Source organism: Zooshikella ganghwensis DSM 15267 (assembly GCF_000428585.1).
Taxonomy (GTDB): domain Bacteria; phylum Pseudomonadota; class Gammaproteobacteria; order Pseudomonadales; family Zooshikellaceae; genus Zooshikella; species Zooshikella ganghwensis.
On record NZ_AUAF01000029.1, the window covers coordinates 1 to 46,934 of the forward strand.

The window sequence follows — 46,934 nt, forward strand, 5'->3', positions numbered from 1 at the left end:
AAGGCTTCGAGTTCTTTTTGAGTCACCATAATGGCCTATCCTTATACATTGTTAACATTAAGAGTAGGCGGTTACACAGAATCTTTTACAGTCTCAGTAATTAATTCTAACCACTTCGTAGTTTTATACTTTATCTTATGTATTTTGTTTTAGTATCAATTCGTTTGATTATTTTCACATATTTTATCTCACCACCATGTAATTATTAATATCGTACCAACTTATTATATGTTGGAAATATTTTTCTTTGAGCAAAAAATATTTACTTATTAACTCTCCTTGGTAAAAGGACTATCAATCAATAGGTGCCCATTACACATTATTCGCCACACTTTACGAAGCTATACCCTAGCAAGCTTTTAAGTAACTAAACACACACTGTATACATATAGCTTAGGGTAAAAATAATTTGTGTAAGGGAATTAAGTACAGGTGATGTACAATGAAGATTTATCGCTTAAATAACGTCATTAGACCATATGCGTCTTGCGAACAGAATCAAATAGCAAAATCGAAGCAGCTCCCCCTCAAAAAACTACTCATACCTCAAACATTACTTACATTAAGTATTATCGGTGCGACAACAGTAATAGGCAGTGGTATTGCTCAGGCTGAAAACGGTCAAACCAGTAAGCTTGAAGATTTCCCTATACAGTACTTGCTCTACTCTCCAACGGAAATGTCTCAGTTCGATTTGGCGCAGTATCTAGCTCAGCATGCTCCTCACCTAAGCCAATATGCCGAGGTTATTTCGCACTGGAGTGGATTTACCAGTATTAGCCCAAAAGTCTTACTCGCATTAATGGAGCAACAATCGGGTATTATCACTAACTCATCAGCAACAGAGGCTGATTTGCAATCACCTTTTGGCAACCTATCTGTGAAAGTAGGATTTGAAGTACAGATTGAAATCATTGCGAAACGGTTAGCTAAATTACATTACCATCCAAGTAAATCTTCAGCATCATTAAATGCCCAAACAGCTGATACGTTACAGCTAAACCAAGCTCAAACAATTAATCAGTTATTCACACAAAATGAAGCCAGTGGCGAATTTACAACGACGAGCGACGCCTCTAATTTGCAACGCTTCATTGAAACTTACAATAGACTATTTCCCAATGAGCTCAGTAGCAATACAACATCATTAACTGAAGATAATTATGTTCAACTTCCGCCAGACTCGATGTTTCAACTTCCTTTTCCAGTCGGTGAATATTGGCATATAGGTGGCGCTCACACTAATACCGGAAGTGGTAATCGTCCTTTATCCTCTCTTGACTTTAACAATGGAGGAAACTGGGGAAGTGATACTTCAAATCAGTGGGTATCTGCTGCAGCTTCAGGTGTAGCCAAAGTACATTCTTCGTGTTCCCTTGAAATAACCCATCAAAATGGTTGGTCAACGCACTATTATCACTTGTCTAATATTCAAGTTCGTACAGGTGATCAGGTATCAATAAATCAGCCTATTGCTAATTATGCTAGTAATAAATCTCAAGCACTTTGTAATGGAGGTCACTCTACAGGCCCTCAACAGCACTTCAGTTTGAAACTACAAGGTCGGTACATACATCTCAACGATGTATCCCTCTCGGGTTATAAAATCCATACAGGGCGTGGCAGCTACGGTAATAACTGTAGTTTCTTCTGGCTTACAAAAGATGGCGATAAACACTGCTCTGGCCGTATCTATAATCCAGGCATTGATAGTAATGATGATCCAAGTGTGCCACCGAGTTCTCCACAACCTCCTAGCACACCTCAACCACCGAGTAGCCCAGAGTGGCCACAGTTACCATTACCACCAAATAATACAGGACCAGACCTACGTGGACTTCCTGGTATGATTTGTAATATTGTTGCGACCTCAATCTGTGCAGGTACAGGTCAAACTCTAACGGCACCACAAAACAATCTATTTCCAGCAACAGAGCAGGAACAGCAGCTAAATAATCCTAATGTTGATTTTTGCCAGCTCGCAAAAGCCATTTGCGGTATTATTGATAGTCAGTTTCCTTGATACTCTTAAGAGTACTTACGCTCCTATAAGGGTACTTACGCTCCTATTTTCATATGGGCAAACTGCCACATAAACGGCAGTTTGTTCATATGATATACCCATAGCGAAGGATATAAACCCAATACGAATGGTTTTTAGGTACGGCCATCGAGTGACAAAGCCCCATGAGCCTATATTAATAGGTGATTGGGGTGAGGAGTGAAGATAACAAAACCTAGAAATCATTCGTGAATGGGTATAGATCAAGCACTAGCGATATGCAGCATCTGTCACTTTAAACCAACATAAAATGCCCTACTGACCCCAGTATAGGGTTTTACATCACCCGTAATGGGCTGCCGATAAGCCCCAACATGCCGAATACGATACAGTCCCTGCGAAGTATTCTCAGGTATTTGCCAACGAATAATTACATTTGATGACCCCCAAATAGGGTCAATTCGTTTCCACTGCAAGCTTGTGCTCCAGTCATTATCTGTAGCAACCGTTTTCCACTCACCTTGCGTAAAAGTTTCAACATATAAGTAGCTTTTACCCACTCTTAGGTCATTTCGTAAATGCCCCGACCAAAATGTGACAACGACTTCATCACTTGTTTTATATTGGCTAAGTGCATCACGTTCAATCATACCTATTTTCTTATTGAGAGGTGCTTGATCATAGACGACAGGTAAGTCAAAACTAATTTGATGTTTACTCAAATCACGCGGTTTAGGTTCTTTATAGCTATTCTGAACTTTATTTATATCATGTAAACTTTGTGCTAATTCACTCACAGCTTGACGATACGCAGCTAAAGTCCATGGTCCAAAATGAGTAGAGCCTCCTTCATAGTGCTGTGCATTATATTCTTCAAATGTTGTGACATACCCCGAGTACGCATTGCTATAGCCTGCCATTACCGAAACCCTGGTATCAGGGTAATATTTTGTTAACGTCTGCAAAATACGCCGACCTGCCATTACCGTAAATTCACCAGGTAATGCCACCACAACAAATGATCCTAATTGAATCAAGCTGACAGGAAGCACTTCAGGACTCCAGGGAAAGGGCTTAGCATTACCCTGTGCCAATATAATAGGTTTTGGCGCATGACATGTTTTTTGTTTTGCTGTAGGTTGGCTTAATAGTGCTGCAATTGCCTGCCAAAAAGGATTTTCCTGTAACTGGCCTTCATGAAAAAAATCAAGTCCTCGACCATCCTCGGTACCTGCCGCAAACGCATAGCCTAATGCGGCAGTACAAGTCTGCTCCATTTTTCCTGCAGTAAACTCCCGACGCACCCACTGTTTGCTCATATCAAAATAACGATGTCGATATTGTACACTTCCAGTTAGTTTTTGGTTCGATTGTAATACTAAATCTAGTGCTTTTTTAAACTGAAGTTCACCAATGAGTTTCGTACTTTCTTCCGGATTTTTCCCTGGTCCAGTACCATCCAAATTAATGTTAGGTGTCATGTCACCGGCATTAGATTGCGCAAAAGCCGAGACAATATTTACGCCCCAGACATCCTTGGCATACTTTTCAAATAAGTAGGCTGCATAGCCTTTATTATCAGAATTTATAAACTTATTTTCTTTTGGCATAGAAACGGCATGTGATGGAAACCAACTTAACACACCAACCAGCTGTCCTTTTTGCTTAAAACTAAGGACTACCATCCGCGTATCTTCTGCTGAATAACGCTCAGCATCTTTGTTCTGCAAATAAGCCTGCAAAGAACGATTACGATTAGCACCTTGCAAATGACCTTCATTTATGAATAATTCACCCGGCTGAAGGTTTTGATGTGCTTGAGTAATAGCGTTGGTAATCCCTTTAACAATTACGTCAAAATTCTGTTTAATAAATCCTTTTGTCGTAATGTTATACAATGCGTAATGTGAAAATCCTCCTGGACCTGAGTGAGTATGCGTAGCACTAATCACCACATTACGATCATGATAATAACCTGGCAATACTTTATTTAGGCGAGTAACAACAGCTTGTTTGATAGCTTGAAAAGCCATTCCTGTATCAGTAACAACATAAACCACGCTATCATTTGTAACTTGATCTTTGACAATAAATGCTCGTGCCCACAACCTGGTTTTAATTCCTTCGGCCACTTGATCCAAGTCAGCATAACCCATAAATAATACTTCAGCTGCTGGTCCTGTAATATCAGCTTTTCCTACACCTACAGCATATTTTGCAGAAAGTGACGATGAAGACACATAAAGCAGAATGAGCAATGCAATATTTATAATTCTTATTTTCATTGTATTTTGTCTGTCCTTAGCATACTTGTTATTATTTTATTTATGGTTATATACTCTCAGCGAAGGGTAAAATGAAAACAAACCACACCTTTTACTGAGGAAATAATGTTCTTCATTAGTCAATATGCTTCTGTTCAGTCATTACCAAACTATTTACCAACAAGTAACAACATGTATCAATGCATATTGATTTCGCAATATTCTCATTACACCGGATACTCAAATAGAAATAATGAAGAAGACATAAAAAATATAAACTATTTGTAACAGAATTCCATTTCACAAATGGACACTATGATTTTATCTCTACGATCTTAATCAAACTCTTAAGTCTCTCCCACTAAAACTTTCCGGTTTTATAAACCACAACTCCAAGTATTAAAGGTCACTTTCCAACATAAAAGTCAGAAAACAAACTTATATTTTTAGCCAATTACATTTTTTTACTTTGTTACAATTAACTAAAACTGGCCACCAAATTAACCTACAAGCGTACTTCTTTATTTTTAATGGCATCTAGACTCAATTAACAACAGGACTAAATGCTGCAAATTAGCGCACAATGCACCAACAAATTGCTATTTTTTTAATAGGCGTTTTCTTACAAAAAAATATCCTATTGTTTTTAAAGACTTTTTTAGCACATACTTATGGCAAGAGTTATGCATTTAACAATTTTGTATTGCCATACAAAGCAAAAATATAATATATTTTTAGTGTGAAATAAAAAAACGGACAAACAGCTAGCTTCAATCCTAGCAGATGGAAACGTCTTATATCATTAAACACATAACAAGCTGTAATAAGAATAAAAGTTAAAAGAGACTGGTGTAGCCAGTGCATATAAAACACTAAGAGTCTTTTTTAGTTTCGTTTAACTCAGTAACTAGCAGTATTAAACAAGTATATTTCTGGTGATGTATACTCAAAAAGAAGGGTTTAGAGCATCCAATGCTTTTATTTGCTCTGCGCTAATCACCTAAGCTATCCACAAAACAAACTTAAATAAGAACTATTATTTAGCTAAAAATCCTTAAACAGGGAGTGTGACCATGCCATCGACGAGACTGTTAAGTCTTTTTTCTGCAGCAACAATTGCTTTCAGCCTAACTAACACTTATGCAGTAGCTAACAACTCAATTACCCAAAAAACTGACCGTCTCATCATTAAATTTAAAAAAAGCCAGTCAGCCTCAGTAAGCAGTGATAACGCTAACAGTGCACATGCTCAAATGCTAAGAATGGGCTTCAAACCACTGCATAAAACTGCATCGGGTGCACAAGTATATAATTTGGGCGAGCTTGTCGATGTATCCAAAGTGAGTGAAATTGCAGAACAAATTTCTCATACAACAAGTGATGTTGAGTATGCAGAACCCGACTATATAATGACGGCATTAAATACTCCAGATGATCCAATGTACAACCAGCAATGGGCTTATTTTGACACCAAAGGTGGCATAAATGCGGAAGCAGCATGGGACCTTACTACAGGTAAAATGCCTTCTGGAGAGTCTGTTGTTGTAGCCGTTGTTGATACTGGGGTTCGTCCACATCAGGATTTAAAAAACAATCTCCTACCTGGCTATGACTTTATCTCTGATGCCTGGGCTGCAAACGATGACGATGGTCGTGACGACAATGCCTACGATACTGGAGATGCAATTAAAGCCGGTGAGTGTGGTACTGATGGTTACGGCAACCCTTACCCTTCTCAAGACCAAAGCAGTTCATGGCATGGAACGCATGTAGCCGGAACAATTGCTGCGGTGGGTAATAACTCCGTAGGCGTTTCTGGTGTTGCCTGGAATGCTAAAGTACTGCCTATTAGAGTCTTGGGTAAGTGTGGTGGATATACCTCTGATATTACAGATGGCATGATGTGGGCAGCAGGAATTGATGTTGATGATGCTCCTCGTAATACTCACCCAGCGCAAGTTATTAACTTAAGTCTTGGTGGTTATTCAAGCTGTAGCCGGACCTATCAAAATGCTATCCAAGCAATACGCGACAGAGGAGCTTCTATTGTAGTTGCTGCAGGTAACAGTGATGACAATGCCAAAGACTACACGCCTGCCAGTTGTAGTGGTGTTATTACTGTGGCAGCCACTAACAAAAAAGGCTTCCGTGCAAATTATTCCAACTACGGAACTGTCGTTGATGTTGCGGCACCTGGCGGTGAAACATCTTGGTTCTATAAAACAGGTGGCATATTATCCACACTCAATGCCGGCTCCTCAGCACCCGGAGAAGACAATTACGATTACTATCAAGGTACCAGCATGGCTGCACCACATGTAGCAGGTACTGCAGCTCTACTTTATGCAGTTAATCCTGATCTATCACCTAGCGCTGTTGAGCAAATTTTAAAATCAACAACGCGTAGTTTTCCAGGATGTTATACACGTGGCTGCAATAACCTTTGTACTGAAGACACTTGTGGTACAGGGATTATTGACGCAGGTGAAGCAGTAAAGAAAGCAAAATACTACTAATATTACTCAAAAGGTAAGGATGAGAACCCATGGAGGCTTTTTCACAAGCCTCCATTCTTGTTGAAGCATCCATGCATTAAAAAGCGCATTCTAGATAAAAAGAATACTTTTTATATGTACAGCTCATAGCAAAAGAAAGCACTAGATGTATACCTTTGCTATACGCCATAACTTAGTCTTTCTTATATGTCATTAAAGTTTGACATATAACCTTTTTTGACAAACATTTAATACATATTGCAAAGCGTTGTACTGTGAAGTAATAACCAGCCAAGATCAACATATATACTCATATATGAAGGGTATATTAATAATAAAAATGAACTCTCTTGACTAGTCCACATTCATTTTTTTTTTGGATGAAAGAAGTTACGCTCGACTTGTTTTACCAGTAAAACTCAGCCAAGCAGTTAAGTGAAAGTTAGTTCATATAACAATGCATACCAAGGAAATTCAGCCACAAAACCAGCATGGAGTGCCAATAACATGATAAAAAAAAACTGTTTCCCGCAACTTGGACTTCTTTCTATTGTAGTACTCGCAAGTATTACTAGCCCAGCTTCGGCTAACAACTTCTCTCTAAATTCTGAAAAAGCAGAGCAAAGCAAGGTTGTAACTAATATCGCAGCATCTACTAACCGCCTAATTATTAAATTTAAAACACCCAAAAAAATAAAAAATACGCCAGCTGCTGCCATCAGCAAAGCTCAATCAGAATCAGCGCTTTCAATGTTAAGTGCATTTCAGGCAAAGCCTTTACGGTATACTTCAAATGGTGCACAAGTTTATAGCTTAGGTGAAACCCTTGATATCAATACCGTTGAATCCCTAGCCAAACAGATAAGTAACGATAGCGCTGTAGAATATGCGGAACCTGACTATATACTTACCAAGCAAGAAATGCCTAATGACGCTCGTTACAGTGAGCAGTGGAATTACTATGAGAAGCCAGGGGGTATTAACCTTCCTGATGCTTGGAACATAACAGCAGGTTCAACAAAAACAACTGTCGCCATCATAGACACCGGGCTTGTTAAACACCCTGATATTGATACCAAGCGAATCTTGCCTGGTTACGACTTTATTTCTGATGCCTGGACTGCCAATGATGGTAATGGCCGGGATAACGACCCACTCGATACAGGTGATGCCATCAACGCTGGTGAGTGTGGCCAAGATAGCTTTGGCAATCCAGTACCAGCCAAAGACCAACCAAGTTCGTGGCATGGAACTCATGTTGCGGGGATCATCGCAGCCTCTGGCAACAACCAACAAGGCATTGTCGGTATAGCGTGGAAATCCAATATTTTGCCTATAAGAGTATTAGGCAAATGTGGTGGTTATACCTCAGATATTGCTGATGGTATTCGCTGGGCTGCAGGTTTAAACGTACTCGATGCACCTAAAAACCAGTATCCAGCCCAAGTTATTAATATGAGTTTAGGTGGAAAACACGCCTGTGGCAGAACTTATCAGAACGCTATCAGTGATGCTATAGCTCAAGGCACATCGATCATTGTAGCTGCTGGAAACAGTGCTGATGATGCAAGCCAATACACACCAGCGAACTGTAAAGGCGTTATTTCTATTGCAGCAACAAACCGAAATGGTGATAAGTCATATTATTCGAATTATGGGCAGTCTGTTGATGTAGCCGCGCCTGGAGGAGAAACACGTATTATCCAAAATGGCCATGTACAACAACAAACGTACAATGGCATTTTATCCACCATAGAAGGGGGCTACGCATTCTATCAAGGTACCAGTATGGCTGCTCCCCATGTTGCTGGACTGGCTGCTTTAATGTATTCAGTTAACCCTAAGTTGACGCCGACAACCACAAAGCAGATTTTAAAAGACACGGCAAAAGTATTTTCAGCCAATGCAACTCTTTGTAAAAAATACGGGTGTGGTACTGGAATAATTGATGCAGGCGCCGCAGTCAAAAAAGCTAAATCATTGCTTGATGAAGATACAACAACGCCACCTACACCAGAGACAGATAATAGTTGCTCATGGTTAGATTGGAATTGTTGGCCTTATTAATTCTTTAACTTGATGATAGCGATGGTATACCCTTCGCTATCATCAGTTAAGCTGAGTGTTATAGTTTAAAACTGCTCATCATCAAGTGAAAATAAATCTTCACTGCCAGCCATAATACACTGCTCGAGTCCATAAATACGTGGTAATAACTTATTAAAGTAATAGCGAGCTGTTTTCAATTTAGCATCATAAAAAGCATTGTCCTTATCAGATTTATGCGTTACTACCGCAACAACTTTTGCCCACATATATGCATAGGCTACATAGCCAAACAAGTGTAAATACTCAACAGAAGCAGCACCCACTTCATTTGGATTATTTTTTGATTTATCAATCACCCAAGCAGTCACTTTTTCCAATGTAGCAATGGCATTTTGTAGTGGTTTCAAATACGCACGCATAGCTTCACTCTGTTGCTGCTCTATGAACTCACGCATTTCTACTACAAATTCAGCAACATACTGACCACCATTAGCAACGACTTTACGCCCTACGAGATCAAGTGCTTGAATACCATTTGTGCCTTCGTAAATTTGTGCAATGCGTACATCGCGAACGAGCTGCTCCTGCCCCCACTCAGAGATATAACCATGCCCGCCAAGGACTTGCTGCCCCAAAACACAAGCATCTAAGCCCATATCACTAAAAAAGGCTTTAGCAACAGGCGTCATCAACGCTACAAAGTCTTTTGCCTTTTTCTGCTCAGTTTTATCTTGGCTGTATTTAGCTGTGTCTAACTGCAGTGCTACATATGTGGAAAATATCCGAGCACCCTCAGTTAAAGCTTTCATATTAAGTAGCATTCGTCGTACATCAGGATGAACCAATAAGGGATCAGCATACTTGTCAGCGCATTTTACTCCAGTAGGTGATCTTGCTTGTAACCGGTCTTTGGCATAATTTGCAGCAATTTGATAGGAAGCTTCAGCACAGCCAATACCTTGAATACCAATGGAAAGTCGCTCATAGTTCATCATGGTGAACATGTACATTAAACCTTTGTTTGCTTCACCTACTAGAAACCCTCGTGAACCATCAAAGTTTAGTACACACGTTGCTGAGCCCTTTATTCCCATTTTATGCTCAACAGAACCACAATTGACCTGATTAAACTCACCTAAAGAGGCATCTTCGTTCACCCATATTTTTGGAACAATAAACAGCGATATCCCTCTAGAACCTGCAGGAGCATCAGGTAATTTTGCTAAAACTAAGTGGATAATGTTGTCAGTAAGATCGTGTTCTCCACCAGTAATAAATATTTTTGTCCCCGTAATCGAATATGTACCATCACTATTAGGCTCAGCTTTAGTTCGAATAATACCTAAGTCAGAACCTGCATGTGCTTCAGTTAAACACATGGAGCCTGCCCACTCACCAGAATACATCTTAGGTAAAAACTGTTGTTTTAGTTTATTATCAGCATGTGAGTCTACGGCTAAACAGGCCCCTACTGTTAACACTAAATATAAAGCCAGTGAGTTATTTGCCCCATAAAGCATTTCTTCAAAGTGAACAGACAGCATTTTTGGCATTCCCATCCCGCCAAATTCGGGATTACCTGTAATACCTAGCCATCCACCCTCAGCAATCGTTTGGTAAGCCTCTTTGAAACCTTGTGGCGTTTTAACCTTACCTTCTTGCCAAACGACACCTTGGCTATCACCTGATTGGTTTAGAGGTGCCAGTAACCCTCCTGCAATCTTATTGCCTTCTTCCAAAATAGCTTCAGCAATATCACTATCAACTTGCTCTTTCAATGCCGGCCAAGATTGCCACTTAGTCTGACAATTAAAGACATCATTAAGTAAAAAACGAATATCGGTTAAGGGTGCATTATATTCAGCCATGATGGCACCTCAGCAAAAATTAAATTAAGTTTTTCTAGTATATCCATATCCACTGCGACGACTTAAATAGTTCGCAAATGGAGTTAACCACTATACATTTTATGTAGTGTTTCATTGATGCTTAGCATCAAATAATAATAAGTGTGACCTCTACTCCCACGCTTCCAACCATCCTTTGAAATAGCTATATCTAATATTACTATAATACCTTATAAACTTTTTTATTGTATTCGTCGCAATATGACTCATTAGTATTATTATATACCCATCACGAAGGGTATAACTTGCTCAAATTACTCTCTGATTTAACGCGTAGTGTTACATACAATTATCAGCAAAATATTGCATGATATTTATCAATATTATTTTAACAATTTTCTAATACAGTACGATTTACTAGGTCCTGTTAACACGCAACTTAATAGATGGTTATGTTATTTCATGGAGGAATAAAACATGAGTATGGTTCCGTGGAATCCCTTTAGCGAGCTCGAAACACTGCTTGATCGTTATCAGCGCATGTCTGGCAAATCTGCACAAACACCAGCAGGGGGGCGGGAAGCAATGAAAGTGAATGACTGGTCTCCCGCTGTTGATATTATTGAAACCGCTGAAGAGTACCTTATCAAAGCTGAACTACCAGAAATCAAAAAAGAAGATGTCAAAGTGACAGTCGAAGAAGGCGTATTAACGATCCAAGGGGAAAGAAAGTACGAGTCAGAAGAGAAAAATCGTAAGCATCACCGCGTAGAGCGTTTTTATGGCAGTTTTGCCCGTAGCTTTCACCTTCCTGAAGATACTGACACCAGTGCTATTCGTGCTGAGTTTACCGAAGGTATGCTCAACTTACATCTACCTAAAATGGAAAAACCAGCCACTCGTTCAGTAGAGATCAATATTAATTAACCCATTATTACATCGGGAGCATATGGTCCATGTCTAACAAAAATGGTGCCGTGTGCTCCCGAAAATATATTCTCAATAACCGCCATAACGACTCAACTTTAGTTTTTAACCTACCAAATATATAAGCTGAGCGATTAAGCCTGCTTACTATTATTTCTTGTCATTCTTTGTAAAACGTAGACTTATCAATTATTTTTGTTCTTTAAAGCATCAAACCCAAGCAGTCATATCATGAAGTTATGGTTCTTAGTTATTATTCACAGTATAAATACTCTTCTTAAATGCCAATCATTACAGCATGACTTAGTTTGTCATCAGCTCACTAAAAATCAAGAAACAAAAAAACAGCTTGTTTATATTATTTGGGTCATTACCACATTTTTTATGCTTATTTGCACACAATTATTACCTGTAGTCATCATTATTATGTTGAGTACGACATTTTTAGGCTTCATGATTTTAGATGAAACAGAATAAAAAAAGCCCGCTAAACGCGGGCAAGATAAAGGAGCTGTATGAAAATTACCAAACCAAAATCTTTATACACTTCACTTTGAACATAGCGGTGTGCTTTTAGTAAAAAGCACACAAATCACTAAATTATTCAACTCCAAACTCGTCTTCAGCAATTTCCATCAAATTATCAGCACCTGATAGTATCGCTGCTTTATGCATTTGGGTACGAGGTAAAATCCGTTTAAAGTAAAAACGTGCGGTTTTTACTTTAGCGCTATAAAAGCTTTCTTCTGTCGTTCCCGCTTTTAACTTTTCCTGGGCTACTCTTGCCATATCAGCCCAGAAATAAGCCAAGCAGGCATAACCGGAGTACATCAGGTAATCAACCGCTGCAGCACCTACTTCATCCCGGTTTTGCATAGCAGCCATACCCACCTTCAGGGTGATATCTCCCCACTCTTTGTTAATTTCAGTCAATGGTCCAATAAACTCCTGCAAAGCTTCTTCATCAGCATTAGCCTGACAGAATTTATGAACCACTTTGGTAAAGCGCTTCAGTGTTTCACCCTGAGTCATAAGCACTTTACGTCCGAGCAGATCGAGTGCTTGAATACCCGTTGTTCCTTCATACAACAGCGCAATTCGGCAGTCCCGAACATTTTGCTCCATTCCCCACTCACGGATATAACCATGACCGCCATAAACCTGCAGGCCTAAGTTAGCTGCCTCAAAGCCCACCTCAGTCATAAAGGCTTTTGCTATAGGGGTAATAAAAGACAACAGTTGCTCAGCTTCATTTCTCATTTCGGCATCAGGTGAAAGCTTAGCAACATCGACTAATTTCGCAGCGTAATAGGCTAACGCTCGATTACCCTCGCCAAATGATTTGATCGTCATAATCATACGACGAATATCAGGGTGAACAATAATGGGGTCAGCAGGTTTATCCGGTGCTTTGGGACCAGACAAAGAACGCATCTGTAAACGGTCTTTGGCATAGGTTAAAGCGCCCTGAAAGGCCACTTCGGTATGTGCCAAACCTTGCAGCCCCGTACCCAAGCGCGCTGTATTCATAAAGGTAAACATACAGTTTAAGCCTTTATTCGCTGGACCAATTAGATAACCTGTAGCCTCATCAAAGTTCATAACACATGTTGAGTTACCATGAATGCCCATTTTATGTTCAAGGGAACCACAGTGAACTGCATTACGCTCCCCTGGCTCACCCTGCTCATTAGGCAGCCTCTTAGGCACAATAAATAAAGAAATACCTTTGGTGCCAGCAGGGGCATCCGGCAAACGTGCAAGTACGATGTGGACAATATTATCAGCCAAGTCATGCTCACCCGCTGAAATAAAGATTTTGGTACCTGAAATACGATATGAACCATCAGCATTAGGGTCAGCTTTACAACGCAGCAGGCCCAAGTCTGAACCACAGTGAGGCTCAGTCAGGCACATCGTGCCAGTCCACTCACCTGAAATCAGCTTGGTCAAATAAACTTGCTTTTGGTCTTCTGTGCCATGAGCAGACAGCGTATTCATTGCACCATGGCTTAGGCCAGGATACATACCCCATGACCAGTTTGCTTCACCAACCATCTCACTAAGCACCAAGCCCAAAGACTCAGGTAAACCCTGGCCACCATACTCAGGCTCATGGGCCAGTGATGGCCAGCCACCTTCTACATATTGTTTATAGGCTTCTTTGAAGCCTGAAGGCGTTGTTACACCCTCAGCACTCCACTTGCAACCTTCTTCATCCCCTGAGAGATTTAATGGCGCTAGCACTTGCTCACAAAACTTTGCTCCCTCCTCCAAAATCGCATTAACCATATCAGGTGTTGCGTCTTCACACCCAGGCATCGTTGCGTAGTGCTCTGGATAACCCAACACTTCATCTCTAACAAAACGAATATCACGTAAAGGTGCTTTAAATTCTGGCATAGTGCTAACCCCTCACTCTGGTTTACTTCTTGTTTTTATTTGTTTTTACAAATTTGTGTGTTGCTTTTGTCTATCCTGGTTTGTTGCAACATTATGTATGTATAGCTCTTCAGGAGGATTCTAACTGGTTGTTATTTGAGCATAAAAATAATAAAACAGTTGTTTGAAACATACGTTGGTAAGTTTAACTTGTCAAGTTAAAGCCATGTGTATTTCCAGATACGCTAACCATCATTTTAGTCATTTTTTCAAACTGTCGTTCGAATGAAATGTCATAGCACCAAGTTAGTTTAGAAAAAACTTATCTAAATCTAAAATCGTAAACTTGATTGCTCGTGGAGGAGAAAAATGGTGGGAAATTAAAATATTTATCAGGTAGACAAGTCAATTCCCCTGTCCACTTGATCCTTGATTAAACCAAGCTCAATAAACTGCTCATACACTGATAAGTTACGCCGATTCCTTTCTGCAAGTTGTACCCTGCTCTCTTCATCATTATTGTTTTCTTCACCTGTGTCCTCTTCCCTACTTGCAATTGCAGACTGCGTATTTACCTGCGCTTGGTTAGCAGTAAGCTGTTCATCTTGCTGAGTAACCAGCTCTCTTCTGGCTTGCAACTCAAGTTGTGAAGCTTTGGCGGCTACAATTCTATCCTGGGCTGAAGGCTCAGCAGGCGCTAAAGCAGCACGACGGATTTGTTGAGCCTTAGCAATAGTTGCTTCAGGACTCCCAGGTACAGGGGATAAGTCAATCGATACTTCGCCAGAAACAGCATATGGAACACCATTTGGTCCTCGAATAAACTGAAACTGCGCTGCACCGGCAAACTGCCCTCCTACCGCTTGATGAGTCTGCTCATGGGCTTTAACCTCTCGGTCACGCTGAGCTAACTGCTGTATCTCTTGCTCTTCTTGCTGCTGTTGAGCATTATCCTGTGCGTTTGACTGGTCTTGCTGTTGATCTTGATTGACTTGCAGATTTCTAGCTTGAAGTGCTTGGTCTCTGTCTAGAGACTGCTGCTCAGCGACATTAGGCTGATTTTGAGTCGCAGCTCGGGGGGCTGTAGAACTGAGCTCTTCTACAGGCATGAAAGTGGAAGTTTGTACTCTTTCCTTTTCGATACTTTCCGCAGTCTTTACAGGTGCAACAACAGGCGGAATAACATTGTTTATCGAAAAGCTATTATTAACCTGCATGCTTAAACTCCCTGACTAATCAGCAATGAGTAAAAGCTCAGGCCGTTATATCAAGCAGTGTTCCTAGCATTTCATCCGCGACATTAACGACTTTCGCTGAGGCTTCAAATAAATGCTGGCCTTCTTTAAGCTCAACTATGGATGTTGCTAGATCACCACTACCTTCACTAACAGCCGTACCTGAAGCAATATCCTGTGCAGCTTCAGCTACCGTTGCCCGTCCTCGGTTCATTCCCGAGAGGCCTGTATAAAGTAGTGAGTTATTAACCTCCATTGTACTGCCCTTTTACCTTATATAAGTTTTCGAAATGCCCACTCATAAAGCGCAATACCACTTGGATACAGCTACAACCCTATTGAAACATGATACACTTCACATTCAAAAAACTGATTCTGCATAAAAACTAATCAGACATGACTAATAGGATTGATAGCACCAGTCAGCTTGTTCATCATTAAAGCCAGCTCAAATAAGCGCTTCCAGTGACAGGTAACGTGCAGCACATCTTGATAAATAACTGGGCACTTCATAAGCAGAGCCAGTGGCTATTAACGTTTCTGAACCACTTAAGTGAGGAACAACACCCAAGCAAGGTGCCTTGAGTAATGTCTTTAAGGTGTCGACATTTTCCTGAAAGCGAGACATTTCGGGGTCAATGGTATTGGCCACCCAGCCTGCTAACCTTAAACCATCTGACTGAATGGCTTCTGCTGTCAATAGTGCATGATTTAAACAACCAAGCTTCATACCCACCACCAGTATGACTTGAACCTCCAGGTGCTTCACTGCATCGGCCAGCGTTTCCTCATTATTAAGCGGCACTCGCCACCCACCAGCTCCTTCAATAAGCGTAAGATCTAAAGAAGAGTTGTTGATTAAGTGCTGACAGTGATTAGCAACTAGCGCAGCTGTTAAGGAAGTCTTTTCCTCTAAAGCAGCAATGTGAGGTGCAATCGCTGACTGAAGAGCAATGGGATTAACCTCAGCATAATGACAAGCCTCTGTCATAAACTGTTTTAATAAAATAGCATCCTCATTTTGCCAGCGGTTTTCTGTCAGTTGGCAACCTGCAGCAATAGGCTTGATCGCCTTAGTAGAGAGACCATCAAGGCGTGCCCGTTCAAGCAAAGCACAGCTTATGAATGTCTTACCTACTTCAGTGTCTGTACCAGTAATAAAAAAAATGGACATAACTACCCAGTATTAAAACTACTTTTTCTTGAGAACCCCATAAATAACCTGGTAAGTGGCTGGCAAATTCCCATCATCATCACGATACCGCTCATACGCTTGTCGCAAGCGTCGTAAACGTCTGAACGTCGTCAAACCACTTGAAGGAGCTTCCAAAACGGTATTGGCTCCCAGGCTTTTTAGCTCTCGGGTTAACTGAGATAACTCTTGGTAATGCATGGTACAAGGCTGACGCTCAAGCATTAACTGCTCTAAACCACTTTGTTGAATGGCTTTTTCATGGGCTAACATACCAGGATAGTGATTCACATGGTTATAGCTATCTACCTGTGACCAAGCATCTCTTAGCTCATTCAGTGTGCCGGCTCCTAACGTTGTAAATACAAAATACCCTCCTGGTCTCAGTACTCTGCTTATCTCACTAAATACTGCTGCGGGGCTACTACACCACTGGATCGCCAAGCTGGAAAAAACCAAATCCACTGACTGACTACGAATAGGAAGCTGTTCAGCATCACCACTTAGCCAGGTTGCACCTAACTTTTGATAACGCTGACGAGCAAACTGCAACATCCCCATCGCGATATCACAAGCCAGTAACTGGCTAGTTTCATAAACACGGGCAAGCTTTGTGGTGAAATAGCCTGTGCCACATCCCAAATCCAGTATTACCCTTGGCTCCACGTGGCTAGGAAGAAACGACATCAACCGATTACCAACCAGTCGCTGCAACTTAGCAACGCTATCATATTGCTGAGCTGCACGACTAAAGGAACGGGCTACTTTCTCTTTATCAACAAGAATCACTCAAATACCACTAAGCTTAGGTTATGGTTGCTGGGGGTCTAAAAAGGCGTGAATCAATGAAGCAACATAATCGGGTTGGTCCCAAAAAATAAGGTGGCAACCATCGAGTGCTTCAACCTGATGATGAGGAAATCTATCTTGGACATGACTACTTACTCGACTGGGAACCAATGCATCACGCTTTGCAAATATATGCAGTGCAGAACAAGCTATTTCTTGCAAAAAACTTCTGGCATCAGAGTCCCCCAGGAGCCGTAAAGAACGTATATAGATTTCATGTTTGTCTGGTTTACCTTTGGCTTGAGCGGTTAAACCACGCAGTAATGCACGTAGCTGATCACTACCCAAACAATTAAGACGCAGGAAGCGCTGAAAAGTTGCTGAAAAATCTTCTTCTATACCCTCTAGAAACATGCCAAAGACTTCTGGGTCCATACCAGGCCAGTCAGCTCTTGCCACAAAGCAAGGATTGCTGGCAAGCGTTATTAGGTGTGAAACTCGATCTGGATATTTTGCGGCTAAACCACTAGCCAATGCTCCCCCAAAGGACCAGCCAATAAGGGTACAAGGCTGCTCTGGCAGAAGATCTACAAGATGACTTTGTAATGTTGACCAGTTCCAAGCACCTGCAAAATCACTCTCTAAGCCAGACAAACTATGGCAGCTAACGGAGTAACCCACATCAGTCAAGACTTCAGCCAGTGGGTTCAATACACGTTGGGGCATCCCCCAACCTCCCAATAACACAACTGGAGAGGCATTCAGTTTAGTCATAAAGGTTCCTGCAAGCCTTTTATGTTTGCTAACGCATCAATAAGCTGTTCCACCTGTTCCATTGTATGCTCCGCAGAAAAGGTTATTCGTAACCTAGCCGTTCCTTGAGGGACTGTGGGTGAACGGATTGCTGTGACCCAAAACCCTCGCTTCTGTAACTGATGACTTATCTGAACACATCGATCAGCATCACCCACCAATACAGGTTGTATGGGAGTACACGATGGCAGCAGCTGCCAACCTTGTAGGCTTACTTCATGGCGGAAGAACGTGATTAACTGCTGTAAATGACTTCTGCGCCAGCTTTCTTCTTGTATTAGTCTCAAACTGGTTAACGATGCTGCCGCTAACGCTGCAGGTAAGGCTGTGGTATAGATGTAGGTCCGTGCAAATTGAATCAGTGCTTCAATCAACATTTTTGAACCCGCAACAAAAGCACCGTAAGTACCAAAAGCTTTACCGAGTGTCCCTACTAATATGGGCACTTGCTCAGGACTCAAGCCAAAGTGCTGAATTATTCCCTTACCCGTCGCCCCTAAAACACCAAAACCGTGAGCATCGTCAACCATTAACCAGGCATCATGCTTTGTAACCGAATCCACTAATTCAGGTAGTGGGGCTATATCGCCATCCATGCTAAATACGCCATCAGTCACAACCAACTTGTGTTGCTCTAGAGAACAGTTTTGCAGTCGCTTTTCCAGCTGTCCGATATCGGCATGAGTGTAGCGTCGAAACTGAGCCTGACTGATTAAGCCACCATCAATTAGCGATGCATGATTCAGCTTATCCTGCAAAATGTAATCACCTTTTGTGGTTAAAGCATTAATCACGCCAAGATTAGCCATATAACCGGATGAAAACAGTAGTACCTTTTCATACCCAGTGAATGCTGCAAGCGCTTCTTCTAACTGGTTATGAAGCTCATGATGCCCACAGACTAAATGGGATGCACCACTGCCGACACCATGGTTGCGAGAGGCTTGCTGAAATGAACGAATGACTGCAGGATGATTGGCTAGTCCAAGATAATCATTACTACAGAAATTAATCATTGCCTGTTGCTGGTTAATCACTTCAGGACTCTGTGGACCGCACATCTGCTGTCGATAGCGTAATAAATGCTGACGCTCACGCTCTAAAAGGCGGTGTCGTAAAACATCATCTAGCTTCATGGGGTTGCTGTCGCATCGTAAAACAGTGCCTGGTCCTGTTGCTGCTCAATTGCCTGCTGGAGTTGCTGTACCTGTGCTGTATCAGACTGACCAATATGCTGCTCTGGAGAAATTCCAAGAGACTTAAAGAGTTGTAAGTCCTTGTTTTTTTCTGGATTAGGGGTTGTCAGTAAGCACTCCCCATAAAAAATTGAGTTCGCACCTGCAAAAAAAGCTAACGCCTGCATTTCTTTAGACATATTTTCCCGCCCAGCAGAGAGGCGTACATAAGACTTCGGCATCATGATCCGGGCCAGCGCAATGATTCTAATAAACTCAATAGGGTCAACATCATCTACATTGTCCAGAGGTGTGCCATCCACTTTGACAAGCATATTAATCGGTACACTTTCTGGTTGTTGAGGCATGTTCGCCAACTGAATTAATAGCCCTAGCCGATCCTTTTCACCTTCTCCCATACCAATAATGCCACCTGAACACACCTTAATCCCTGCATCTCGCACATGGGCTAATGTATTAAGTCGATCCTGATAGGTACGAGTTGTAATAATGCTTCCGTAAAACTCTGGAGAAGTATCCAAGTTATGGTTGTAATAGTCTAAGCCAGCCTCCGCTAACGATGCAGCTTGCTCATTATCCAACATGCCAAGGGTCATACAGGTTTCCAGGCCAAGCGCTTTTACCCCTTTAACCATTTCTAATACATAGGGCATGTCTTTTTTACTGGGATGCTTCCAAGCTGCTCCCATACAAAAACGGGTTGCTCCTGTAGTTTTAGCGTCTTTTGCTTTTGCCAGCACGGCCTCTACTTCCATAAGCTTCTGCTTTTCTAAGCCAGTATTGTAGTGGCCGCTTTGTGGGCAATATTTACAGTCTTCAGGACAAGTACCCGTTTTGATAGAAAGTAACGTGCTCGTTTGAACCTGATTCGGGTTGAAGTAGTTGCGGTGAATGGTTTGCGCGGTAAATAGCAAGTCATTAAAGGGTTGTTCGAAAAGTGCTTTTACTTCATCGTAAGTCCAGTCATGTCGAGTATCTTTGCTATCTGTCAGAGTCATAATCAATCCGGTCAGGTCTTCACGGCTAAAAAGGTTTAAGGGTTCAGGCCATTACAATGAGTGAATTAGTCCTCATTAATGCTCATTGTGGTCCATTGCTTTTGCTGTGAATGGTAAATTGGTACCGCCACCTGTCAACCAAATTGAATTATGAAGGTTTACATTCGATCACTTATTAATCAATTTATACCTATTCCTTGCTTGTTATGTGGTATATCTACCACATTTGACTGTCGTATATGTGTGTCTTGCCAAAAAAACTTGCCAGCCTTTAAGTTAGCCTGTCATAGCTGTGGGCTACCAGTGCCTTCTCTTGATGTGCATCGCTGTGGTCAATGCTTAGCAAAGCCTTCTCCCATCAGCCGGACAGTTTGTGGGTTTAGCTACCAGTTTCCTGTGGATAAACTCATTGTTCAGTTTAAATATCATCAACAACTTGGTATAGGAGAGACACTTAGCCATTTGCTGGCATTTAAAATAAGACAACTCTATCAGGGTGACTCCTTACCTGAACAATTAATTCCTGTACCAATGTTCCCTAAACGGCTTGCCAGCCGGGGATTTAATCAAGCTGAAATCATTAGTAAACAATTAAGTAAATATCTGAATATCCCAGTAAATTACCAAAGCTGTAAACGTGTAATAGACACCAAACCTCAAGAAGGTCTTAATGCCAGACAGCGCCAAAAAAATTTACAGAATGCTTTTAAAAGAATTAACCATGTGCCACCACATGTTGCCATTGTTGATGATGTGATTACGACAGGAGCAACCATCAGTGCACTGGTTGAAACATTAAGCGCCACTGATGTTACGCGGATTGATGTCTGGAGCCTGGCAAGGACTCCCGCCAACTGATAAGCTCGCAGGGCATATGTCTTAGCTCAACTAAAGCACTATGTGGTGCATTTGTCCTTGCATATGCCCACGTCAAATAAGGCCTAATGAAAAGGATGCAATTATGTGCTGCTGGAAAAATGCACATCACTTGGGGTTAAAAGCAACTAGACAACAACATCGATATTTCTCTCACGAGGCGGCTCATTTACGCTTTTTTGTTTTAGCATTGATCATTTTAGCATTAATAAGCCAGTCCACATTTTCACATGCTTCACTCGCTACAAAAAACGTAATTACCATTGCAGTAGCCAGCAATTTTAAGCCAACCCTTCGCAGCCTCAGCAATCATTACCAGCAACTCAATAAAAACCAAAAGATTGTACTTAGTAGCGCGGCGACAGGTGTCTTATTTACCCAAATTCGCCAAGGCGCACCTTTTGATGCATTCTTTGCGGCAGATAGCCTTCGCCCAAAATTATTAGAAAAAGCAGGCCTTATCTACCCAAACTCACGTATAACCTATGCTCATGGCCAATTAGTTTTATGGTCCAGGGAGTACACTGACTCTATCCACTCAAAAAACATAAAACAGCTTTTGCAAGAAAGCACCCAGCTTAGTATTGCCAATCCTAAAACAGCACCTTACGGTTTAGCGGCTCAGCAAGTATTACAACGACTGAATTTGTGGCCACACCCCAGACTTGTCATGGGACACAACATTGCACAAGCTCTTCAATTTATCCAAACAGGTAATGCAGCAACGGGCTTTATTGCCAAAGCACAGCTGCCATTTATTAAACGGGGTCAAACATGGGAAATTCCACAGGCTTGGTACCAGCCTATAGAACAGCAAGCTGTCATCCTTAAACGCAGTCAGGCATCAACAGCCACTCAGCATTTTTTTAACTTCATTCGCAGTAAAAAGGCCAAAGCAATAATCAAACAAGCAGGTTATGATTTGCCAGAATGAAGCTAAGCCTCCTATTGCAACACGCAAAGTCAACTAATAACACCCACAGCCAAGGGTATATCAGTGAACTGATACAAGATAGCTTCTTATTTATAATCGCCTTAAAGCTGACTTATTAACTTATGTTTAGTGCTACCGATATTGCCGCTATCACCATTACACTCAAGCTAGCATTGATTACTACAATACTGCTCATGCTACTTGCACCACCTATTGCCTGGTGGCTAAGTCACACACGAAGTAAAGCCAGATCATTTATAGAGGCATTGGTAGCCATGCCATTGGTTTTACCTCCCACCGTGCTGGGCTTTTATCTGCTATTACTTTTTTCACCAGATAGCCCCGTCGGCGGTGCATGGTTACAACTGACAGGTTCAACATTGGCTTTTAATTTTAGTGGGCTGGTCATCGGCTCCATTTTTTATTCGCTGCCTTTCGCGGTACAACCATTACAAAGTGGCTTTCATCAAATCGATCATGGCCTACTTCAAGCAGCGACTACGCTGGGTGCATCACCTTGGAATGTTTTTACCCGAGTCATTTTTCCACTCACCAAACGCAGTTTTATCATCGCTGCCACTTTATGTTTTGCGCATACCATTGGTGAGTTCGGTGTCGTTCTGATGCTGGGGGGGAATATACCCGGAAAAACCCAAGTCATTTCCATTGCACTGTTTGATCATGTTGAATCACTTAATTACACCCAGGCCCATTGGCTGGCAGCGGTTTTAGTCGTCTTTTCACTAGCCGTGTTGTGGCTTGTCTATGGCTTGCAAGGAAATAAACGTCAAAAGAGGTTTAGCTCCGTTAGTTAACAATTCATTTATTTAAGTAAACAACACATCATGCTGCAGTTAGATATTAAGCTAGATCACCAGCAAAATTTTACACTGGATTTGTCCTACACATTTCAGTCAGGTGGTATCACAGGAATTTTTGGGCCTTCAGGTAGTGGCAAGTCAACCTTGCTAAATTGCATAGCAGGACTAGAACCCGAGCTGAATGGTGCGGTTATTTATAACAACTGCTACTGGCATAACCAGCAACAAGCTTTAACCAAAAATTATCTGCGTGGTCTGGGTTATGTCTTTCAACAACCTCGCTTATTTCCACATTTAGACTGCCTGGCCAACCTGACCTTTAGCCAGCGCTGGCGATCTGGTATCAGCACTGGCTCACCTGATATTGATGAAGTAATTCATGAACTAGGCCTATCCCCCTTACTCAGCCTTTACCCAAACCAGCTTTCAGGAGGTCAACGACAAAAAGTAGCCCTAGGCCGGGCATTATTGAGTGCTGAATCTGTGCTGTTAATGGATGAACCCCTCTCGGCGGTCGACCAACAAAGTAAACAGCAAATTACCGCCTGGCTTTACCAGCTAAGCCAGCGCTGGCCCATTCCATGGCTTTATGTCAGTCATGAAATCAACGAGCTGTATCGCATTGCTCGAGAGCTTGTTGTGATGTCATCAGGACAAATCCAACTGGCTGGTGATCTACTTACATTGAGTCAACAAGCACATCAGTTTTTATCTTCCCCAGCAGATGCCGGGGCATTATTGGTTGGTACTGTCGTCAACCATGATGACCACTATGGTTTAACACAGCTGGATATTGGTCCCCAATCACTCTTGGTTGAGCGCCTACCGTTTAACTGTGGTTGTCCTATAAGACTGCAAGTGCCCGCACGTGATGTAAGCTTAAGCCTGGCCCGACCGGAAGGCAGCAGTATCCTAAATATTCTCCATGGAACTATCACTGAACTCACCCCACTAAGCAGCCACAGTGTACTTGTGCAGGTTACTTGTGGAGAACAACACATACTCTCGCGTATTACTCAAAAATCTAAAGACCAGCTGAAGTTATGCAATGGGATGCCTGTTTACTTACAAGTCAAAAGCATTGCTCTGCTGAACCAAACAGTTTAGTCTGCAGTCTTTGAAAGAGTCTGTATCAAAAGATTTTAAAGGGGTGGCTTATGCATAACGAAACTCAGGAAATCGCTACCAAAAACCACCCTTACGATACCCTAACCCCAGACTGTGTTCTTGATGCGGTTGAGTCACTTGGTTTTTTGAGTGATGGCCGAATCTTTCCCCTAAACAGCTATGAAAACCGTGTTTACCAAGTTGGTATAGAAGAACAGTCACCTGTTATTGTGAAGTTCTATCGCCCAGAGCGGTGGACAACCAATCAAATAAAAGAAGAACATCAATTTTTATTTGAGCTTAAAGAGCTGGAGATACCTGTCGTCTGCCCATGGCAAAACGCCGATGGACAAAGTCTTCACACTCATAATCACTTTGCTTTTGCGGTATTTCCCCGACAAGGAGGACACGCCCCAGAACTGGATAACATGGACAACTTAGTGATTCTGGGTCGAATGTTAGGCCGTATTCATCAGGTGGGACGCGTTAAAGCGTTTAGCCACCGCCCCAGCATTGATATCGCCAGTTTTGGTCAGGCAAGTTACCAATATCTCTTAAACTCAGACCTGCTACCCTACGAGTTAAAAACAGCTTACGAAACTCTGGGACGAGATCTTCTTGAGACACTAGAAAAGCAGTGGCCAACTCAAGGTATCGAGATACAACGTATTCATGGCGACTGTCACCCAGGGAATATTCTGTGGCGAGATGAGTTACCCCACTTTGTCGATTTTGACGACTGCCGATCAGGGCCTTGTATTCAAGACTTATGGATGTTGCTTTCAGGTGATCGTCACCAACAAATACAGCAACTTGATGAGATTCTCTCAGGCTATGAAGAATTTTCGAGCTTTAATCTAGCAGAGCTAAAATTGATAGAGCCTTTAAGAACCTTAAGAATCATGCATTATAGCGCTTGGCTTGCCCGCCGCTGGACTGACCCTGCATTTCCTAAAGCATTTCCTTGGTTTAATACTGCTCGATACTGGTCTGAACATATTCTAGAGTTACGCGAACAATTGGCCGCTTTACAAGAGCCACCTTTGGCCCTTTTTAGTAACTAGGGCCTAGAGCAATAAACTGGTGGGGTTGCTAAAACACAACATATTAGGGGACTATTTTGTTATAAGTTTGACTGTGTTATGAGTTCAACTTGGTTATAAATTTAACTTTAGCCCCACCTAAAAGCTGCATGACCGTTCAAGTTAATATGGCATAGCGCTATTAATATCTAAACAAGGTGCGATCAAAATAACAAAAATGTATTAGCCGCCTACTGTTGACCAATAACTCGTTTACAATACTACTCTTTTATTTTGACAGTTTTCGTAAACACAAAAAGAGCCTTATAAGTTATGAGCGCCCACCTTAAGCGATGTACTTTTGTGTCATTTAGAGTTTGGCTTTTTTTATTACTCAGCCTCTGTATTTTAAACTCTTTACCTAAAGCGATAGCAGAAGCCGCCTCGACAGATATTAAGCTTCCTTCCAAAGAGTTGATTAAAAAGTCTATAGACTCAATTGATCAAAAAAAACTAAGCTCTGAAGAGCAGGAAGCACTTCGTGATGTTCTACAAGACACATTACAAAAGCTTGAGCAAGTTGAGCAGGAAAAACAGCGTTTACATAACCTACGCCAGGAATATGCAGATATCCCACGGCAAATTAGGTCGTTAGAACAAGATGTTCGCAAGTTATCTATTCCCAAAAAAGCAGCTCTGCGAAAAAGCTATGAAAAACATGAGCTTGACCGTTTAGAGGATATTCTCAGCGAAAAACAAGCCGACCTATCTGATGTACAAAGTCAGCTGGATAGAAACAGTGACCTAATTACAATCACTCAAAAATTACCTGAGACGGCCCAGGCTGAAATGGCCGCCAACCAAAAGAAAACTGACACTCTGAATGACGAGCTTCGTAAACTACAAGGTAGTGAAAAACCACCAAAATTTGCCGAAGAAACAGAGCACTTTATTTTTTCTCAAATAGAACATCTTCGCCGAGAAAATTCTGTATTACGACTGAAAAAGCGCCATAGCAGTGAGTACTTGGGTTTGCTTAATGCCAAATCAGAACTACTTGGCAAACAAGCGAAGATTCTACAAAAAGAAATTAAGGTACTTGATGACTTAGTGATTACCAAGCGGCGGGCTGAAACTCAGAAAGTGCTCGATTCAGCATCTGAAGTAACTAAATCATCCGAAAATACGCACCCTATTTTAAAAAAACAAGCCAAAATTAATATACAGCTTAGTAAGTCACTGCTTCGAGTAACAGATAATTTAACGGAGTTAAACCGAAAGAACTCCGGAATCACTCAACAATTGCAGTTTATTAAACAAATCGGCCAGTCCATTGATCAGCAAACTGCGATCCTGAGCGACTCACCTGTATTAGGTAAATTTCTCCGCCAGCAAAAACAGGCGCTCCCCAAAATTCAACTACACAACGACCTGCCAGAACTCATTGCTAATTCACGTTTTGATCAGTTCCAAAATACCGAAAAGAAAAAAGAACTCAGTAAGGCCTATGTAGAGCAACTTCATACCAGTGCAATTGCTGATGTAGAAAAACAGTTATCAGAAGTCAGCAAGGCACTTGAAGAGCTAAAAGCACAACAATTACAGGAAGAAAAGAAACAGCAAGAGAGTCAACAAGAATCCACTCCCCCCCCAGAAGAACAGCCTGAAGCATCGGACAATACAGCCGAGAATGCTAAAGAAAAAGAGCCTGAAGAGCCATCAGCACCTTCAGAGCTTAGCCAGAAAATTGCTTCTCTGGAAAAGCAACAAAAGACGCTTACTGAAGATTTAAAGGTTATTAAAACCCTAAAACCCGAGTTGGAAAAGCTAATTCAGCTTCGTGAAAAATTACTGGATAACCTTATTTCTGAACAAAATAAACTTCTCAGTATCGCGATTACCCTACAACTGAACCAGCAAGAGCTTAAGAAAAACCGGGACGAGCTTGCTGCATCTTTGGAGAAACAACTTTTCTGGATTGCCAGTAACAAACCCATTGATACAAAGTGGTTTAAAAGCTTACCAAAACTTGCAAAAGTTGAATTTCGAGATATTAAAGGTAATCCGTGGGAGGTGTTTAGAGTAAACCTGATTGAACGCTGGCCACTGGCTATTTTATTTACATTATTACTGGTATTTACTGTACTTAGGTATCGTCCGCTTAAGGACTATCAGCAATGGCTGGCAGATAAAGTAGGTAAGGTACAGCGAGATGACCTCATGGTAAGCCCAAAGGGCATTGCTATCTCTGCTTTTCATGCCTTACCTGTTCCTCTCCTACTCATGTTTATAGGTGTCTTCCTAAAGCAAGAAGAAAACCGGGAGTTAATTGTACATGTACTCAGTGAAGGTCTTTCATCTTTAGCTATTGCTACCTTTGCCCTGGCTATGATGCATTATATGACTAAATCAAATGGCGTCTGTCAGACACACTTTAAGTGGTCAGAGGAGTTAACGTCCCACCTCAATAAAAATATTCGATTAATAGCCTTAGCGTTAATACCACTAGCATTTATTACACGTGTTTCTTCAGAACTGTTAGTCGAACTTGATCGTGAAATTATTGGGCAAATCCCTTTTATGATCGCCGCACTGGTTTTAAGTTTGGGCTTATTTCGTTTACTACAACCGCCGTTATACCTTTTTAAGTCAAAGGTGATTCACTATTTAATTGCTTACAGCATTATTATCACCCCCCTGGTTTTTGTGGTATTAACACTACTCGGCTATTTCTATACCGCACTAACCCTGCAACATCACTTTATCAATAGCTTCTACCTGGTTTCTGTTTGGGTACTGATACACGCGCTGATTGTCCGAAATCTGCATGTGGCAGCCCGTCGCTTAGCGTTTCAACGGGCCTTAGAAAAACGTGCAGCCAGTCGTGATCCTGAGCAAGCTCAAGAAACCTTCGAAGAACCTGTTATTGACATGGAGTCCATCAATAACCAATCGATTCGGTTAATTAATGCGACCATGCTGGCGTTGCTGGTTATAGCGTTCTATGCCATCTGGTCTAACCTGTTACCCGTTTTTGAGTATCTGGACACTATCAACCTGTGGGAATACCAATCTGAAATTGATGGCAAGCAAACCCTTATTCCGCTCAACCTGAGTGATGCATTGCTGTCCATAATTATCTTTGGTGTGTCATTAATTCTCAGCCAAAACCTACCCGGCTTGCTGGAAATCTCCTTGCTGTCAAAAATGAAGCTACGCCAAGGTACTTCATACGCTGTAACCACAATTGTGCGTTACTTTATAACCGGTGTGGGCACCGTCATGGCGCTCAGCACGCTGGGGTTAGAATGGAGCAAATTACAGTGGCTGGTTGCAGCTCTCAGTGTGGGCTTAGGTTTTGGCCTGCAAGAAATCTTTGCCAACTTTGTATCAGGCTTGATTATTCTATTTGAGCGTCCAGTCCGTATTGGGGATACCGTTACCATTGGTGAACAACATGGTAGTGTCTCCCGTATTCGCATTCGTGCCACAACAATTACTGATTGGGACAATAAAGAAATCATCATCCCAAATAAAGTGTTTGTCACCGATAGGTTGATCAACTGGAGCTTAAGCAGCCCTATTACACGTATCATCATCCGTGTCGGTGTTGCCTACGGTTCAGATCTGGAGAAAACCAAAGAGCTTCTGCTTAAAGCTGCTTATGAACATCCTAAAGTGCTTCACGACCCTGAACCTCAAGTGTTTTTCACCACATTTGGTGATAGTACACTTGATCATGAATTAAGAGTCCACGTACAAGAGCTGCGTGATCGACTACCAACCTCAGATGAGTTACTTAGAGCAATTGACCGAATGTTTAAAGCACATCATATTGAAATTGCTTTTCCACAACGGGATATTCATATTCGTAGCTTACCCGACAATAGTAAGTCTCCATTGGTTCAGCCTAAGCCAAGGGCCTCAGATGATGACACCGATGGAAGCGACAACGCTTAGTAGTTAAATTGCTTTTATCCCCAGAAGACAGTTGTCTTTTCTGGGGATAAACCCTACTTTTTCTTGGGTTCTATACGGCAGAAAAGCAGGTACACTACCGTTCAACTCTTTACCTTTTACCCACAAGCAGCTGCCCGCTGCGAAGCGGTATACTTTAAGTGAAGAGTATATGGATCAAGTAGGGTTAAGCCATGTATTCAACAAACGAGCTACCTTTTGATAACTCATTTGTAACATCTCTCTCTGAGAAAACCTTTTTTCAGCGAATCATTCCTACACCCCTGCAATCCACTCACCTAGTTAGCTTCAACCCCCAAGCAGCAGCATTAATTGACCTATCTCCCACTGAACAGTATCGCGCTGAGTTTATTAAAGCATTCAGTGGGCAGTCTCCCTTAACTCGGATGGACCCTATTGCCATGGTCTACTCCGGCCACCAATTTGGTAGTTACAATCCTCAGCTAGGTGATGGACGAGGTTTATTGCTGGGAGAAGTATTAAATAAACAGCAGGAACGATGGGATATTCATTTGAAAGGCGCAGGTCTTACGCCTTTTTCTCGTGATGGCGATGGCCGTGCAGTATTACGCTCAACAATACGGGAATATTTAGGGAGTGAAGCACTTTATCATTTGGGCATACCCAGCACCCGAGGACTATGTATTTTTGGCAGCGATGAAGCTGTTTATCGGGAAAAAGTAGAGTCTGGTGCAGCGCTTATTCGACTAGCCCAAAGTCATATACGTTTTGGAACATTTGAATACTTTTATTACACCCAACAACATGATGCACTAAAAAAGCTAGCCGATTATGTCATTCAACGACATTTTAGTGATGCCATAGAACAAGAATCTCCTTATGTTTATTTTTTCCATCAAGTTATTCGCAAAACAGCTGAATTAGTTGCTAAATGGCAAGCCTTTGGTTTTGCTCATGGTGTCATGAATACAGACAATATGTCGATTATTGGCGAGACTTTTGATTTTGGACCATTTGGTTTTTTGGATAATTTTGATGCCAGCTACATTTGTAATCACTCAGATTATCAGGGACGCTATGCCTTCAATCAGCAACCAAGTATTGCGTACTGGAATTGTAGCTGCTTGGGACAAACGTTATTACCTTTTGCCCAAGCAGAGGATATTAAATCCACTCTTAGCAAATTTCCTGACTATTTTTTTCAACACTACGATGCGCTAATCAAAAAAAAGTTAGGTTTTTTTGAAAAGAAAACCACTGACGAAAGTTTAATTACAGATTTATTTCAGTTATTACAAGATCAGCAGCCAGATTATACTCTATTCTTTCGTTATCTTAGTGACTACCAGCCCTATCAAGAACCCAAAAAACTCAAAACACTTTTTCACGATACAAAACAGTTTGATGAATGGATTACACGTTATGCAACACGCTTATTGACTGAAAAAACCAGTGAACAAAAACGCGTAAGTATAATGAAGTCAGTCAATCCCAAATACATTTTACGTAATTATTTAGCACAAACTGCTATTGAGAAAGCAGAACAAAAAGACTATGGTGAAATAGACAAGCTTCTTAAGATTTTATCCCGCCCATTTGACGAACAGCCTGAGTTTGAGGATTACGCAAAACAAGCTCCAGAATGGAGCAAAGCAATTCAAATCAGCTGCTCTTCTTAATCTTTGTTAAACAAAATTTTAAGCGTAAAGATATTAGTATTAACTTAATCAGCAACACAAGATATCTGACAACTGTGGTATTTAGCTAAGACAAACTTGCCAATAGCAGTATTATAAAGTTAAGTACAAAGTATTATTGATAAAACCAGCAGCTTTAATAGCTTTTTAGGAGAAAGTGGGGGAGCTTTTACGTGCCCCCACTTGTATGAGAGGGGCCACTTATGAACTTAAAGACTCATCTATAAATGCTTTAACATCTTGTGGCATACGACTAATTGCTGGTAACTGGAACTCATTATCTTCCAGAATAGCTACCTTAGTGCAACCAGTTCGGCAATCAAGGATGTTGAATTTAGCATTTTCAGGGTATTGGTCTGCGTCAGTTTCCTCAATTGGGAAAACTTTCCAATTACCATTAGAAGAAGTGTAAACAGGCTCTACTACAGCTTTTTCAACTTTGCTACTTGCTTTTACTTCATTAGTTGTTTCGGCAGTAGGCTCTTGATTTTCAGTTGCTTGCTTGGCTTTTTCAAGTTCCTGAGTCAAGCTCTGCACTTTCTCTTTATACTCAGAGACTTTTTTCTTAAGTAGCTGATTACCTTTCGTCAGCTCTTCATTTTTCTTTTTAAAATCAAGGTTTTTGCGTTTTAACTGGTCAGTGTTAGCTTGCTTGATTTTCTTTTGTAGCTGACAGACTTGATTATTAAGCTGTTTACTTTCCGCTTTAGCAGATTGAAGCTGTTTTTTTAATGATTCTACTTGTTTTTCAAAAGTTGTTAGTTTGTCCTCATAGGAGGAGCGAATGTCTTCCTCCACAGCCATTAGTTGTTCTAAACGTTCAATTTGCTCGAAATTAACAGTGTCTGTCATGATCTATGCCTAACTACTCCAATAGCAAATACTCTTTAAACATTAACATATACAGGAAAAGCTCCAAGTCGTTCTACCTGTATTATTTTCATTGCTTAACCATAAGTACTACGAACAGTAAACCCAATACCCTCAATGCACTATAAGCTATTACACTGAATAGCATATTCTCTGAATCCAAGGATTTATATTAGTAATCATGTTACTAGCTATGGTCCCAGCCACTCTATTAAAGCTATAAATAGCAGTATTCGCATGAGAAATAACGCAGTGGGAGGTATTACACTCAGTTAAATCTAGCTCAATAATATTCACTAGACTCAGGCGTTAAAGCTCATGCTTAAGCCTTATGGTTCAATAAAGGTGCTGATAATCCTTTTGGCTTGCTTCAGATTAGTCTATGTAGGGTCACCTCAAGTTTACACTGTTCAAACCGTACGCGCGGATTGTAATGACGTATACAGGTATCGTCAAATCAAATAGGCAAACCGTTGCAAGCTTTTCACCTAGCAGCAACGTATGCACTACACAATATAACCATTAATCCGGCGGGAAGGCTGGGCCAGGAATCTCCTTAAAGCTTCAGTCCAGATGGTAAGCATTACACTATTATGTTTTGATGTGAAAAATAGTAGCTTTATAAATGACTGGCCACTATACACTCAGTTTCACTATTTGCCAATACTCATTAGTAAGATTAAGACATTTCTCACGCTTACTAGGTATTTCACACTACAAAAAGACAAGCAATTTTGAACGATATCTCTCTGGCTAATTGCTAGCCTCTCACTTATTCAGCCAGCTTGCTTCTTATATGGATAAGGTTTTATCCATCAGCTTAACTTGCTCAACCCGGTAAACTAACCCTGACTTCCAGTAGAACGCATACAAATCGTTACCCACAACCAGCTCTACTATATTGCCTTTAGCATCACGCTTAATGTTTACCTCTTGTGTTTCAAGTCCTTGCTTAGCATCAAAATAGAAGAACGGTAATGCACCCTCTCCCTTTGAGTAAACATCAGTAAGAAATAACACGTGATGAAGAGGGTGGCGATTTCCGTGCTGCCAAGCGTTAATGGCAGACTGTAGAGACTTATAGCTATCAAAACTCCAGTACAATCCCATCATGACAAAAAACTCACTGGGATTATCGACAAAGTATCCCCTTTCACTGGGAGCGACGAGGTAATGCTGTGTATCAAGTCCTGCATCAGCAAGTAAGCCTTGTTTTCGCTTCTTTAACTCAACGTTACCTTGCACACTATACAAGTCAATCACTCGGCTAACCCCCTTAGCTAAGGCAATGTAGAAAGGATCCAAGTCAGCCATACCAGGAAGAATCGGGTCACTGGACTTATTGTCGATCACCACTCCTTGACCAGCGGTAGTCAGCTCAAAATGAGCGCCATTTTCTCTTTCTAGTCGTGCAGACAAAGCGATATACCGTAGATTATGTAAGCCCATAGGCAAGCTTTCCAAATAGTTGATAATCCACAGCTTCTGCTGATCACTTAACGCTTGCTGCTCCAACAATACAACACCATGCTGCAGCCAGAGACGCCTATGTTCTCCTGTTAGTGCAGCAGCATCCGCTAATGCCATGCGCTGCTCTACATTCAACGAAAATAAGTCAAGCGCATTAATAAGCAGCTGAGCATGCAAAACCCAATAGAAAGATTGCTCAATCTGGACATCATGTGCTGTCTTTAGCCAGCCCTTATAAAATCCATAAAGGGCTTTTTTCTGCTTTTTAGAAGCACTTTTAGAGTACAGGTTGAGAAACCTGGCCTGATTGAGTATTGAAGACTGTTTTTGGACGGATAACTGTACAAAATTCTTTGGCGTGTCACATAAACTCATTAGATTACGTTGAATCGCAGCGGCCAAAGCTGGGTTCACTTTCTTTTGAACATTGGGTAACGACCAGACAAACCCTAAGTAATCAAAGTACGTTCGCAACTGTTCAGTAAATGGCTGATTTTCAAAGTAATTAGTAAAGAATCTTTGAAAGTCATACCTCTCGTAACGAGGACTACGAAAGATTTTAAATGCTTTACTCGCGGCAGGCTGACTCCACTTTTGTGAGAGTACTGATAAACTTTGACTTAAGCTTATTTTATCCTGGGTATCAAGATCAGCCCAACTAAAAGGGGCAGTACAGCTAACAATCACAAAAATCGCTGCTCGAATGAACTGATTGTATCTGCACATACTAAATACCATCTAACCAAATAAGTACTGGCATAGCATAAAAAAAACTACTCCCAATGCCGTGACACTTTTCTGGTTTCGCTTAAATCAATTCATCAAATTGTAACTCTATGAAATGCAACGACTTGTTGTATATTATTTATTCGCAATAAAAGTGTGGATACAAACGCACATCGAAAAACTACAATGCGTTCCTTAGGTCGCTATTAGAGGGTATAGCAAAAGAGGGGGTAATCACTACGAAACAAATGGGAAGCACCTTGAGAAGCATGTAATTGCACAATCTTGCTCACTTAAGTGAGAGCAAATGCAGCTAATATCAGCATAATCAACCGCTCTCACCCAAAAACTTATCAATAGCAGCGCCCATCAACAATCTTGGGAGGAATGGGTATAGTAAGCAAGCCTCGGCTCCATAAGGCAAATATTGATAAGCTTACTCTTGGTAAAGGTGTGGGAACAACCTGCGTTCAACCAGCTCCATGAATATATGAATGACTTTTATATGCAGCTCTTGTACTCGGTCAGCAAAGCGCCCACCTGGCGTACAAATATCAAAATCCGCTAAATTACCCAAAGTAGAGTCAGGACGTCCTGTTAACGCAATGATTTTGACTTGCTTTTGTTTAGCAACTTCAGCAGCAGCAACAATATTTTTACTCGTACCACTGGTACTAATTGCTAATAAAATATCACCTGAACGCATATGACTTTGTACATAACGAGCAAAAATGTGTTCATAACCAAAATCGTTTGATACACAGCTAATGTGGCTTGGATCACTTATTGCTGTTGCAGCTAATCCTGGTCTATCTAATCGATAACGGCCAGATAATTCTTCAGCAAAGTGCATAGCATCACACATTGAGCCGCCATTACCACAACTATATATATGCCCGCCCTGACTGAGGGCTTCAGCTATAGTCTCTCCCGCCTTAGCAATTGTCTTCAGCATTTCTGTATTGTTCAGAAGTTGCGTTAATGCAGACTCAGCCTCTTGCAATGCAGCTAAAACATGTTGTTGCATAATGAATTGCCCTCGTAATGACAGCACAGTGTTTAACTTCAACTTGGCATGTAAGTCACTTGGTATATTTTATACCCCAAAAATGATTCGTGAAGGGTATACCAAAGACTGTATTAGCTCGTATAAGCAAGAGCTTATCTTGTCAGTCCATTGAGTACAATGCCTTTACCCGCTATGTTAAAAATAATTAACCTGAACCTAATTACCTATAATCAAGCAGATATACAAACATATTTGTATTGCTTTAACCGGCTTCGTTAATGAAATAAATTCATTAATTACGATTTAGCCTAGTTAAACACCTAAATTCAATATCTTCATCGCATTCATATCATATAAAAGCAGTAAGCAAAAAAGCATATTCAGAAAGAGTGTTTTCTATCCAGCAAGAGATATATAGAGCAGAGCTTTGAAAGGAATAGAGCACAAAAGAAAGTCAGGTTTGGCCTATGCAAACCTGACACACTCTAAGCTTAGTATAGTTATCTGTGACTTTTTATTATCTTGTGCAAGACTGATATAGTCCAATAACGTTTTCTTGATATAGCAGCGTAATGCAGCTACTAGTTGCTTATTCTACACGTTTAAACGTACATTGAAAACCAAAAATAAAAGCCCGGTAGTTAACCGGGCAAAAAATCAGTCCATCAGAAATTATTTTTGTTTAAGCAGTAGTTATGCGACTCAAATGATATCGCTTTATAAAAATAAATCAATCAAAAAAAAGCAAATAAAGTGATTTTTATCAAGATTCAATCAACTAATACATTGATAAAACAAAGGAATTTAATTTACTAACTTAAGACATAAAATTCACTAACTTAATGCAATTAATTCTTTAAGTGCTTAATAAATTCAAACACACAACTGATACAAATTATTAATATTTAATGAACAAATATTAACCATTTTTAACCACATCAAAATAAATTAGCTTTCTTAAGCTATTTCCAAAGAGTAATTACTAGATAAGGGTAACGAAATCTTGCTTTCTACCTTCACTCAGCAGTTCGTATTGGGCTAGAGAACAAACTAACCAACTGTATGAATCAAGTAATTGTTTAACAGTATCAAGAGACATGTCTCCTGACTCCCTATACCCAGACAAAGACTCATTACACTATAAGCTTACAATTCCTTCATAACAGATCTGGTGCCACAGAATTATGCTAGTGATTCATGCGTAAAAGAAAGTAATAACATCTTCCCTGTTTATTTTTGACGGCGTTCCTTTTTTTGGCTGCGTTACTTTTTTGACGCTGTTCCTTTTGTTGACATAGATCCACTATGATTTTTTTTACAGTCTTACACTTTGTTACAACGTTTCCAGTCAATCCTAACCTTGTCGTAGATCACTTTAAAAAATGACAAATTACCATTTCGCTAAACATGTACAAACTAGTGAGATGCCAATATCATTCAAACCGATTACCGTTACCTATATGTCTAAATAAATTTCTTGATTTAAGTTCTTTATTTGCACTATAAAATAAACAACCTTTGCTTTTAATTTCGCTTACTCTTACACCACTTTATTATTTTTATAAAAACAGTACTTTCTCGCCAACATAAAAGATAATATACCCTTCACGAATCATTTTTAGAGTTTGTTGTCAGCACTCCTCACCCCAGTCACTTATTAATATAAGCTCCGGGGGCTTCATCGCTTGACGGCCGCCTCTAAAAACCCTTCGTTTTGGGCATATAAAAATAGATCACTACAAAACAAACCCGCAAAACAACGTCAAAAATATAATAAAACTTTATTTCTTAAAGCTTACTTAATCCGCCAAACCCTACATACTCAAACAACCCTCATAGCAAGAAAAATTCTAAAAAATTTATTCTTATAGAGTGTGCATATAAATTTTGAAAAAACCTACTAATAATCATGAACTGTTTTCACAATAAAGAGGCATCGTCTACACTGACAATAAGCAAAGAAATTAATCACTTAACTAAATATGTAAAGTAAATCAGCCAGCATAACAGGATAGTCATGGTTACTATATTATGATTATGATGCCAATACAGGGAATGTGACCCAACAGCCTACATCTGTTCTTCATCAGCAAAGGAGAGGGTTCAGCAATGTTTCAGCTTAAATTCATCTCATTAGTGCTGTTTATCATTGGTTTCATCTCATTGCAAAACTATTATCAGATAAACTCAGTCTTAACCAAAGGCGAGCATATCTATGGCCAAATCAGCAAACTATATACAGACCAGCTTAGCCAACCTTGTTACTATAACTGTAACAACCAAGTAGAACATCTTCACACTCGATATTGGGTTCAATATCAATATCATGTTAACGGCAGACGTTATATAAGAGATACTCAATTATCTTTCTCCCCTTACCAGCAAGTCATTGAAGGTGACTATTTAGATGTCATCTTCGATAAGTATCAGCCTGCCGTTAGTTATTTGAACAATGAGCTGCTTGTTACTTCTTTACCCTATCAAAAGTCACTTGGAATCTTTCTTACTGCTCCTTTAATACTGATACTATTGTTTGAACTCTTTCAAGGCTGGTTAAAGATACACCGGTACCACCACAGACCACATATGACGGCATAGCCCAAAGTGCGTTGATACATTATTCGTCTAAGGTTCGATGTTATAAGGTGTATGGGTATAGAGTGAGAAGTTCTACACAAACCATTAACACAACATAGTTTATATATAAACTATCCTCTATATGTGTAGTCACAGGTATCTGACTTACCGTGATCGCAACTGAGGTAATAAAATGGGAATTGTCAAATACTTTGCTGCGTTAATAATTTGTCTTGCTTGTTCAGTAAGCGCACTAGCTCAAACGCCTCTCATCTTTAAATATGGCGATGAAACAGTCAAAGTTACACAGGCAGATGTTCAGGATGCTGCATTAAGAATAGGCATTAAAAAACAACTCTTTTTAAACCTCACATTGAAAGAACAAGCAAATCAAAATATGACCAAAACTGCATCAGAGCAAGCAGGCAAAAAACTGACGATACTATTTGGAAAAAATACGCTAGCTAAGGACATCCTTATTCCAGAATCTATTGAAGACTTTAACGATATGCAAATAGCATTACCAAAGAATAAAAATCTGGCTTACCAAATACTTGAAGCACTCTCACAAATAACACCACCAGCACCTGAACCTGCTAAAGAAGCAGAAGCCAAGCAATAATACGACAGTAATTACACTTTCAGGCTATCTGTTTTACCTTTGGATGTAACTTATATTCCCTAGCAGCCAAGCGCTATATGGTCATTTTTCTAGCAAGCACAATAGTATTACAGCACTCTCAAAACTCAACGATAAACAGTATATAATGCCTTCATCACTGACTTATGTAGGGCTCTATAGTGCTTAGCTACCGACACGCGTTTCATGCTGGAAACTTTGCTGATGTTTTAAAACACTCAGTGTTAAGCCTTTGTTTGGAACACTTAATCAAAAAAGATAAACCCTTTTTCTATCTGGATACTCACTCAGGTGCAGGAAGTTATTCACTCTCACAATCTAAAGCTCAACAGAACCAAGAATTCCAAAATGGTATTAGTCAACTTTGGCAGCTCACAACATTTCCTACAGAGTTACAGCCTTATCTTACCGCCATCCACGCGCTCAATTCTGGTAAGCGGCTAAAAACCTACCCTGGCTCTCCTTTACTGGTAAAGCAATACTTACGTGATCAGGACTATATGCGTCTTTATGAACTTCATCCTAAAGATCATGAAAAACTCAAAACACTTTTTAAAAAAATACAACATGTTCGTATTGAGCAAAGTGATGGTTTTGCAGCGTTAAAAAGTGCACTTCCACCACACATCAAAAGAGGTATAGTATTAATTGACCCATCTTATGAAGTAAAAACAGACTATCAGACAGCTACTAAACAGCTCATTGAAGGGTACAAACGTTTCAATACGGGTACTTTTTTACTCTGGTATCCTGTTGTACAACGCGGTCGAGTCAATTATATGGAACAACAACTCAGAAATAGCAAGGTCCGCAATATTCTGCAGGTTGAGCACTGTATAGCTCCTGACACCACTGAACACGGAATGACAGGAAGCGGGCTTTTTATTATCAACCCACCTTGGCAGCTTAACTCCCAGCTGGCAACACTATTACCATTTCTACAAGAAAAGCTAAGCCCACAGTATAACCGGACAATACATCGTTATTTAGTTCCTGAGTAACACAAACGTCTTTTAAGCCATCTGTTTAGCTTCATGAGGATAATCATCCAATACCTCATCATAAAACGCAGGAGGTAGTTTGCGCACAGCCAGCTGCTGTTGTAGCAAACAAAGCTGATCATTTTTTTCAGCCAGATGATGAGGTCCCAAAAAGTAAATCGCCTGACTTGTTTGCCCTACCAAGGAAAGCAGAAAATTTGGATATTCCTGTAACCAGTCCTCAAATAGCCCATTAATAGGAATCAACAGAACAAGAAACTCTGATTGACATTGATGGGCAGTCTGCAAACTACATATATACTGCTTAGCCCACTCATCTAACTTTTCTGTTGAAAGATTTATTTCTTGTCGAGAAAGATACTGGTGCCAAAGTAAAGGCTCAGCAATCCATTTTTGCAGTATCTCAACCTCATTTTGCCCCTGGCAAACGATATACATATCCGGTAATTGTTGCTCTTCTAAATAATGTGCCACTACAAACTGCAAAACGAGTTTTTGTTGTAAAGCAAAGCATTTCCTTTCGTCAAAATGATCTTCTAAATGAATCCACATACTTTGCCCAAAAGGTTTTGCTTTTTCAGACTGACTAAGGCACTGTAACTTAAACCATGATGGCAAGCTTTCTCGCCAAAAACACTGAAGCTCCTCTAAAAAATACCCTACATGCTGCAGTGGCATACTCAAACAGTATTCATCACTGTCGTTTTTATACACAACCTGTTTATTCTCTCTAGAATATCGATTTGCGATACTATAAGCACTTACACTTTGAGGTGACCAACATACATAATCTGCACCTACTGCATTCAATCCCAACACGTGATGTAACTCAGCAGGTATTGCTTGCATTGGAGTGGCCTCAAAAGGATTACCTAACAGCACAATACTTCTAGAACACCATATTGCTGATGCAGCAACTGCAGGAGAAAATGACTCACCATGATTAACCAACAACCAATCTATTTCTCCACGTCTTAAATACAACAATAAACTGTCTATATTATTATGTGGAGTAACTAACACAGGATTTAATACACCTAACAGCTGCCATACCGCAGTAAATACTTCTGGTTGAATTTCTTCTGCATAACCTTTTTTAATCGCATTGATAAGTAAAAGATTGTTAGCAACTAACTCATGTTCCACAAGCTCATTAATCCAAGCAGCATGCAATTGTAGTGCTGCCAAATAAAGCGCTGTCTGTTTAGTATTATACTGTTGACATAAACTCTCTTGAATATCACGAGGGTCTGGCAGCACTTCTAAGTTACAGTCCAGCTCACATCCTGCCAAAGCTGCAAAAAGAGCTATGTAATCTTCTTTAAGCTTTTTTTTCTGAAGCTTTTGAGTTTCAAGCTTAATATTAATTTTTGACATTTCTGGTGCCAGAGCATCATAACGTAACTGCACAAGACGCTTTTGTTTTTCTAGTTCTGTTGTTTGCTTTTCACAATTTAAAAGCTGCTGTTGTAACTCATCCAACTTGTCACGGTAGTCTTTCCACGCTTTCGGGTTATATATACGCGATAAATAGCTAGGTGCCTGCTGCTCAGTAATGATAAGTTGTTGCTTTAACCAACGAATGTAACTAAAGCTTTCTTCCAACTCTTTAGTTATCTGTTGTAGTGACTTTACAACAGACTGATACTGTTCTTGTTTCTGGCTTAAATCATTATTATTTTTTGTTTCATAATGGAGCGTTTCTTGCCCTAATTTTTCGTATAACTTAAATAGGCTATGAATATTATGACTAAGCGACTGACACTCACTATTTTTTTGTAAAAAATTTATTTTTGAGGTTTTGAAGCTATCAACTGCTTCAAGGTCATATCCTAGTTCGGCTGCACCCACTAACAGTTCAGACGCAGAAATACCCTTAATACCATAAAATTCTAGTAATTCACCTACTCCATTTTCTCTGCTTATTTTGCCAGGCAGCAACTGTTTTAACCAGTGTAACTTCACCTCATCTGAGCTGGGTAAATTGGCTGTCATCAGTGTATGATTGCTTAAAATACGTCTATCAAAACCAGCAATTGAGTATGTTTGACCATTAAATACAACTTGTTTTGTATGTGTGATAGTATTACGTGCGCTTGCAAACTCACTCAATACCTTTGCCTTTCGAACCAAAATATCTGCAACAGTATCCTGCCATAGTGAAAAGCCCTCAGTATTTATCACAGAACTGATACAAAATAGATTTTCTTTCAGTTTACCATCAAGCACTCTTGTTAATATTGGTTGTAAAGCTGGGTCATCAATATGGCTGCTTTTTCTTAGTCCTCTTGCACGATTCCGTAAAATTTCACCCAATACTTCCGTGTGTTCATTCCCGGCTTTTTCTTCTAATCGCACTGCGCTATAAGGCGCTGAATCTACTTGGCCAAAATAATCCAAGAAAGGCTGGTGGTTATAACGCTTTCTTACATGAGTGTATATTTCCGTTAGCGTAGCAAGTTGCGGATCATAAGCGATAGAAATCGGCTTATTAGTTGAAGAGAAAGCATACGCTCTGCTCAACCGCGGCAACTGTACTTTAGGGACTAGATATACAACATATTTACCCGTTGGCGCCACCCCAGCCCATTGCTGCAAAAGCCTCACCAGGCTCAATAGATGTGTATTATCTAATACTCCACTCGCTTGATCATACCATGTTGATAATCCATCAAGGAGATCTTGGTCAGCTTTCTCAAATGCATCCCACTGAAACTCATTAACTAAAATCGAACGTAATTGACCACAAGCCCAAGGCTGTGTACTTACCTGTAGATATGGCGAAGCTAATTGGCCATTTCCTGTTAATTGACAGCTGGCATAACAGTTTATGCCATCAAACATACCATGTTCTCGACGTATAAATCTGTCTAAAGAAGTATCCGCACAGGAAAATATTTCAGATACCTTGTTAAATAGATAACTCTTTTCATAGGGCAATAAAAGCAGCGTGTAGCCGCGCTGTGATTGATGCAGGCATTGTTCCTTTAATAACCAAGGAAGTTTAAAATCTGAACTTAACAGCATATCAAGCGTAATCGCTTGTAATGAGCCATTCTGTAGTATTTTCTGATCTAACTCGGAACCAGAAAAAAGTGCCAACTTACGCCAGTAGTTAATAATAGATAATACATGATCACGGCTATTTTCATTCACGCAATCTGTATAACAACCTACATCAGCACCTTGAAACCAGGGAACTATTCGTGCCATGCAACGCAACCTACACCATTACTACTAAACAAGACCTGCACTTTCACTTCACCTTTGGTATCGAGAATATGCACCTATATTCTCAACGAAGGGTATATAAATAAAGTTTTAGAAACTACTTTAGAAAGACAATATAAAACAAAATGCGTACAAGACTAAAGTTGTATTCATTTTGACCAGCAAAATTGCTAACTAAATCAATTAAATATATCAGCAATCATCTTAAACATAACAGCAAATGATCATTCCACTCGACCGTGTACTGTAGCTCTATCAAAATAATTTACAAGGCGTATAATTTTATGTGGTGAGATGCCAGATAAAAAGACTAGATAAACAGCTCTCGCAGAGTACCCAAGCAGGTTTAGTTAAGTAAAGTGGCAGTAGCATGATTATCAAAGCAGCAGATTCTATCCATGAGCACATACAGCAGCTAGAGTATATCCACAGCTTAGGGCTGAATAACATACAATCAAGACAAGTACAGATATGGCTTAAATCTTTAAAGCATGACTACCAAGTAGAGAAAAATAGTGCTTACTTTATTGATCACCACTTTAGCGATAACAAAGATTGGGCTGTCATCCACCAACTTCGTCTTTGGCAAGGCAGTTACCTTATACAGCCAAGCCATCTCCTGATTAACCGCCATTTACAATGCTTTTTCTTCAAATCCAAAAGCTTTCATCCAGGCTTAACGGTTACCAATGATGGTACTTTTCAAGTAGTATCCTCAAGAGGCTATAAAGTCATTGAATCCCCGCTTGCTCAAAATGCAAAACAAAAAGCTGCCCTCTGTAACTTTATTAGCAATAAGGGTATACGAGCACGCAAACTGTTCAAATCGTTGTCTCCAATATTTCTTGACGGTGTACTTGTACCCTCAAGCTCATTCATTCGTCGTCCACAACGCCCTCAACTTGATGTTGACCACATTATTCATGCTGACCAGGTTGCTGAATTTATCGATACCCAGCAGGCTTCCCTTCCGACAAGCAAAGATACAATCAGCAGTAAAAAACTTAAGCAATTTGCAGAAGCATTAGTATCGTACCACTCCCCAGTAAAGACAGATTACTTTCAGCGGCTGGGTATTGTCCCAATCAATGAAGTTAAAGCGGTCTCTACCAATCAATACCAGTGCGCAAAATGTAATACAGATATTAGTGAAACTGTTGCCCGCTTTTGTCTAAAGCACGTTCGGCGTTTTAAAGGAAAACAATACTGCTATAGCTGCCAGCAGTTTTATAGTGTTTAACAATCAGTCCTTATATACCCTTCGCGAATCAATTTTAGGGTTTGTTGCCTTCGCTCTTGACCACCAAGGATGGTGGGAATGCAGTTTATGCAGGAGCATTTAACTGCCACCCCAGTCACTTATTAATATAAGCTCCGGGGGCTTCATCGCTTGACGGCCGCCCCTAAAAATCCTTCGCTGTGAGTATAGTAATACTAACTTTTGATCTGTCGACAGAAACCTTAAGTGAACCTTAAAAGCCCAATTCAGCTTGAGTTAAGCTAAGATAGATATACTAAACCCATCAACTACCCACGATGGAGTTTAACGATGAAAACAACACTAATTGCCAGCTTAGTATCAGTACTTGCCTGCAGTCACGTTTTGGCTGACACTGACCTTAGCCCAACCCAAGCTAAGCAACTTGAAGAGCAAGGCATCATCAAACCCTTAGCGGTGTTACAGGCTCAAGCTTTAAAAACCAAGCCAGGAGAAATCATTCGCTCTGAATTGGAGCAAGACAATAGCCGTTACGAATATGAGTTCACGATTATCGATGCACAAAAAGCCTATTGGGAGTTAGAAGTGAATGCTCAAACTGGTGCAGTGACTAAAATGGAACTTGATGATTAACAATATACCCATAATCATCAGTGTATTATGAGAAAGGCTAACCCAGCCTTCTCTCTGTTTATTATTTAAGCTCCTTCAATATATTGCTAAAAAGTAAAATATTAATAACTATAATACGCCAAGGTATACACTATAAATTGGGCAGCATGGAGTCAAAATGAAGTTTACTACAGCAGCAGTCAAACTCAGCTTATGCTTCACTTGTCTATGCTTAGCCATTTCTGTTCACAGCGATGAAAACCTATCTCCAGAACAAGCCCAAGATTTACAAAAAAGAGGCATCATTTTACCGTTTAATCAATTATTAGCTATTGCACGCCAACAGCATCCAGGAAAACTCCTTGATGCTGAATTAGAGTATGATGATGGTTTCTACGAATATGAGTTTAAGATTCTTGATGAACAAGGCATCATCTGGGAGATTGAGCTTAATGCACAGACAGGTGAAATCACGGAAGTCGAAGAGGATGATTAAGCATGCGTATTTTGCTGGTTGACGATCAACAAACCCTGTTGGAGAGTACAGCAAAATCTCTGCAACAAGCTGGCTTCGTTGTTGATAGCTGTGAAAACGGTGTGGATGCATTACATCTTGGGCAAGAGGAAGACTATGCTGCAATTATTTTAGACTTAGGGTTACCAGATATTAATGGTTTAACAGTCCTCCGAGAATGGCGTAATAAAGGAAACAAAGTGCCTGTCATTATCCTCACCGCGCGAGGCGAGTGGTATGAGCGCGTTGAAGGATTAAAAGCAGGTGCAGATGATTACTTGGCTAAGCCATTTTATCAGGAAGAATTACTAGCCCGTCTAAATGCTGTTATTAGCCGCTATCATGGTCAAAACAGTAGTTCCCTTCAACACGGTCACATCAGTCTTGATGAAGAAAAGCAACAGCTTAACTTTCAAGGTAAAACCTATAATTTAACGGCAATGGAATTTAGGCTTTTGCGTTTTTTCATGTTAAACCCCAATAAAGTCCTCAGTAAACAACGACTGACTGAACAGCTTTACGCTTACGATGATGATAAAGACAGTAATGTCTTGGAAGTTTATATTGCTCATTTACGTCGAAAAATAGGCAAAGAAGCCATAGAAACTCGTCGTGGGCAGGGTTATATTTTTCGTGGAAATGCTTCATGAAATCCATCAGCCGTACACTGACATGGGGACTAGCTGGCTCTGTTATCTTATTATCGATTATCATAACCCTGCTCACATATTTAACACTTAATAATACCTATAAAACTTTTTTTAATACTCGGCTTAACAGTGAAATTGAATCACTTGTATCCACACTTGAGATTCAACAGCAAAAAATTGTTCTCGATGAGGATAAACTTAACCTCTACTACTCACATATTTATTCTGGGCACTATTTTATTATCAGTACCCACAATCAAAGAGTGCAATCCCGCTCTCTTTGGGATTTTTCATCTATCCCTCAACCCCAGTTAGCAGCAGGTAAACGATTGCGACGAGAAATTACCGGGCCAGATGACCAACAACTTATTCTTTTAAGTCAGGGATTTTCACAAAAAGGACTGCAGTTTACTATCACTGTGGCTGAAGATGTAAGTGTGCTCACGCACCATTTTCAAGTAGTAACCCTTAGTTTAGTTGCAGGACTTATTACTGTGTTAATCGTCTTAATTCTATTACAACAATGGCTCTTAAAGAAAAGTCTCAAGCCATTAGTCTCTCTTGCTACATCTATTCAATCATTAAAAAATGGTGAGCTTACTACATTATCAACCAGTCAAACCCCAAAGGAGTTAATTCCTCTGGTTGAAACGATTAACCAACTCTTGGAAAATACTGCAGCGCTATTAAGTCGTAGTCGTAATGCAACTGGTGATCTCGGGCACTCACTAAAAACACCTCTGGCGGTGATCCAGCAACTCGCTCAAACTGAGTTAAACGATCATCCTGTAAAGTCCCAACTACTTAAGCAAACCAATACCATTCGTGCGCTTACTGAACAAACTCTTACTAAAGCCAGACTGGCTGGCAATATATTACCAGGTGCACTATTCGACCCTCAAAATGACCTGATGGATCTAATACACAGCTTGGATACTATTTATCAACACAAACAAACTCGTATTGACTGGCAACCTCATCAGTGGCCAAATCGCCTGCATATTAACCGAGAAGATGCGCTGGAATTATTAGGTAACTTACTGGACAATGCCTGTAAATGGTCAAAATCAACGGTATTATTAAACATATCCACACAAGAAAATACATTCACAATAACTATTGATGATGATGGTCCTGGTATAGATGACGATCAACTGCACATGATCATTAAGCGAGGAAAGCGGTTGGATGAGCAAGTTGAAGGACATGGTTTAGGCTTAAATATTGTCGAAAATATAATTAAATACTATAAAGGAACAATAAACTTTAAAGGACATCATCCTTCTCTTGGAGGACTATCAGTCAGTATTAATTTGCCACAATCGCCGACAACTTACTCCTAAAACAATGTTTATATTAATAAAAAAACTGATTTTTATTGGACAATTGCAAGAAATAATCACAATGGTTTAGGGTACTGATTAAGGGAATAAAATCATCATTTTTGAACCAGAAAATAAACAAAAAAATCTATACCCAAAACAACAAGTGGTGAGTAAATTATGAAATATAAAAGCATAAGAACATTACTGCCTTACTATAAAGGAGACTGTAAAAGATTCTGTGTAACCGCCTACTCTTAATGTTAACAATGTATAAGGATAGGCCATTATGGTGACTCAAAAAGAACTCGAAGCCTTTGCTAAAAAAGCCGCCAAGGGCATTAAAACAGAAAAAGACCTCAATCAATTTGCACAAATGCTCAAAAAGGTCACGATTGAAACAGCTCTTAATACAGAGTTAGAAGAATACTTAAATGATAGCAAACAAGCCCAACCTACCGAAAAAAACAGTCGAAATGGCTACTCCTCAAAGCAGTTAAAAACGGAA

The 46,934-nt window shown here is 40.3% G+C and carries 35 protein-coding genes; 21 read left to right on the top strand and 14 right to left on the bottom strand.

Annotation, left to right across the window (positions count from 1 at the left end; all coding sequences use genetic code 11):
- Positions 1–442 precede the first annotated feature (442 nt).
- A complete protein-coding gene (locus F607_RS28825) occupies positions 443–2,023 on the top strand; it encodes a M23 family metallopeptidase (protein ID WP_051311174.1) in 1,581 nt (526 codons plus the stop codon).
- Positions 2,024–2,292: 269 nt separating this feature from the next.
- On the opposite strand, the gene F607_RS0108825 is transcribed toward F607_RS28825, so the two are convergent.
- A complete protein-coding gene (locus F607_RS0108825; RefSeq protein WP_027707803.1) occupies positions 2,293–4,287 on the bottom strand; it encodes a neutral/alkaline ceramidase in 1,995 nt (664 codons plus the stop codon).
- 1,052 nt (positions 4,288–5,339) lie between these two features.
- Between F607_RS0108825 and F607_RS28830 the strand changes: the two genes are divergently transcribed.
- Positions 5,340–6,782 carry a S8 family peptidase gene (locus tag F607_RS28830; RefSeq protein ID WP_038290739.1) on the top strand — a complete coding sequence of 481 codons (1,443 nt, stop codon included), beginning with the start codon at positions 5,340–5,342 and terminating at the stop codon, positions 6,780–6,782.
- Between the two features lie 486 nt (positions 6,783–7,268).
- The gene (locus tag F607_RS28835) at positions 7,269–8,828 is read left to right on the top strand and encodes a S8 family peptidase (RefSeq protein WP_157365410.1); all 1,560 of its coding nucleotides are present in this window, start codon (positions 7,269–7,271) and stop codon (positions 8,826–8,828) included.
- A gap of 65 nt (positions 8,829–8,893) precedes the next feature.
- Here F607_RS28835 and F607_RS0108840 read toward each other — a convergent pair whose 3' ends face one another.
- Positions 8,894–10,678, bottom strand: a complete 1,785-nt coding sequence (locus F607_RS0108840) for an acyl-CoA dehydrogenase C-terminal domain-containing protein (protein WP_027707804.1) — start codon at positions 10,676–10,678, stop codon at positions 8,894–8,896.
- A 456-nt stretch (positions 10,679–11,134) separates the two neighbouring features.
- Here F607_RS0108840 and F607_RS0108845 point away from each other — a divergent pair, with 456 nt between their 5' ends.
- On the top strand, positions 11,135–11,584 hold the full coding sequence (locus F607_RS0108845; protein ID WP_027707805.1) for an Hsp20/alpha crystallin family protein: 450 nt from the start codon (positions 11,135–11,137) through the stop codon (positions 11,582–11,584).
- A 231-nt stretch (positions 11,585–11,815) separates the two neighbouring features.
- Positions 11,816–12,061, top strand: a complete 246-nt coding sequence (locus tag F607_RS0108850; protein WP_027707806.1) for a hypothetical protein — start codon at positions 11,816–11,818, stop codon at positions 12,059–12,061.
- A 123-nt stretch (positions 12,062–12,184) separates the two neighbouring features.
- On the opposite strand, the gene F607_RS0108855 is transcribed toward F607_RS0108850, so the two are convergent.
- The 8 genes from F607_RS0108855 to bioB all read right to left on the bottom strand — a co-directional run bounded on the left by F607_RS0108855 (position 12,185) and on the right by bioB (position 20,189).
- Entirely contained in the window at positions 12,185–13,987 is a 1,803-nt protein-coding gene (locus F607_RS0108855; protein ID WP_027707807.1) for an acyl-CoA dehydrogenase C-terminal domain-containing protein, read from the bottom strand.
- 371 nt (positions 13,988–14,358) lie between these two features.
- A complete protein-coding gene (locus tag F607_RS32680) occupies positions 14,359–15,183 on the bottom strand; it encodes a putative metalloprotease CJM1_0395 family protein (protein ID WP_051311177.1) in 825 nt (274 codons plus the stop codon).
- A gap of 37 nt (positions 15,184–15,220) precedes the next feature.
- A complete protein-coding gene (locus F607_RS0108865) occupies positions 15,221–15,457 on the bottom strand; it encodes a flagellar basal body rod C-terminal domain-containing protein (protein WP_027707808.1) in 237 nt (78 codons plus the stop codon).
- Between the two features lie 192 nt (positions 15,458–15,649).
- Positions 15,650–16,375, bottom strand: a complete 726-nt coding sequence (gene bioD / locus F607_RS28845) for a dethiobiotin synthase (protein WP_084611171.1) — start codon at positions 16,373–16,375, stop codon at positions 15,650–15,652.
- Between the two features lie 18 nt (positions 16,376–16,393).
- The gene (gene bioC / locus F607_RS0108875) at positions 16,394–17,182 is read right to left on the bottom strand and encodes a malonyl-ACP O-methyltransferase BioC (RefSeq protein WP_027707809.1); all 789 of its coding nucleotides are present in this window, start codon (positions 17,180–17,182) and stop codon (positions 16,394–16,396) included.
- A 21-nt stretch (positions 17,183–17,203) separates the two neighbouring features.
- On the bottom strand, positions 17,204–17,956 hold the full coding sequence (locus F607_RS28850; protein WP_051311179.1) for an alpha/beta fold hydrolase: 753 nt from the start codon (positions 17,954–17,956) through the stop codon (positions 17,204–17,206).
- Positions 17,953–19,131, bottom strand: a complete 1,179-nt coding sequence (gene bioF / locus F607_RS0108885; protein ID WP_027707810.1) for an 8-amino-7-oxononanoate synthase — start codon at positions 19,129–19,131, stop codon at positions 17,953–17,955. The genes F607_RS28850 and bioF overlap by 4 nt, the downstream gene beginning before the upstream one ends.
- Complete coding sequence (bioB, locus tag F607_RS0108890; protein WP_027707811.1) at positions 19,128–20,189, bottom strand: biotin synthase BioB; 1,062 nt, start codon at positions 20,187–20,189, stop codon at positions 19,128–19,130. Before bioB ends, bioF begins: the two co-directional genes overlap by 4 nt.
- Before the next feature lie 150 nt (positions 20,190–20,339).
- On the opposite strand from bioB, the gene F607_RS0108895 reads away from it, so the two are divergent.
- The 7 genes from F607_RS0108895 (at position 20,340) to F607_RS0108925 (ending at position 30,567) form a co-directional block, all read left to right on the top strand.
- Positions 20,340–21,047: a ComF family protein gene (locus F607_RS0108895; RefSeq protein ID WP_038290743.1), complete on the top strand. Its 708-nt coding sequence runs from the start codon at positions 20,340–20,342 to the stop codon at positions 21,045–21,047.
- A gap of 103 nt (positions 21,048–21,150) precedes the next feature.
- A complete protein-coding gene (gene modA, locus F607_RS0108900; RefSeq protein WP_051311181.1) occupies positions 21,151–21,999 on the top strand; it encodes a molybdate ABC transporter substrate-binding protein in 849 nt (282 codons plus the stop codon).
- Between the two features lie 122 nt (positions 22,000–22,121).
- The gene (modB, locus tag F607_RS28855; protein ID WP_038290745.1) at positions 22,122–22,814 is read left to right on the top strand and encodes a molybdate ABC transporter permease subunit; all 693 of its coding nucleotides are present in this window, start codon (positions 22,122–22,124) and stop codon (positions 22,812–22,814) included.
- Between the two features lie 30 nt (positions 22,815–22,844).
- The gene (gene modC, locus F607_RS0108910; protein ID WP_038290747.1) at positions 22,845–23,927 is read left to right on the top strand and encodes a molybdenum ABC transporter ATP-binding protein; all 1,083 of its coding nucleotides are present in this window, start codon (positions 22,845–22,847) and stop codon (positions 23,925–23,927) included.
- Between the two features lie 50 nt (positions 23,928–23,977).
- Entirely contained in the window at positions 23,978–24,991 is a 1,014-nt protein-coding gene (locus F607_RS0108915; protein WP_027707815.1) for a serine/threonine protein kinase, read from the top strand.
- Positions 24,992–25,282: 291 nt separating this feature from the next.
- Positions 25,283–28,909 (top strand): mechanosensitive channel MscK, encoded by a 3,627-nt coding sequence (locus F607_RS28860; RefSeq protein WP_051311183.1) that lies wholly within the window; start codon positions 25,283–25,285, stop codon positions 28,907–28,909.
- Positions 28,910–29,100: 191 nt separating this feature from the next.
- On the top strand, positions 29,101–30,567 hold the full coding sequence (locus F607_RS0108925; RefSeq protein WP_027707816.1) for a protein adenylyltransferase SelO: 1,467 nt from the start codon (positions 29,101–29,103) through the stop codon (positions 30,565–30,567).
- Positions 30,568–30,786: 219 nt separating this feature from the next.
- On the opposite strand, the gene F607_RS0108930 is transcribed toward F607_RS0108925, so the two are convergent.
- From F607_RS0108930 to F607_RS0108940, 3 genes are all read right to left on the bottom strand, one after another.
- Positions 30,787–31,437 carry a hypothetical protein gene (locus F607_RS0108930; protein ID WP_027707817.1) on the bottom strand — a complete coding sequence of 217 codons (651 nt, stop codon included), beginning with the start codon at positions 31,435–31,437 and terminating at the stop codon, positions 30,787–30,789.
- 810 nt (positions 31,438–32,247) lie between these two features.
- A complete protein-coding gene (locus F607_RS0108935) occupies positions 32,248–33,651 on the bottom strand; it encodes a hypothetical protein (protein ID WP_027707818.1) in 1,404 nt (467 codons plus the stop codon).
- Between the two features lie 436 nt (positions 33,652–34,087).
- On the bottom strand, positions 34,088–34,678 hold the full coding sequence (locus tag F607_RS0108940; RefSeq protein WP_027707819.1) for an SIS domain-containing protein: 591 nt from the start codon (positions 34,676–34,678) through the stop codon (positions 34,088–34,090).
- Positions 34,679–36,769: 2,091 nt separating this feature from the next.
- On the opposite strand from F607_RS0108940, the gene F607_RS0108945 reads away from it, so the two are divergent.
- The 3 genes from F607_RS0108945 (at position 36,770) to F607_RS0108955 (ending at position 38,878) form a co-directional block, all read left to right on the top strand.
- Positions 36,770–37,258, top strand: coding sequence for a hypothetical protein (locus F607_RS0108945; RefSeq protein ID WP_027707820.1), 489 nt, complete (start codon positions 36,770–36,772; stop codon positions 37,256–37,258).
- A 172-nt stretch (positions 37,259–37,430) separates the two neighbouring features.
- Positions 37,431–37,859, top strand: coding sequence for a hypothetical protein (locus F607_RS0108950; RefSeq protein ID WP_027707821.1), 429 nt, complete (start codon positions 37,431–37,433; stop codon positions 37,857–37,859).
- A 179-nt stretch (positions 37,860–38,038) separates the two neighbouring features.
- Complete coding sequence (locus F607_RS0108955) at positions 38,039–38,878, top strand: 23S rRNA (adenine(2030)-N(6))-methyltransferase RlmJ (RefSeq protein ID WP_027707822.1); 840 nt, start codon at positions 38,039–38,041, stop codon at positions 38,876–38,878.
- Between the two features lie 12 nt (positions 38,879–38,890).
- On the opposite strand, the gene F607_RS0108960 is transcribed toward F607_RS0108955, so the two are convergent.
- Entirely contained in the window at positions 38,891–42,091 is a 3,201-nt protein-coding gene (locus F607_RS0108960) for a hypothetical protein (RefSeq protein WP_027707823.1), read from the bottom strand.
- 388 nt (positions 42,092–42,479) lie between these two features.
- Between F607_RS0108960 and F607_RS0108965 the strand changes: the two genes are divergently transcribed.
- The 6 genes from F607_RS0108965 to F607_RS0108990 all read left to right on the top strand — a co-directional run.
- Positions 42,480–43,349, top strand: a complete 870-nt coding sequence (locus F607_RS0108965; protein WP_027707824.1) for a nuclease-related domain-containing protein — start codon at positions 42,480–42,482, stop codon at positions 43,347–43,349.
- Between the two features lie 309 nt (positions 43,350–43,658).
- Positions 43,659–43,961, top strand: coding sequence for a PepSY domain-containing protein (locus F607_RS0108970; protein WP_027707825.1), 303 nt, complete (start codon positions 43,659–43,661; stop codon positions 43,959–43,961).
- Positions 43,962–44,118: 157 nt separating this feature from the next.
- Positions 44,119–44,436, top strand: coding sequence for a PepSY domain-containing protein (locus F607_RS0108975; protein ID WP_027707826.1), 318 nt, complete (start codon positions 44,119–44,121; stop codon positions 44,434–44,436).
- Positions 44,437–44,438: 2 nt separating this feature from the next.
- Complete coding sequence (locus F607_RS0108980; protein WP_027707827.1) at positions 44,439–45,104, top strand: response regulator transcription factor; 666 nt, start codon at positions 44,439–44,441, stop codon at positions 45,102–45,104.
- A complete protein-coding gene (locus tag F607_RS0108985; RefSeq protein ID WP_027707828.1) occupies positions 45,101–46,447 on the top strand; it encodes an ATP-binding protein in 1,347 nt (448 codons plus the stop codon). The genes F607_RS0108980 and F607_RS0108985 overlap by 4 nt, the downstream gene beginning before the upstream one ends.
- Before the next feature lie 271 nt (positions 46,448–46,718).
- On the top strand, positions 46,719–46,934 hold a 216-nt coding region (locus F607_RS0108990; protein ID WP_027707829.1), incomplete at its 3' end, for a transposase.

Bases quoted from the DNA above. Each gene is read 5' to 3' on its own strand.
- F607_RS28825 (WP_051311174.1), top strand. From the start codon at position 443: ATGAAGATTTATCGCTTAAATAACGTCATTAGACCATATGCGTCTTGC.
- F607_RS0108825 (WP_027707803.1), bottom strand. From the start codon at position 4,287: ATGAAAATAAGAATTATAAATATTGCATTGCTCATTCTGCTTTATGTG.
- F607_RS28830 (WP_038290739.1), top strand. From the start codon at position 5,340: ATGCCATCGACGAGACTGTTAAGTCTTTTTTCTGCAGCAACAATTGCT.
- F607_RS28835 (WP_157365410.1), top strand. From the start codon at position 7,269: ATGATAAAAAAAAACTGTTTCCCGCAACTTGGACTTCTTTCTATTGTA.
- F607_RS0108840 (WP_027707804.1), bottom strand. From the start codon at position 10,678: ATGGCTGAATATAATGCACCCTTAACCGATATTCGTTTTTTACTTAAT.
- F607_RS0108845 (WP_027707805.1), top strand. From the start codon at position 11,135: ATGAGTATGGTTCCGTGGAATCCCTTTAGCGAGCTCGAAACACTGCTT.
- F607_RS0108850 (WP_027707806.1), top strand. From the start codon at position 11,816: ATGAAGTTATGGTTCTTAGTTATTATTCACAGTATAAATACTCTTCTT.
- F607_RS0108855 (WP_027707807.1), bottom strand. From the start codon at position 13,987: ATGCCAGAATTTAAAGCACCTTTACGTGATATTCGTTTTGTTAGAGAT.
- F607_RS32680 (WP_051311177.1), bottom strand. From the start codon at position 15,183: ATGCAGGTTAATAATAGCTTTTCGATAAACAATGTTATTCCGCCTGTT.
- F607_RS0108865 (WP_027707808.1), bottom strand. From the start codon at position 15,457: ATGGAGGTTAATAACTCACTACTTTATACAGGCCTCTCGGGAATGAAC.
- bioD (WP_084611171.1), bottom strand. From the start codon at position 16,375: ATGTCCATTTTTTTTATTACTGGTACAGACACTGAAGTAGGTAAGACA.
- F607_RS28850 (WP_051311179.1), bottom strand. From the start codon at position 17,956: ATGACTAAACTGAATGCCTCTCCAGTTGTGTTATTGGGAGGTTGGGGG.
- bioF (WP_027707810.1), bottom strand. From the start codon at position 19,131: ATGAAGCTAGATGATGTTTTACGACACCGCCTTTTAGAGCGTGAGCGT.
- bioB (WP_027707811.1), bottom strand. From the start codon at position 20,189: ATGACTCTGACAGATAGCAAAGATACTCGACATGACTGGACTTACGAT.
- F607_RS0108895 (WP_038290743.1), top strand. From the start codon at position 20,340: ATGAAGGTTTACATTCGATCACTTATTAATCAATTTATACCTATTCCT.
- modA (WP_051311181.1), top strand. From the start codon at position 21,151: ATGTGCTGCTGGAAAAATGCACATCACTTGGGGTTAAAAGCAACTAGA.
- modB (WP_038290745.1), top strand. From the start codon at position 22,122: ATGTTTAGTGCTACCGATATTGCCGCTATCACCATTACACTCAAGCTA.
- modC (WP_038290747.1), top strand. From the start codon at position 22,845: ATGCTGCAGTTAGATATTAAGCTAGATCACCAGCAAAATTTTACACTG.
- F607_RS0108915 (WP_027707815.1), top strand. From the start codon at position 23,978: ATGCATAACGAAACTCAGGAAATCGCTACCAAAAACCACCCTTACGAT.
- F607_RS28860 (WP_051311183.1), top strand. From the start codon at position 25,283: ATGAGCGCCCACCTTAAGCGATGTACTTTTGTGTCATTTAGAGTTTGG.
- F607_RS0108925 (WP_027707816.1), top strand. From the start codon at position 29,101: ATGTATTCAACAAACGAGCTACCTTTTGATAACTCATTTGTAACATCT.
- F607_RS0108930 (WP_027707817.1), bottom strand. From the start codon at position 31,437: ATGACAGACACTGTTAATTTCGAGCAAATTGAACGTTTAGAACAACTA.
- F607_RS0108935 (WP_027707818.1), bottom strand. From the start codon at position 33,651: ATGTGCAGATACAATCAGTTCATTCGAGCAGCGATTTTTGTGATTGTT.
- F607_RS0108940 (WP_027707819.1), bottom strand. From the start codon at position 34,678: ATGCAACAACATGTTTTAGCTGCATTGCAAGAGGCTGAGTCTGCATTA.
- F607_RS0108945 (WP_027707820.1), top strand. From the start codon at position 36,770: ATGTTTCAGCTTAAATTCATCTCATTAGTGCTGTTTATCATTGGTTTC.
- F607_RS0108950 (WP_027707821.1), top strand. From the start codon at position 37,431: ATGGGAATTGTCAAATACTTTGCTGCGTTAATAATTTGTCTTGCTTGT.
- F607_RS0108960 (WP_027707823.1), bottom strand. From the start codon at position 42,091: ATGGCACGAATAGTTCCCTGGTTTCAAGGTGCTGATGTAGGTTGTTAT.
- F607_RS0108965 (WP_027707824.1), top strand. From the start codon at position 42,480: ATGATTATCAAAGCAGCAGATTCTATCCATGAGCACATACAGCAGCTA.
- F607_RS0108970 (WP_027707825.1), top strand. From the start codon at position 43,659: ATGAAAACAACACTAATTGCCAGCTTAGTATCAGTACTTGCCTGCAGT.
- F607_RS0108975 (WP_027707826.1), top strand. From the start codon at position 44,119: ATGAAGTTTACTACAGCAGCAGTCAAACTCAGCTTATGCTTCACTTGT.
- F607_RS0108980 (WP_027707827.1), top strand. From the start codon at position 44,439: ATGCGTATTTTGCTGGTTGACGATCAACAAACCCTGTTGGAGAGTACA.
- F607_RS0108985 (WP_027707828.1), top strand. From the start codon at position 45,101: ATGAAATCCATCAGCCGTACACTGACATGGGGACTAGCTGGCTCTGTT.